Genomic DNA, 56,516 nt, shown 5'->3' with positions numbered 1-56,516 from the left:
GGGCTTCCTGCAGGGCAGCGAGGGCGTGCCGCGCAAGGCCGTGGTGCTGACCATCGACGACGGCTACCGCTCCACCTACGAGATCGCCTACCCGATCCTGAAGAAATACGGCTTTCCCGCCACGGTGTATCTCTACAGCGACTTCGTCGGCGCCGCCGATGCGCTGAGCTGGTCGCAGATGCAGGAGATGCAGGCCTCCGGCGTGATCGACATCGAGCCGCACTCGAAGACGCACGGCAATCTGGCGACCCGCCAGCCGAGGGAGAGCGACAGCCAGTACAAGGAGCGCCTGCGCACCGAGGTCGACACGCCGATCACGGTGATCCGCAACCGGCTGGCGGTGAGCCCGCAGACCTACGCCTTCCCTTATGGCGATACCAACGAGCTGGTGTCCGACCTGCTGAGCCGGCAGAACATCCGCCTGGGTTTCACCGTCACCCCCGGCGGCAACGGCTTCTTCGGCTATCGCTTCATGCTGCGCCGGACCATGGTGTTCGGCGAGGATGACATCAACGACTTCAAGGCCAAGCTGGCCATCTTCACGCCATACAACGGCCGGCGAGGGGCGGAGTGAGACGGTATTCATCGACGCTGCTGCCTTGTGCGCTGCTGCTGGGGGCCTGTGTCTCGCAGTCGCCGGTGCTCCCCATCTCCAATGTGGTGCTCGACAGCACGGTGCAGGACGCCGCCGCACGGCGCGAGCAACTGGCTCAGCAGGCCGAGACCAGCGGCGACCTGGCGCAGGCCGCCGCGCAGTGGCAGGTGCTGACGCTGCTGATGCCCGACGAGGAACGCTACCGCAAACGGCTGGCCGCCAGCCGGACCGCCATTGCCAGGGCCGCGGCGGAACACCTGCAGCAAGGCTACGCGGCGCAGCGCAAGGGTGACATGGACGGCGCGACCGTCGCCATGCTCAAGGTGCTGGCACTGACCCCGGAAAACCAGGATGCGGCGCGCGTGCTGCGCGAGATCGAGCGCCAGCGCATCGTCAAAATCCAGGCGGAGCGCGCGCCGCGCTATCGGCTCGATACCGGCACGCCGGCCGCCCGCGTCGCCAGGCCGGCGGAGAAGGCCGGCGAGGGCGTCAGCGGCTACGAGCTGGAGCAGAGCCTGGAGCTGTTCAATGCCGGCGACACGGTGGGCGGCCTGCGCGACATGCGCCGCTATGTCGACGCCAACCCGCGCGACACGACGGGGCGGCAGCGCTTGTCCGAGGCGGTGTATCTGCGCGCCAGACAACTCGACGAACAGGGTGCGCAGGAGCGGGCGCTGCCGCTCTACGAACAGGCCATCGCATTGCGTGGTGACCCGCCGGCCGTGTGGGCGACGAAGGCGCAGACGATACGCCGGGCGCTGGCCACCGATTATTACGAGAAAGCGCTGCGCATCTATGGCAGCGACCTGGCGACGGCCATCCGCTATCTCGAAGCGAGCCTGCGCTACGAGCCCGCGCATACCGGGGCTGCCTTGAAGCTGCAGGAGGCCCGGCGCCTGCAGGACAAGCTGCGCCAGCTCGACCGGTCCCCACCCAGGCGGTGAGCGGGCAGCACGGGGGGAACTGCAAGCGGAGGTCGGCATGATGAGCCGAGCCGTCGAATCGGCGGTGTCCAGCAATCGATTTTCAATTGGAAAGGAATGGCCGCGATGCTGCTGCGGATGACGAAGAAAGACGGTGTATTGATCCTGGCCGCGTCGGCGCTGTTGCTGGTCGTGGCGCTGGCGGGCAGGCAACTGTCCGGCGAGGTTGCCGCTGTCGTGGTGCCGGTGCTGTGCACGATGCTGCTGCTGGCGGTGATATTCGAGGCCTATCGCCGCCTGAGCCACGAGCTGCATGAAGGCCAGCAGAAACAGGCGGCCCAGCAAGACCAGGACTATCGGCAGATCGAATCGCTGCTGTCGTTGTTCTTCACCCTGAAGCCGAGCCTGCCGCTGCCCAATACCCGTGATTGGGCCGCCTCGCCCGATCTGCTCAAGAAGATTGCCGAAACGGTGCTGTCGGAAAAGCCTGCGCTGGTGATGGAGGCGAGCAGCGGGGTATCCACGCTCGTCATCGCCTACTGCCTCAAGCAGCTGGGTGCGGGCAAGGTGGTGTCGCTCGAGCATGACGCCAAATACGCCGAGATCAGCCGCCAGCTGATCCGGCTGCACGGGCTGGAGGATATCGCGACGGTGCTGCACGCGCCGCTGACGGCGTTCGAGAACCGGGACCAGACCTGGCTGTGGTACGACACTGCGGGCCTGACGATCGAGCAGCCGATCGACCTGCTGGTGGTGGATGGCCCGCCGGCGAGTGTCCAGCGGCTGGCCCGCTACCCGGCGCTGCCGGTGCTCTACCGCCACCTGAACCGGCAATCGACGGTGATTCTGGATGATGGCCGCCGGGCCGACGAAAAGAAGATCGTCGCACTATGGGAGAAGGAATTCGGCCATCTGAGCTCCGAATTCCTCGAACTGGAGAAGGGCGCCTTCGTCATCCACAAGCACGACGACGCCGTCGCCGCCTAGCCGTGGGCGGGCGGCACCTGCGCCGCTACTTGGCCGGGAATTTCTGGATGCGCTGCTTCAGGTCGAGCGCCTTGGCGCGGTTGTACTTTGCCGTCTCGTTGTAGGGGTCGATCTGCAGCACCTGATCCCATTTCTTGATGGCGCCGTCCAGGTCCTGGCGGTGGTAGGCCGCGAGCGCCTCGCGCGTGTAGCGCTGCACCAGTGCCTGCTTCTGGGCTGGGTCCTGCGCTGGCGGCGCCTTCACCTTGGGGGGCTCGGGGGCCTCGACTGGCTTTACTGCTTCCTGCGGCTTGGGCGTCTCGGCCTGCTTGGCCGCTTCCGCCGGCCTGGGGGCTGGCTTGGGTGCCGGCTGTTGCTTGGGCGCCTGGCCGGGGATCTTGATGACCTGGCCGACGCCGAGGCGGTTCGGATTACTGATGCCGTTATATTTCGACAGGATGTAAAAGCGCAGGCGGTCGTTCAGAAAGCGTTCGGCCAGCTTCGCCATGGTGTCGCCGGACTGGACGGTGTAGCTGAAATGCGTACCACCGAGCTCCTGCTGCGCATCGGCCTTGATCTGATCGAGCAGCTTGCGCGCCATCTCGTTGCTGCTGTCGAGCTGCACGGCCTGTTCGAGCAGGGTTCGGGCGGCGTCCTCCTCGCCATTCTGTAGCTGGTCGCGGGCTTCCAGGGCCTGCTTCTGAGCCAGCGCGCGTGCCTCGTGCGGCGGCAGATTGGGCACCGGCGGCACGCTGCGCGCAGGTGCGGTGGCGGCCGGTGCCGGCGCGGGCTGCTCGGCCTGCTGCGGCGGCACCGCGCAGGCGGCAAACAGCAAGGTCACCGCCAGGGCCGCGAGCCGGGGCGTGAAAGGGAGGTGAACTGTTTTTGAGTCCATGTCTGTGTTTTAACCCCGCCTCTGCATAACTTCAAGCACAGGCTTGGCCGCCGCTTGCCAGCGCGGACGGTCAGCAGCGCTTGAGCAGACGGCTGAAGTTCCTTTCTGTCGGTAGGCCGCGAAACACCAGCAGCGTCGCCTGCCGGCCGCTTTCCGGCGCCGTCCACCACAGGGTGCAACGGTTGCCATAGGTTAACAGGTAGTCGAGCCCGGCCTGGGCACAGGTGGGCCGCAGGTCAGCCAGCGTCGGCAGGGTGAGTTCGCTGTCCGGCGCCACGCTCTGCCAGGCCTGTGCCAGCGCCTGGGCCGCGAGCTGTGGCTGGGCGCGGGCGGCGGGGTAGGGTGCATCGGCCAGCGTCTGTTCGAACGCCTCTACCGTCGCCTGCAGGTCGAGCGTGGCGAGCATGGCGTCCTCCAGCCTGGCGAACCAGTCGTGCGCGCCGAGCACATGGTCGAACGCCGCCGTATTGGCCGGGAGCTCCTGTGCGACGGTCAGCGGAAAGTGGCGCCCCACCTTGTCCACGCTGGGCATCAGCGCGCCGGCCCACAGCGACGGGCCGCAGGTGCCCGGCAGCAGCAGGAAGCGCCAGATCGGCGCGTTCAGATAATGTTCGAGCCAGGCCTCGGGCGCACGCTGGCGGCAGGCGGCAATACCGCTCTGCAGCCAGGCATCCCAGGTCTCGATGAAACTCGTGGGCAGGCGCCGCGAGGCGAAATCGCCTAACGCCGGCAGTTTGCCGAACCAGCCGGGCGCCTCCATCACAGGCGCTCCGGGCATTGGAACTGGTCGAGCTCGCGCAGGCGGAACGGGTTCTGCACACTGCCCGTCGCGACCTCGAAGCGCGCCTTGCGGCCATCGACATTGAATACCGCGATGAATTTCTCGGGCTGCCCCGAGGGCTCGATCTGCACCTTGTCGAACATGCGGAACAGCGCCCACGGCCCTTCGTACACCTGGCCCGAGCTGCCGTTGGCGAGCGGCGGCGACAGCTGCAGGCGTACCTGCGTGCTGCCGCGCGGCCCGGGCCATTGCACCGGCATGATCACCTGCGGGCCGTGGCTGTATTTCACCAGCTGCCCGTCGACATCGAGGATGAACTGCGTGATGCTCGCATCCATCTCGATCGGCTTGAAATCGAGCCGCATCGCCGCCCCGCGCCCGCCGCCGCGGAAGAATACATCGCGGATCGCCTGCGCCCGCTGGAACTGGGCTAACGCGCCGGTGCTGTCGCTCATCTTGCGGTCGGATAGCTGGCGGTAACTCCAGGGCCTGGTCGAGGTATCGACCAGCGTCAGCAGGTTCTTCTGGAAGAAGTCGTCAAGCAGGCCGCCCTGTGCGAACAGGTGGGCGAAGTCATCCTGCGTCACATCGCGCGCGCTGCCCTTGACGAAGGGGTAGCGGCCGGCGATGGCCTTGCTGCAGAAGTCGCCGATATTCGCCCCCATCAGCTGGCTGATGTTCTCCTTGACGCCGGACAGCGCCTGGCTTGCCGCCGCGTCGGAGAGCACCAGCAGCATGCCGCGCACCGGCTCGGGCGCGAGCCCCGCCTCGACCTTGGCCTTGTTCGCCACGTCGCTCGGCGGTGGCGCATTGCCTCCCTGGATCGCGGCATCGGCCGCCGTCATCTGCGCATAGAGCTCCTTCAAGAGCGCCGTGGTGGCGTCGATCGGGGCGGGCTGGCCCGGTGCCGACGGCGTCACCAGTCGGCGCAGGCCGTCGAAGCGGTCGTCGACCAGCGTCTGCGCGCTGCTCGCGGTGTCGAGCGTGGCGGCGGGCTTGTCCTCGCCCACCAGCTTGCGCAGCGTCTTGGTGGTTTCCTTGAAGCGATCCTCGCCTTTTTCGACCAGGGTTTTCTGCTCGTCCTGCTTCTTCACCAGCGTCACCTGTTCGACGATCGCGCGCAACAGCTTGGGCAGCGGCGAATCGGGCGCCGACAGCAGGCTCACCGTCTGCAGGCTCTGCTTGCGCCCGCCGCCGCTGACGACGTGGATGTCCTTGACGAAGGCATCCCAGGTGTTGCCATAGTCCTCCAGGTAGAGGCGGCGCACCTCGCCGAGCAGGGCGGCTTCCTCCTTGGCATCGCGCACCTTGTCGGCCTTACCCGGGCTGCCCAGCACCCAGCCTTCCTCGGTGGCCAGTTGTGCGGTGACTTCTTCCGAGGCTTTCTTGAAGCGCTTGTAGCCTTCCACGCTGAACAGGCCCGGCACGCCGCGCGTCAGCGGCTGGCCGCTCTGGCGTGAGAAGGCCAGCGCGGCGGCTGGGCCAGCGGCCTGGGCGATGGTGAATTCGGGCAGATCGGTGCCGAGTCCGGCGCGGCGGATACGATTGTAGATGCGGCGTGAGATCGGTGTCTGGGCGATCGAGCTGCGCGTGCTCGCGACCAGTGCCTTGTCGAGCGGCAGCGGGTATTGCGGCTGGCCGTTTTCGAGCAGGGCGGCCAAATGTGCCCTGAGCTGGTCGCGGTCGTCGCTGCTGACGTCGTGCGGCAGGTTTTCGTCCCAGTCCGCCTCGACAAAGGCCTTGAAATCGGCGCCATCGAAGTGCTCGGCATCGGTCAGCATCAGGTAGGCCTTGAGCGCCTCGTACAGCAGGTCGGCATGCGATTCGCCGCTGCTGCGCAGCAGGGTTTCCAGCCGCAGCCCGAGTTTCGGCAGCATCGCGTCGCGCAGCAGGTGGCGATAGGCGATGTCGGCCGCCGTATCGAGCTTGTCGCCCTGGTAGAGGCCCCAGCCGAAGGACAGCGGTGGCTTGGCCGCCATGAACTCGGGTGTGTCGGCGACATGGCGCAGCTCGGTCAGCGGCGGCATCAGTGGCAGCACGTCCGGCGTGCCGGGCACGGCGATGGCCTGCACGCGCTGTCTGACCGCCGGCAGCCGGGCCGCGACATCGGCCAGATAGCTGCTGTTGCGCGAATACGAGATGCCCCAGGCGCTCAGCATGCCGGCCGTGATCAGGCCGGCGGCGGCGAAGCCGGCCAGCGCCAGCATCGCCCGGCGGCGCTCCCAGCGCAGATTGGTGCCGGCGAGCTGGCTTTCGGCAAACAGCACGTCGCGGATCAGCCGGCTCAGGAAGAAGCTCTTGCCGCTTGGCCGCTGCGCCGGCAGCAGGCGGCTTTCGAGCTTGAAGCTGCGGCCCAGCGCGCCCATCACCCGGTCGATCGGGCTGCCTTCCTGCGTGCCGCTGGTGAAATACACGCCGCGCGGCAAGGGCGGGATCTCGTAGCTCGACGGTGCGAACACCGACTGCAGGAAGTCCGTCAGCAGGTGGCGGATCATCGCGAACTGCTGCGGGAACAGGTAAAGCTGCGCGCGCCGTTGCGGGTCGCGCTCCTGCTCCAGGCGGTCGATCAGGCGGTCGTTCAGGCGCCGCTCCAGCGCGGTGAGATCATTGCCGAGCGCAGCGGTCGGGTCGGCCGCCGGCTCTTCGTGGTAGGGGAAGGTCACCCCCCAGACCTGCGCGCGCTCCTCGGCGCCGAGCTCGCCGAAAAACTGCATGAAGCCCGCGAGCAGGTCGGCCTTGGTCACCAGCACATAGATCGGGAAGCGCACGCCGAGCTCGCCGTAGAGCTCCTGAATGCGCGTGCGCAGCACCGCGGCGTGCTGCTCGCGCTGCATCGCGTTCTGCTGCAGCAGGTCGGTCACGCTGACCGTCAGCATCACGCCGTTGATCGGGCGGCGCGGGCGGAATTTCTTGAGCAGTGCGAGGAAACCCTGCCACGCCGCCGCGTCGGCCGACTGGTTGCTCTCCTGCGTGGTGTAGCGGCCGGCGGTGTCGAGCAGCACGGCTTCGTCGGTGAACCACCAGTCGCAATTGCGCGTGCCGCCGATGCCGCGGATCGCGTTCTGACCGAACTTGTCGGCGAGCGGAAACTTGAGCCCGGCGTTCACCAGCGCGGTCGTCTTGCCCGAGCCGGGCGCGCCGATGAACACATACCAAGGCAGCTCGTAGACATAGCGCTGCGTCAGGCTGCCAAACAGCGCCGACAGCGGCGATTGCCGCTTCTGGCCACCGAGGCGCGACTGCTTGAGCACGCCCACGGCCTCTTCGAAGCGTTGCCGCAGCAGCGCGACTTCTTCAGCGCCCGGGCCCTGGGTATCGGGCCCGGCCGGCGCGTGGGCGGCCAGCAGGCCATCCATCAACTGGGCGTTCTTCTTGCGGTTCTGCAGCCAGCGCCACAGCAGCCTGCCGAGGTAGATGGCAAAGGCGGCGGCGATCAGCGTGATGCGCACCCAGCGCGGGTCGAGCGGGCGGAATTCGGCGATCGCGATCAACGGACCGACGAGCCAGATCAGCAGCGCCAGCAGGATCAGGCCAAGCAGCGTCAGCACGTGGCGGTTGAAAATCGCTCCGAGCAACTTCTTCATGGTGCCACCTTGGTCGCATACAGGGTGATTTCCACGCGGCGGTTACGCGAGCGGCCATCGGGCGTGTCGTTGGCGGCGATCGGCTCGGCGTCGGCGCGGCCCTCGGCGCTGATGCGGCTCGGCGTCTTCAGGCCATCCTGCAGGATCTGCATGACGTTGCGCGCGCGCTCCTGCGACAGGTGCCAGTTGGACGGGAAGCGCGCCGAGCGGATCGGCCGGTTGTCGGTGTGGCCGGTGACCTGCACGCGGCCCGCCACGCCGTTGAGCGCTGCGGCGATGCGGCCGAGCAGGGGCAGGTAATTGGCTTCGATCGTCGCATTGCCGGGGGCGAACAGGCCGTCGCCGCGTATCGTCACTACGCTGGCGTTGGCATCCTCACGCACCGAAACCAGGCCCTGCCGTACTTCTTCCGCGAGGAAGGTCGCCAAACGCGGGCTGGGCGCCGGCGGCGGGGCGACGACGACGGGCGGCGGCGCCTTGGCGCGGATGGACTGGATCTGCGCGAACAGCGGGTCGGAGGCGTGATTGAGCCGGATGCTGAGCCCAAGATAGGCCAGAAACAGCACGGCAACGGCCACCACGGCGGCCACCCATAGCGGCAGGTGCATCAGCACGCGCGAGCGCTTCATCTGCGCCGGCAGCCACTGCGCCGACAGGTCCCGCTCGTATTCGCCGCGCTCCTTGCGCAGGATGTCGGCCAGCCGGTGGCGCAGCGCATCGAGCTGCGACGCGCCGTTGTCGAGCACGCGGTAGCGGCCTTCGAAGCCGAGCGCCAGGCAGGCGTACATCAGCTCCAGCAGGTCGCGATTGGCCCTTGGGTTTTCCGCCAGCTTGGCGAGCAGCAGGAAGAACTTTTCGCCGCCCCAGGTCTCGTTGTGGAACATCGACAGCAGGCTGTGCCCGGCCCACACCCCCGAGCCGCCCCACGGCGTGGAGGCAGCGGTCTCGTCGAGCAGCGTGCACAGGCAGTAGCGCGCGCCGATCATCACCTCTTGCGGCAGATTGAGCGCGCGCCCGCGCGACTCGAATTCACGGATACCCTGCGCCAGAAAGTCGCGCAGGCCGGCCGGGTCGTTGTGAACCGGCGTTGCGCGCAGCTGCGGCACGATGTCGAGCAGGGGGTTGGCGATCGCCAGCAATGGGTTCAGGCCGGCCAGCGCCGCTGGGCCGTCGTCTGGCAAGGCCGCCGGGCCCGCCGGCTGCGGCGCGGGCGGCGGCGTCTGCGCGGCGCGGCCGCGTGGCGAGGGCATGATGATGGTGCGGTCGCCGCTCGGCGTGGCAAACGGATCGTCCTGCGACATGGGATCGCCTCAAGCAAGGGTTCTCGTGGCCCGGCGCGTGCCTGCGCCTGGCCGAAGCCATGGCCAGGCGGCAAGCCGGGCCGAATCAGTGCGGGCCGCTCACTCGCGGATGGCCCAGAACTCCATCTCCAGGCCGGGGAATTCGCCCGACACATGCATCGCCAGCCCGCCCGTGCGCTCAAGCTGTTTCCACAGTTCGCCGTTGCGGTCGAGCTCGAAATAGTGAAAGCCCGCGTGGTAAGGCAGCTCGCGTGGCGCCACGGCGAGTGAGCGCAGCCCGATGCCGGGCAGTTGCAGGTTCACCAGGTCGCGGATCTTGTCCACCGGGCCGATCTTGAGCTGGGCCGGAAAACGCGTGCGCACGGCCTCCGACGGCATCTGCGCATTCACCGCTAGGACGAAGTTGGCATGGCGCGTCAGCTCCGGGTCCGGGATCACCGCTACGCGGATGCCGTATTTGCGGTCCTGCAGCTCGATCGGGATCGCCGTCTGCTCCATCACCATGGTCAGCGTACGGCGTATCTCGTCCATCAGCGGCGGAAAGCAGGTCTCCAGCGCATCGTGGTGATAGCCCGGCATCGCCGAGGGCCGGCGGGTGCTCTGGCTGAAGGTCGACAGCTCGCCCGCGAGCATCAGGCTCACGGCGAACAGCCGCTCCGGGTGCAGCAGCGGATGGCCCGCCAGGTGGGCGAACAGGGGCTCGCAGCGGTTCAGCGTCTGCAGGAACAGGAAATCCGCGATCTCGGCCACTCCGCCGCGCCCCGGCTGGCCGAGCCTGGCGGCCAGCGTCTCGGCGCGCTGGTGCAACAGGCCGTGCAGCTCGTTGGCGTAGCTCGACAGCGTGGTATCGGCCGCGACCGACAGCATCGGCGGGATGTAGCCGCGGTCGAGCGTCAGCTGGTTGTCGGCGCGGCGCTCCACCACGCGCACGCAGCCGAGCAGCGCATAGGCGTCGGTCGCATCCTGCTCGCGCAACAGCCGCAGCGCCAGGCGGCCGGTGTCGATCGGCGCGCTGTGGTCGGCGCTTGAATGGGTATCGACGACCTCGCGTGTTTCCACCAGGTAGCGCGCCAGCGCATCGCCGTCGCTGGTCGCCTCAGGCAGGCCCACGCGGCGCACCGGCAGCGCCAGGTAGATTTTGGCGCTGCGTGTGTCGGGCGGGATGTCGAGGGCATCGGGCGGCGCATCCTGCGCCGGAAAATCAAAAGGGGTGCCGTCCGGCAGCACCCCTTTCGCCTCGCGCAACTGCACCTTGCCCAGCGTAAGGGCGGCCGCGTCGAGTTCCAGCCTGCTGAATCCCCAGCCGAACGGCGCGATCGGCGCGACGCGCCCCTCGATCATGCGTTCGACGTGGCGGTCGTGCTGCTGGAAGTGTTGTGGTTCGAGGAACATCCCCTCGGACCAGATGACTTTGCTGTTCCAGGACATCGTCTATTCGGGGATGGTGATGGATATTTTGGTCTTGTCCACGCCGATCGCCAGCGGCAGCTTCTTGCGTTCCGCCGGGATGGCCACCGAGGCGCGCCACTGCGCCCGCGCCAGATCGCGGAAGGCTGCCACCACGCCGACATAGCGCGTATCGAGCTGCAATGGCCGCTCGATCAGCCGTGATTCGCCGGGTTTGAGCTGCAGTTCCTCACGCGCGAGCATCTCGGCGCCCAGCGTCTCCTTGTCGCGCTCGTAGAGCGAGAAGAAATCCAGGTCGTTGAAGGTCGCGAGCGACTTCAGCTCGTACACGCGCACGATCACGGGCGAGGCGCGGCCTTTGCTGTCCGGGTTGACGTTCTTCTGCGCCTCGACCACCGCGCGCACGTTGACCGGCTTGGGCGTGCTGCTGCAGCCCGGCAACAGCATGCCGAGCATGAGGCAGATGGCGACCCAGCAATGCGCATGGCGCATGCGCTCCCTCCCGCACAAGCGTTGAAATCTACGGCGGACCTTGCAATGAGTATAGGAAATTAAACGTCGTTTGCTTGCCCAATATCGGGCGATAAGTCAGCAGCGACGGCCTGTCCGGCGGTTTGTGGCGCTATGCCGCAGGCATGATGGCGGCGCGGGAGGAGGGCATGGGCCGGTGGGCCCATGCCGGGTGGCGGTCAGAAGCGGATTTTGCCCGTCATCATCTGCCAGTACATGACCCAGTCGCCGATCAGGCTATAGACCGGGTAACGAAAGGTCGCCGGGCGGTTGTGCTCGAAGAAGAAATGGCCGGCCCAGGCAAAGCCGTAGCCCGCCAGCGGCATCCACCACAGCAGGGCCGGGTGGGCGGTGAGCAGGGCGGCGAGCAGCAGCCCCAGCACCAGGCTGCTGCCGACGAAATGCAGCCGGCGGCAGGTGCGGTTGCTGTGCTCGCTCAGGTAATACGGATAGAAGCTGGCGAAGCTCGTGTAGCGCTGTTCCATGGCGCACCTCAGTAGCGGATGCCGAGGCCGCGGTAGAGCGCCGCGAGCGTCCATGCCGGGCCGATCAGCAGGAATTGCAGGTCTTCGAAGAACGACGGCTTCTTACCCTCGATCTTGTGGCCGATGAACTGGCCGATCCACGCCACCACGAAGATCACCACGCTCAATTGCAGGATGTGCGCGCCCGTGGCCTGCAGCCACACGAGCAGCGCCAGAAAGCCTGCACACATGATGCCCATGCCGAGCGCCATGATGCCCGACAGCCGCAGGTAGAACGCCATGCCGAGCAGGAAGGCGAGCGTGGCGGCGTTGACGAGGCCCACGCCATTGATGCCGAGCAGATTGCGGATGCCATCGGGGACAGGAATGGTCCACAACAGGCCGAAGGCGGTGAAGACGATGGTCGGCACGCAAATCTTGTGGATGGCGATATTGGCCGGGTTCTGGTGGCTTTCCCCATAGAGGGTCAGCCACTGTTTGAGAGTGCGCATGGTGTTATCTCCTTGTTATAAGACGTCGGAGCCTGCTCACGGCCTTGTAGCTGGCGCGTGAGCCGGTTCATCGACGTCCCCGCAGTCTAGAGCGTTCAGCCTATTTGCGCTTGAACGCAATTACTGGGTCGGATCGGCGGTGTGGTCGACCACGATTTCCATGCGTGTGAGTTGCGACGGCGCCACACCAAAGGTGGCGTGGAAGGTCCGGCTCATGCGCGGCTGTCAGTCGCCGATCAGCACACGCGGCCAGCGTGCGGCCACACGCTTTTCCTCGGCGCGGCGCAGCACCGTGGCGTTGTCGGCAACGCGTGGGTTGCGCCGCCAGCGCAGCGTGAACAGGTCTTCGAGGCCACATGGCGCAGCGAGCTTGAGCACATCCTTGGCATCGAGCCGCAGGCCAATGCAGGTGGCCTGTTCCGGCCAGCGGGAAAGGCCGTCCAGCGTGCTTTTCAGCTGGGTGGTCGGGTCGCCCAGCGGCCCGCGGTACCAGCGATGCACGTGCGCCTGGTTGACCACCTCCCAGCCGGCCGGGTAGGCGCGGTTGAGTTGCTGTTCGAGATCGAGGTCGTGCTCGGGTGGGCTGGCCGGGTCGAAATACACCAGGTCGATGTCCTGCGCGCCGCTCGGCTCGGCGTAGCCATGCAGCCTGTCCCACACCAGGTTGCGGATGCAGCCCGCTGCCAGATACCAGTCCGGCAGTTCGAGCGAGCGCGCGGCGCGCAGGCAGGCCATCAGCCTCGTGTCGGCGCGCACCATGGCGAACAGCTGGCCCGGCAGGTAGGTGTCGGCGAGCAAAGCCGCCGCGGGCAGGCCGTCGGACACCTGTCAGCCGCCCTGATTGAGCCGCCGCATGCCGCGCTCGAGGCCCTCGATGGTGAGCGGGTACATGCGCTCGCCCATCTGCTGCTTGAGCATCTGCAGCGATTGCGTGTAGTCCCAGTATTGCTCGGTCACCGGGTTGAGCCAGATGGCGCTGCCATAGTGATCGAGCAGGCGCGACACCCACAGGTGGCCGGCCTCGGGATTGTTGTGCTCGACGCTGCCGCCGGGGTAGAGGATCTCGTACGGGCTCATGGTCGCGTCGCCGACGAAGATCAGCTTGTAGTCGGGCCCGTAGGTGTGCATCACATCGTAGGTGCTGATGCGCTCGGCGTGGCGGCGGCGGTTGTCCTTCCACACGCTCTCGTACACGCAGTTGTGGAAATAGAAGTATTCGAGATGCTTGAACTCGGTCTTGCAGGCCGAGAACAGCTCCTCGCAGATGCGGATGTGGTCGTCCATCGAGCCGCCGACATCGAGGAACAGCAGCACCTTCACCTTGTTGTGGAGCTGCGGCACCATTTTCAGGTCGAGGTGGCCGGCATTGTTGGCCGTGGCGCGGATGGTGTCGGGCAGGTCCAGCACTTCCTCGGCGCCTTCGCGCGCAAAGCGGCGCAGCTTGCGCAGTGCGACCTTGATATTGCGCGTGCCGAGCTCCAGGTTGTCGTCGAAATTCCTGAACTCGCGCTCATCCCATACCTTCACCGCCTTGCGGTGGCGCGACTCGTTCTGGCCGATGCGGATGCCCTCGGGGTTGTAGCCGTAGGCGCCGAAGGGGCTGGTGCCGCCGGTGCCGATCCACTTGTTGCCGCCGGCGTGGCGTTCCTTCTGCTCCTTCAGCCGCTCCTTGAAGGTTTCCATCAGCTTGTCCCAGCCCATCGCTTCGAGCTTGGCGCGGTCCTCGTCGGACAGGAAACGCTCGAACTCGCGGCGCAGCCAGTCTTCGGGTATCTCGCCGCCGAGCGCCTCGGCCAGCGATTCGATACCCTTGAAATAACTGCCGAACACCTTGTCGAATTTGTCGAAGTGCTTCTCGTCCTTCACCAGCACGGTGCGCGCCAGGTAATAGAAGTCGTCGAGCGAGCCCGACACCACGCGCTTGTCGAGCGCCTCGAGCAGGGTCAGGAATTCCTTGATGCTGACGGGAATCTTGGCGTCTTTGAGCTCGTAGAAGAAGTCGATAAGCATGAGGCGGGAGCAGGGTAGCGGGCAAAACACCAGTTTACGCGCGATCGGCGAAACGGTTAAGCAAGCGCTTGACCTTCTGTGTGAACTGAAATAGTTGACCGATGGTCATATTGTGTTGCAAGGTTAGTGACTCATGGTCATTTTTGGGCGAAATGGTGGGAAACACATTCGGCAAAGCGATTGACAGCGAATCTATCGATTGATAGATTGTTGGACAATGTTGCTGAAAACCCGCATTTTTTGTTTGAGTTGAACGCCCGGGATGGGATAATGCGGACAGGCTAGAGTATTGACTCTATGGCTTGGCTGGCGCGCCCGGAGCGCGGCTGCCGGCCCGGCGCCAGCGCGGCGAGGCCGACGGCTGCCTCTTCCCAACATGGCCATCGCTTGGAATCAGCAGTTCGACTTTTCAAAAACGTGGATTTGGGCATTTCAGGAGAACAAGGCATGGAACCGATTTACGAACCGCATGCATCCCCGGTGCAACTGGAACGGCTCAACAGGCTGTTCGAGGCACAGCAGGCGAGCTATGACGCCAACCGCTATCCCGACGCGGAAGTCCGCCGCACCAACCTGGGCAAGCTCGAAAAGGTGCTGCTCGACAATATCGACGCCATTGCGCAAGCCATCAGCGCCGATTTCGGCAGCCGCTCGCCCAATGAAACGCGCATCGAGCTGTTCGCCAGCATCGAGGGCATCCGCCATGCGAAGAGCCACCTCAAGGGCTGGATGAAGTCGCGCCGTGCCGGCGTATCGATGTGGTTCGCCCCGGCCACCGGCAAGGTGATGCCGCAGCCGCTCGGCGTGGTGGGCATCATCGTGCCGTGGAACTACCCGGCCTATCTCGCGATCGGCCCGCTGACCTCGGCGCTGGCCGCCGGCAACCGCGCCATGATCAAGATGTCGGAAGCCACACCGCACACTGGCGAGCTGCTCGGCAACCTGCTGCGCAGCCAGTTCGACGAAAGCCTGGTGTGCGTGATCAACGGCGGCCCCGACGTGGCGCAGGCGTTCTCGTCCAAGCCCTTCGACCACCTGCTGTTCACCGGCTCGACGGCCGTGGGCAAGCATGTGATGCGCGCCGCGGCGGATCACCTGACGCCGGTCACGCTCGAACTCGGCGGCAAGTCACCGACGATCCTGAGCCCCGATTTCCCGATGGAGACCGCGGTCAAGCGCATCATGTTCGGCAAGTGCTTCAACGCCGGCCAGACCTGCGTGGCGCCCGATTACCTGCTGGTGCCGGCGGGCAAGGAGCAGGCCTTCATCGATCTGGCCCGCCAGCAGGTCGCCAAGTTCTTCCCCAAGATGGCCACCAACAACGATTTCTCGGCCGTGGTCAACCCGCGTCATCGCCAGCGGCTGCAGGGCTATCTCGACGACGCGCGCGCCAAGGGCGCCACGCTGATCGAGCTCAACCCGGCGGGCGAGAACCTGTCTGCCACCGGCAAGATCGCACCGACGCTGGTGCTCAACGTCAACGACGACATGAAGATCATGCAGGAAGAGATCTTCGGCCCCTTGCTGCCGATCCTGCCGTACCGCGATCTGGGTGAGGCGATCAAGTATGTGAACGCTCGTCCGCGCCCGCTGGCGCTGTATTACTTCGACCACGACAGCCGCCGTATCGACCGCGTGATGCGCGAGACGATTTCCGGTGGCGTGACGTTGAACGACACGATCATCCATTTCCCGCAGGACGACCTGCCTACCGGCGGTGTCGGCGCATCGGGCATGGGCTACTACCACGGCAAGTACGGTTTCGACACCATGAGCAAGCTCAAGGGCATCATCAGCCAGAGCCGCTTTGACACGCTGTGGCTGATGCACCCGCCCTATGGCCGCATGTTCAAGACCATCTACAAACTGATGACAGGACGTAATTGATGTTGACTCGCCGCCAGTTCATCAAGGCCGGTTTGCTCGGGGGTGTGTCGCTGGTCGCGGCACGCGCGCTCTACGGCCCGTTCGAGGCGCAGCCGCGTTGGGTCTCACCCAATGGCACACGCTTCGCCGTGCTCGACGAGGCAAGCTGCGGGCTGTTCGCAGCGCTGGCCGACGTGATGCTCGATGGTGCGCTGCCGGCCGAGCCGGCCGCGCACCAGGCGGCGATTGCCGAAACGGTGCGCAATGTGGACATCGCCATCTCCGGCCTGTCGCCCGCGGTGCGCGCCGAGCTCGATCAATTGTTCGGCCTGCTCGATTTTCCGGTCACGCGCCGCACCGTGGCCGGGGTATCGCTGCCCTGGCTCAAGGCCGATCGCGCCAGCATCGAGTCATTCCTGGCGCGCTGGCGCGACAGCCGCATCGCCTTGTTGCGTTCCGGCTACCAGGGCCTGCACAAGATCGTGCTGGCGTCGTGGTATGGCAGCCCCAGCGCCTGGGCGGCCATCGGCTACGACGGCCCGCCGGCGCAGGTATTCGCGGCCTGATCCCAGGCCGGCTTTTGCGGGGCGTGCATCGCCCCACCGTCTGTCCCCCACGAGGTAAACATGGTTCCCGATCCCATCGCCACCGGCCTGGAACAAGGCTGGCAGGTCATCGACGCGTCCACGCTGTCCGCCGACAAGACGCTTGAAGCCGATGTCGTCATCGTCGGCACAGGCGCCGGCGGTGGCATCACCGCTGAAATCCTGAGCAAGGCCGGACTCAAGGTGGTGCTGCTCGAAGAGGGGCCGCTCAAGTCCTCGCGCGATTTCAAGCTGCGCGAGTCCGATGCCTACCCGCAGCTGTACCAGGAATCGGGCGAGCGGCAGACCAAGGACAAGGCGATCTCCATCCTGCAGGGGCGCTCGGTTGGCGGCTCGACCACGGTGAACTGGACGTCGAGCTTCCGCACGCCGCCATCCACGCTCGAAGTGTGGAACAAGCAGTATGGCCTACCCGATCTGACCGTCGATGCGCTGGCGCCGTGGTTCGCCATGGCCGAGAAGCGCCTCAACATCCACAACTGGCCCGGCGAGCCCAATCGCAACAACGATCTGCTGCGCGTCGGTGCCGAGAAGCTCGGCATCAGCTGGGGGCGCATCAACCGTAATGTCAACGGTTGCTGGAACCTGGGCTATTGCGGCATGGGCTGTGCCGTCAACGCCAAGCAGTCGATGCTGATCACCACCATCCCAGCGGCGCTGGGGCAGGGCGCCACGCTGGTATACCGGGTGCGTGTCGAGACACTCGGCGTCGTCGGCGACCAGGTCGGTACGGTCGAATGCCATGGCCTCGACAGCACCGGCCTGCTGCCAACGGGCCGCAAGCTCAGCGTCAAGGCGCGCCACGTCGTGCTGTCCGCCGGCGCCATCGGCAGCCCGGCGGTACTGTTGCGCTCCGGCGCGCCCGATCCGTTCAAGCTGCTCGGCAAGCGCACCTTCCTGCACCCGGTCAGCATCTCGATCTCGGACATGCCCGAGCCCGTGGTTGCCTCGGCTGGTGCGCCGCAGACCGTGTATTCGGACCATTTCCTGCACAATGGCCCGATCGACGGCCCGATCGGCTTCAAGCTTGAGGTACCGCCTATCCATCCGATGCTCGGCGCCACCACGCTGACCGGCATCGGCAAGTCGCACGCGGAGTGGATGTCGCGCTTCAACCATATGCATGTGCAGCTGGCATTGATGCGCGACGGCTTCCATCCCGATAGCCTCGGTGGCCAAGTCGAACTGCGCAGCGATGGCACGCCGATGCTCGATTACCCGCTGACCGATTACGTCTGGGAGGGCCTGAAGCGCTCGCTGCTGGTGATGGCGGAGCTGCAGTTTGCCGCCGGCGCGACGCGTGTGCTGCCGGTGCATGAGGGCGCGGTGCCCTACACCAGCTGGGCGCAGGCCAAACAGGCGATTGCCGCGCTGCCCGCCGAGGTGCTGCGTTTCCGCGTATTCAGCGCGCACGTCATGGGCGGCTGCCGCATGGGCAGCAAGCCGGAGGAATCGGTGGTCGACAGCCATGGCCGCCATCATCAGCTCGTCAACCTGCACGTGATCGACGGCTCGGCCTTCCCGACCAGCATCGGCGCCAATCCGCAGTTGTCGATCTACGGCCTGGCGGCGCGCAATGCGAGCAAGCTGGCCGAAACGCTGACCGGCAAGCCGGCGCCCGCGCTGGCCTGACGCGCATCAGGGGGCTGTGGCGAAGCCCCGTACGAAGGCTTCGACCTGTTCTGCCGGCATGGGCTTGGCGAAGTAGTAGCCTTGTACCACGTCGCACTTCAGCGCCTTGAGCCGGTCCAGCTGCGCCTCGGTCTCCACGCCCTCGGCTACGGTGTTGAGCCCGAGGTTGTGGGCCAGGCTGATGATCGACGAGGCGATCGCGGCATCCTTGCCGTTGTGGGTCAGGTGGTTGATGAACGATTTGTCGATCTTCAGCACATCGAGCTTGAAGCGCTTGAGATAACCCAGCGACGAATAGCCGGTGCCGAAGTCGTCGATGGCCAGCCGCACGCCGATCTGCTTGAGCTGGTCGAGCAGCTGGTAGGTCTGCTCGGTATCCTGCATCAGCATGCCTTCGGTCAATTCCAGCTCGATCATCTCCGGTGCGAGCTGCCACAGCGACAGCTGCTGCTGCAGGATGCGGCTCAGGTTGTCGTCGCTGAACTGGCGCGGCGAGATATTCAGCGCGATCGTGCAATCGGCATCGAGTACCCCCTGCGTATGCCATTGCTGGCGCTGCTTGCACACGCTCTCGATGATCCACGCGCCGACCTGGATGATGAGCCCGGTCTCCTCCATCAGCGGGATGAAGGTAGCCGGCGACACCAGGCCCGCGGTCGGGTGGTTCCAGCGTATCAGCGCCTCCAGGCCCACGATGCGGCGGCGCGCGAGGTCGATCTGCGGCTGGTAGTACAGCACCAGCTCATCGTGCTGCAACGCGTGGCGCGCGCTCTGTTCGAGCATCAGGCGGGCCTTGGCGCGGGCGTTCATGTCCGGAGTATAGAACTGGTAGACGTTGCGTCCCTCGTTTTTGGCGCGGTACATCGCCACGTCGGCAGCCTGCATCAGGCTCACCAGATCGCTGCCGCAGTCGGGATAGGTGGCGATGCCGATGCTCGCCCCGACGGTCACCTCCGTGCCGTTGAGCTGGAAGCTCGGGCGCAGTGCAGACAGCACCTTGCGCGCGCTGAAGGCCGCATCCTCGGCATCGTCGAGGTCTTCGAGTATTACGGTGAATTCGTCGCCACCCAGGCGTGAGATCGTGTCGCTGACGCGCATCGACTGCTTGAGCCGCTCTGCAACCTGCTGCAGCAACTGGTCGCCGGCATCGTGGCCGAGCGAGTCGTTGATCGGCTTGAAGTGGTCGAGGTCGATGTAGAGCAGCGCCACATACTTGTAGGTGCGGCCCGCCCGCGCCAGCGCGTGGCCGAGCGCCGTCTTGAAGCCGCTGCGGTTGTTGAGGCCGGTCAGGTGGTCGGTCATCGCCTGCAGGCGCAGTTGCAATTCCAGCGCCTTGCGCACAGTGATGTCCTGGAACACCACCACCACGCCGTTGTAATGCCCGGACAGCGGCGAGCAGCACAGGCTGACCGGGAAATCGCCGCGCCCGAGGGTGCGGAACTGGGCATCGTCGATACGGATCTCCTGGCCACGCTCGATGGCCGCCCAGAACGGCGTGCTCTGCCAGTTGGATGGCTGGCCGGCGTCGGCCGGGTAGAAGGCCTGGTGGCCCTGGCCGATCAGGCGATCTTCGGGCAGGTTGAGCAGTCGGCGCGCGGCGGGGTTGGCGAAATTGACCGTGCCGTTCGGATCGAAGCCCACGACGCCTTCGCCTGCCGCGTTCAGTATCGACTCGTAATAGCTGCGTTGGCCGTCGAGACGGCGATAGGCCGCCAGCAGCTGCCGTTTGCTCGCGTCGAGTTCGAGCAGCAGCTTGACCTTGCTGCGCAGCACATCACGCTTGATCGGCTTGGTGATGTAGTCGATGGCACCGCTCTCGTAGCCGCGCAGCATGGCGGCCTCGTCGCGCATGATGGCGGTGATGAAGATGATCGGGATGTGCCGGGTGCGCCGCGAGCCGCGCATCAGCTGGGCCATCTCGTAGCCATCCATGTCGGGCATCTGCACGTCGAGCAGAACCAGCGACACATCGTGCTCAAGCATCTTCTGCAAGGCAGCCTTGCCCGAGCTGACCATCATCAGCTGCACGCTGAGGTCCCCCAGAATGGCATCCATGGCCACCAGGTTTTCCGGGGTATCGTCCACGACCAGTACTACCTGCTCAAGCTGCTCGGCCGGAAAACGTTGGTTTGCGTCGATGTTCATCGGTATCTCGTTACGAAATGGCCGTTTCGAGTGCTCGGCCGAGCCAATGGTCCAGCGTCTGGTAGAGCTGGCTCTTGCTGACCGGCTTGGCAAGGTAGTCGTCCGCGCCGGCGTCGAGGCATTTTTCCCTGTCCCCCTTCATAGCATAGGCGGTCAGCGCCACAATCGGGCGCGTAAAACGCTTGTCTGCCCGCAGCCGGTGCGTGGTCTCGAACCCATCCATTAAGGGCATCGCGATATCCATCAGGATCAGGTCGATGTCTTCGCGTTCCTCGATACGGGCCAGGGCCTCGACCCCGTTGCCGGCCGTGATGACTTCATAACCTCGGTCCTCGAGCAGGCTGGTCATCGCATAGATGTTGCGGATGTCGTCATCCACCAGCAGCAGCGTGCCGCCGTGGGCTTGCGTATCCGCCGGCTGCGGCGCCGGGTGTCCCTGGGCGCCGATGTGCTCGACCAGCTCGTCGAGCATGTGCCCGAGCTGCGCTACGTCGACGGGCTTCTCGAGGTAGCCGACGATGTCGGGCCGCGCCGGTGAGGGTTGATCCAGGCAGGAGACAACCTGCACCGGCACCGTGTGGGTCGACGGCAGCTCGCGCAACTGCGTCAGGAAATGCCAGCCGTTGCCGTCCGGCAGCAGGATGTCGAGGATGATCGCTTTGACCGGCAGTTGTCGCGCCAGTTGCACGGCCTCGCCGCCGCTCCGGCTCAGCACCGGGGTGAGGCCACGGCTGCGCACACCGGCCGCGACGATCTCGGCGAAATTGACGTCGTCCTCGACGATCAGCACCAGCGGGTCGCCGCTTGCGTGTTGCGCCAATGCAGCCGGGCGGATGGCCGGCGCTTCGCGCTCCGGCAATGCCTGGCTGCGCGCAGGCAGATAGAGGGTGAAGGTGCTGCCAACGCCTTCCTTGCTGTCCACCGTGATGCTGCCACCCAGCAGCTGCGCCAGCTGCTTGGAGATGGTCAGCCCCAGCCCGGTGCCGCCATACTGCCGGCTGGTCGAGCCATCGAGCTGATGAAAGGCGAGAAAGATCTGCTCCTGCTTGTCCGCCGGGATGCCGCGGCCGGTGTCTACTACCTGAATGGCCAGGGTGTCCTTGGCCTCCAGCCTCAGGCCCGCCGGCAAGGGGGGCGCCGGGCGGGCGACACGGACGTGCACGCCGCCCTGTTCGGTGAACTTGATGGCATTCGAGATCAGGTTCTTGACGATCTGGAACAGGCGATTGCCATCGGTGAGCACCGCGCGCGGCGCGTTCGTGTCGATCTCGATGCAGAGCGACAGCTTGCGTGCCTCGGCGAGCGGCGCGAAGCTCTGCCGCAGATGAGCGGCAAAGTCCGCGAGGATGAGCTGTTCGACCTGCACCGTCATGCGGCCCGCCTCGATTTTCGACAGGTCGAGGATATCGTTGATCAGCGTCAGCAGCTCGTTGCCTGAGCGATGAATGATGTGCGCGTGCTCCACCTGCTTGGCGGTCAGGTTGCCCTGGCGGTTGTCGCCCAGCTGCTCGGCGAGAATCAGGATGCTGTTCAGCGGCGTGCGCAACTCGTGCGACATGTTGGCGAGAAATTCGGACTTGTAGCGGCTGGCCTGGGCGATCTGCTCCGATTGTTCACGAAAGCGCCGCTCGGCGGCCTTGCGCTCCGAGATGTCGATGATCGAGCTCATGATGAGCAAGCCATCGTCGGTCTGGATCGGATTGAGACCGATCTCGATGGGAAATTCGCTGCCGTTCTTGCGGCGGCCATACAGGTCGCGCCCAGCCCCCATCGGGCGCACCTGCGGCGTGCCGACGAAGGCCGAGCGATAGGCCGGGTGCGCCTTGCGGAAGCGTTCCGGGATCAGTATCTCTACCGATTGGCCGAGCAGCTCCTGACGCGAATAGCCAAACCAGACTTCGGTCTGTGAATTCACCAGCTCGATCACGCCGCGGCTGTCGGTCACCACCACGGCATTCGGCGCGGCTTCGACCACCAGCCGGAAACGCGCTTCCGAGCGCTTTCTCGACGAGATGTCGCTCATGCTGGCCAGTATCAGCCGGCCATCGCCGGTATCGATGGCGGAAAAGGTCGGCTCGATCGGAAACTCGCTGCCATCGGCACGCAAGGCCATCCACTCCAGTGTTGGCGCCGGCGGCGCCGGCACGCTGCCGGAAAAGAAGGGCTGGTAGCGCTCGTGGAAGGTGTCACGCGTGCTGGGCACGAGCAGGGCCGCGAACGGCAGGCCGATCAGCATCTCGCGCGCCTGGCCGAACCAGCGTTCGGCCGTACCGTTGACCATGGTGACGTGGCCGTCACTATCGAGTGCGAAGATGGCGTTCGGCATGCTTTCCATCAGGCCGCTGAAGCGCTGCTCGCGCTGGCGGATTTCATGCGTGGCCACGGCGGCCATGTGCTGTTCGCGGCCGCGTGCAGCGGCCAGGGTGGCTACCGACGCCGCGGCCAGCAGGCTGACGAGCGAGCCCAGCGCCAGCACCCAGCGATAGCGCGTGGACTCGGCCAGCGCCAACTGGGAATGGGTGGGCTGCAGCACGAGCAGCCAGTGGTGCTGCGCGAAGTCGATGCCGCGTTCGAGGTGGATGACGTCGTCCGTGGCGGTGGCGCCGGTAATCAGCTGCCCGGCCACGGCCTGCCGCCCATCGTAGACAGCCAGATCGAGGGGCGGCGCCTGACCCAGAATGCCGGCCAGCATCTCGTCCATGCGGATCTGCATGTAGACCCAGCCAAGCAGCGCCTCACGGCGTCGGGCCTGGGTATCGGTCGTACTGTGATTACGGTAGATAGGGTAATACAGCAGGAAACCGCTCGGCGTCGGCGTGGCGACATCCTGCTGCAGCGTGACCTTGCCGGTCGCGGCCGGCTCGCCACTGTCGGCGGCCAGCCTCATTGCGGCCTGCCGCTTGGCTTCGGTATACATGTCGAAGCCGATGATGTGGCGGCTGCTGTCATCCATTGGCTCGGTGTATTCGACCGCCGTATAGCTGTCGCGGTGCCCGGCAGGAAACACCCGGCTGCCCGGCACCGCCTCGGCCAGACGCTGCTGGTAGCCAGCCAGGCCGGCCCCGTCGATGCGCCGGGCAAAGCCGATGCCGCGGACGCCCGGATAGTTGCGATCGAGCCGCAGGTTGCGCACGTAGATCGAGAAGTCCTCGCGTGTGACCTCGTCGGAAGCGAGGTACAAACCCGCCACACCGGTCAGTGCAAGCCGATACATTTCCAGGCGCTTTCGAACCGCGGCCTGCAATTCGCTGGCCTGGGCGTCGATATGCTGCCGGAACAGCGCCTGATCCTGCTCATAAACCAGGTAGCCGACGCCGAGTGTCAGCAGCATCAGGCCGAGCCATACGAACAAGGCAAGCCGGCGTAGCGGGCCGGTCCAACGGGGGGTGGAAGGGGGGGCGAGTACCGTGGTTTGCGGCATGCCTGATATCTGTCCTGGTTTGGAAAATATATTGTTTACAGGTACTTACGGTTTGTCTGCCTGTATTGGTTTTATAGGTAGACCGCGAGCGGAAGCCAAGGTGCAGCTGGTGGGATTCAAGTCTGGAAGGGGGGCTGCGGCGTCGGCGGCCCTTGGCATGTCGTCGCCGGTGGGGCACCTCAGTGGAGTGCCAGAGCCGCCGTGGGCAGGAAGAGGCCAGGCTACAGTCGCGCTGCGACCTGGCTGTACTGGTCAGATGGCTTGTTCGTTGGTCTCGCCGGTGCGGATGCGCACGATCTGTTCGACCGAGGTGACGAAAATCTTGCCGTCACCGATCTTGCCGGTGCGGGCGGCCTTGATGATGGCGTCGATCGCCGGCTCGACCTGGGCATCGGCCAGGATGACCTCGATCTTTACCTTAGGCAGGAAATCGACGACGTATTCGGCGCCGCGATACAGCTCGGTGTGCCCCTTCTGCCGGCCGAAACCCTTGACCTCGGTCACGGTCAGGCCGGTCACGCCGATCTCGTGCAGGGCTTCGCGCACCTCGTCGAGTTTGAATGGCTTGATGACGGCTTCAATCTTCTTCATGAATATCTCCCATTTTTAAGTGAGGCCTCAGATGCCTAGATGCTGAGGCCAGAATCTGTTGCGGTCGTTCAGTGTGAAACAGTAGGGGCAGCGCGCATGTGCATCCCGTGGTGTCAGCGTCAACGTGAAGTACTCGCTGCAATATTCGCAGTAACCGCACCAGGTACCGTAGTAGCGCCAGCTATCGGGTATCGGCGGTGGCTCGGGGGCCTCCACCTGCTTGACGATAGGCGGCTGCTCGTCCATGTCACAGGCCGGAGCTGTAGCGGTTGGTGATCGGGTAACGCCAGTCCTTGCCGTAGCCGCGCGCGGTGATGCGCACCCCCACCGGGGCCTGGCGGCGCTTGTATTCGTTCAGCTTGATCAGGCGGATCACACGCTTGACGTCGGCTTCCGGGTGGCCCTCGGCAATGATTTCCTGCGGGCTGCGGTTGTTCTCGACATAGGCCTTCATGATCGCATCGAGCACATCATAAGGCGGCAGGCTGTCCTGGTCGGTCTGGTTGTCGCGCAGCTCGGCCGACGGCGCTCGGGTGATGATGCGCTCGGGGATCACGCAGCCGACACTGTTGCGATAATGGGCCAGGCGGTAGACCAGGGTCTTGGCCACGTCCTTGAGCACGGCGAAGCCGCCGGCCATGTCGCCGTACAGCGTCGCGTAGCCGACCGCCATCTCCGACTTGTTGCCGGTGGTCAGCACCAGTTTGCCCGTCTTGTTTGACAGCGCCATCAGCAGCGTGCCGCGCACGCGCGCCTGCAGGTTCTCTTCGGTGGTATCGACCGGCAGCCCGGCGAACTCGCCGGCCAGCGCGTCCATGAAACCGTCGTACACCGGGCGGATGGCGATCTCGCTGTATTTCACCTTGAGGATGTCCACCATCTCGCGCGAGTCGTTGACGCTGATGTCGGCCGTGTATTGCGACGGCATCATGACGGCATGAACCTTGTCGGGCCCCAGCGCATCGACGGCAATGGCCAGCGTCAGCGCCGAGTCGATGCCGCCGGACAGGCCGAGCAGCGCGCCAGGGAAGCCGTTCTTGAGGATGTAGTCGCGCACGCCGATGGTCAGCGCCTTGTATACCTGGGCCTCGATCGACGGTGCCGGCGCCACTTCACCCGGCACCCAGTCGCCGTCGCGCAGCTCGAACACGCCGAGCGCGTCGTCGAACATCGGCAGCTGGGCAACGAGCTCGCCCTTGCGGTTCATCAGGAACGAGTCGCCGTCGAAGACCAGCTCATCCTGGCCGCCGGTGAGGTTGGCATAGGCGATGGGCAGACCGGTCTGCTCGATGCGCGACTTGACGACCTCGTAGCGCACCTTCTGCTTGTCGACGTGGAAGGGCGAGGCATTGGGCACGACGATGACCTCGGCACCCGCCGATTTGGCCAGCGCGGCGGCCTGGGGTTGCCAGATGTCCTCGCAGATGTTGATACCGACACGTACACCGGCGATCTCGACCACGCATGGCGCGCCACCGGCCTCGAAATAGCGTTTCTCGTCGAACACCTCGTTGTTGGGCAGCGAGATCTTGCGGTAGGTGGCGATGATCTTGCCGTTGCGGATGATCGACGCGGCGTTGTAGCGCTTGCCTTTTTCCTGCAGCGGATAGCTCACCAGCAGGGCGATGCCCTGGGTCTGCAATGCCAGCTTGGCGAGCTGCGAGGCGCAGTCGGTGTAGAAGGCCGGGCGCAGCAGTAAATCCTCGGGCGGGTAGCCGCACAGCCCGAACTCGGGGGTAACCAGCAAGTCGGCGCCTTGTTCGCGCGCCTCGTGGACATAATGGGCAATCTTGGCCGCATTGCCGGCCAGATCACCGACGGTGGGATTGAATTGGGCGATGGCGAGTTTCATTATCGGTTTCTGTTATGTTTTATGGTCAGTCACGGGCGACTGGCTGCATTCACGACAGGCCGGAATCAGCTTTGTTACGATTATATCGTCTGGCGCGGTGCGCGCACGGGGTTTTGACACTGTGCCCGCCCGTGTTGCCCATCCCTCTACTGCAACTTTAATGCCCGGCCATCACCGGTACGCGCAAATCTTTCTGGATAACCATGCAAGCCGCGACAGAGCTACGGATCATCGACTCGCTGGAAGGCATCGTCCCGGCGCAATGGGATGCCCTCGCGGGTGAACAGCCCAGCCTTAGGCACAGCTTTCTGCATGCGCTGCACGAAACTGGTGCCGCGACACCCGATACCGGGTGGACGCCTTGCTACCCCACGCTGTGGCGCGATGATCGCCTGGTCGGCGCCATGCCGCTCTACCTCAAGGCCCACAGCTATGGCGAATACGTGTTCGACTGGGCCTGGGCCGATGCCCATCGCCGCCATGGCCTGCACTACTACCCGAAGCTGTTGTGTGCCGTGCCGTTTACGCCTGTGCCGGGGCCGCGCCTGCTGGCGCACGAGGCGGATGACCGCGCGCATTTGCTGCACGCCGCACGGGCGCTGATGCAGGCCGAGCCCGCGGTGTCGTCGCTGCATGTGTTGTTCCCGGCAGGCCAGGACATCGCCACGCTGGCGGACGAGGGCGGCATGCGCCGCGACGGCGTACAGTTCCACTGGCACAACCAGGGCTATGCGGACTTCGACGATTTCCTGTCGCGCATGCCGCACGACAAACGCAAGAAGATCCGCCAGGATCGCGCCCGCGCCAGCCGCGAGGTCGAGATCGTCGCGCTGGCCGGTGGCGACATCGGCGAGGCCGACTGGCGGTTCTTCCACCGCTGTTATGTCGAGACCTATCGCGCCCATGGCGCCAGCCCCTATCTGGACCTGGCCTTCTTTCAGGCGCTTGGCCGCAGCATGCCCGAGGCCTGCGTGCTGTTTCTCGCCAGGCGCGCGGGGCGGGCGGTTGCTGCGTCATTCTGCCTGGCCGGCGGCGGCGCCCTGTACGGACGCTATTGGGGAGCGGTCGAATTCGTGCCGGCCCTGCACTTCGAGCTGTGCTATTACCGCCCGATTGCCTACTGTATTGAGCAGGGAATGATGCGCTTCGAGGGCGGCGCCCAGGGTGAGCACAAATTGTCGCGGGGGCTCGATCCGGTGGAAACGCACTCCTGGCATTGGCTCAAGCATCCCGATTTCGCCGATGCCGTGGCCAGCTTCCTGCTGCGCGAGCGGGCGGGTATGCTCGAATATGTCGACGAGCTGCGGGAGCGGCGCCCGTTCAAAGCCAAAGGCGACGAGCCAGTCGGATTCGATGAAGTCAAGAATATTGGGTAACCCACTTGTCTGACATTCGAAAAGTCGGCTATGCTTTGATTCAATCAAACACTTGTTTGAAGTTTTTTGCCGAAACCGGCTTCCACCCATGTCTCAAAAGAAGGAGATTTACATGTCCCTGCCGTCCACCATCCAGGAACTGTTCAATGGTCTGCCTGCACGCCTGAAGGCTGCAGATGCCGCCGGCAAGAATAGCGTGTTCCATTTCGACCTGTCCGGGGACAACGGCGGCCAGTACACCGTCACCGTCGCTGATGGTGCGTGTAAAGTGGAAACCGGTCTGAATGGCGAAGCCAAGTGCAAGGTATCCGCCGCTGCTTCCGACTATCTCGACATCGAGCTCGGCAAGCTGCGCCCCGAGATGGCCTTCATGATGGGCAAGATCAAGATTTCCAATCTGCCGGAAATGATGACCTTCATGCAGCTGTTCACCAAGCTTGCTTGATTCGGCAGCCCGAAAAAACGCCCTCGATATCGAGGGCGTTTTTTTGTACCCGCGTGCCGCTCAGCAGGTGTGCTGGCCGCCATTCATGGCCACGTTGGCGCCCGTCATGAAGCCAGCCGCGTCGGAGGCGATGAAGGCCACCAGCGCCGCGATTTCCTCCGGATGGCCGAGCCGGCCGACCGGGATGCCGGCGATGATCTGGTTACGCACTTCTTCCTTCACCGCCATCACCATTTCGGTGGCGATGTAGCCCGGGCTGATGGTGTTGACGGTCACGCCCTTCTTCGCCACTTCCTGGGCCAGGGCCATGGTGAAACCATGCATGCCGGCCTTGGCTGCGGAATAGTTGGTCTGGCCGAACTGCCCCTTCTGGCCATTGATCGACGAGATGTTGATGACGCGGCCGAAGCCGAGTTCGCACATGTCGTCGATGACTTGGCGCGTGACGTTGAACACCGAGTCGAGGTTGGTCGACATCACGGCATCCCAGGCGGTCTTGTCCATTTTCTGGAAGCGGCCATCCTTGGTGATGCCGGCGTTGTTCACCAGCACGCTGACGGCACCGAGCGCCTGCTTGATCTTGCCAGCTGCCTCGACGCAAGAATCGAAACTGGTGACATCGCACTGTACCGCAAAGATGTCGAAACCCTCTGCACGCATTTTTTCCAGCCAGCCCTCATGTTTGCCGGGCGTGGAATACGTGGTGGCAACCTTGAAGCCGGCCTGCGCCAACCCCTTGCAGATTGCGGTTCCGATGCCACCCATGCCACCGGTAACGAGTGCGACTTTCTGAGCCATTTTTGTCTCCTGGAGTAATCAAAACATGCAATTGATTGCGTCACCCTGTGCATCTGGTGATCGATTTTTGCCGATTATGCTGGGACCTCTCTATGACGAGGTATTCGGTCTAACCCTATAGAGTAAATTCCCTAGCATGGGCTTGTGACTTCTTATTTAAGGATAGACAATTCATCCCGCTCAAGCGGCCGCAGTTTGAATGAGTAATATGACGAAACGATTTCTGTGGCATGACTCGGCTTTCCGTTGGCATGGGCGGATGAGGCCGTCGGCCAGGGTAATTTGCATAATTGCGTCAGTAGCGCTTGAATAGAGGGTAAATCCCGTTTCATGCCTGAGCATGGCTGCTATCGGGTGGCCGCTCCTGCACACACCGCTCCCAGGGGAGAGGGGACAAGAATGAGTTTGACCGTACGGCGTGCGATTGTATTGGCCGTGATTGTGGGGTTGCTGATTCCGGCAACCATCATCAGCTATATCACGCTGGAAGGGCGCGCCAGCGCCCTGAGCGCCCAGCTCAAGAAGGATCACGCCAGACTGACGGAGATCCTCGTGCTCGGCATGCAGGAGCCACTATGGAACCTCAGTGCCGATGCCGGCATGCCGCTGCTCAATTCGATCATGGATGACGATCGCGTCGTGCGTGTACTGGTGACCGACCCGGCGCTGGGCACCTTCCTGCAGGCCGAGCGCCCCGAGCGCCGCCGCGGGCAGGTGTACACGCTGCGCAAGACCGTCGTCTACCAGGGCAGCGAAATCGGCGTGGTCACGGTGGAGATGGATAGCGGTCAGTGGGAGGCCGCATTGCGGGACGACCGCAACAAGTTCCTGCTGACCGTCGGCGGCCAGCTGCTGGTGAGTCTGGCGCTGATCCTGGTGTTGATGCAGGCCCGAGTCCTGCATCCGCTGCGGCGCTTGATGACCGATTCGCAAAAGCTTGCACAGCGCGAGCTCGATACGCCGTTCGAATGGCTGCGCCGCGATGAATTCGGCGCGCTGGGGCGTAGCCTCGAAACCACGCGCCAGTCGCTGCAGACCCTGTTTTCCGAGCTGGAAGCCAAGAACCAGGCGCTCGAAGCCGATATCGCCGTGCGCAAGCAGGTCGAGAACCAGCTGCGCATCAGCGAGGAACGTTACCGGCGTCTGGTCGAGTCGACCAAGGTCATCCCGTGGGAGGCGCAGGCCGGCACCTGGCGCTTCAGCTATGTCGGCCCGCAGGCCGAGGCGCTGCTCGGTTACCCGTTGTCGATGTGGTACCAGGAGGGGTTTCTCACCAGCTACCTGCATCCCGACGACCGGCACCTGGCCTACCAGATTTTCGGTGAGGCCAATCCCGATCAGGCCGAGCGCGAGTTCGAGTGCCGGCTGCTGGCGGCCGATGGGCACAGCGTCTGGGTGTCGCTGGTGGCATCGGTGTATGCCGGCAAGGGTGGCGAAAAATACCTGCAGGGGTATCTGATCGACGTCAGCGCTCGCAAGAAGGTCGAGGAGCAGCTGATCCATTACCGTGACCACCTCGAAGAGCTGGTCGAGGCACGCACGGCAGCGCTGGCATCGGCCAACAACGAGCTGCAGGCCTTCAGCTACTCGGTGTCGCACGACCTGCGCGCGCCGTTGCGGACAGTCGATGGCTTTGGCCAGGCGTTGCTCGAAGATTTTGGCGAAAAGCTCGATGAGCAGGGGCGCGACTACATTCAACGCATGCGGCGTGCCACCCAGCGCATGGGCGAGTTGATCGACACGCTGCTCAACCTCGCTCGCCTGGCGCGCAGCGAAATGCACCTGGAAATGCTGAGCCTGAGCCTGTTGGCGCAATCGGTGGTGGAAGAGCTGCAGGCCAACGAGCCGGAACGCAAGGTGGAAGTCGTGATCGCACCCGAGGTGTACGTCCACGCCGATGGCAAGCTGCTGCGCTCGGCGCTGTACAACCTGCTGTCAAATGCCTGGAAATTCACCGGCAAGAGCGAGCAGCCGCGTATCGAATTCGGTTGTGTCAACAATGCCAGCCGCCGCGTCTATTTCGTGCGCGACAATGGCGTGGGCTTCGACATGGCCTTGGCCGGCAAGCTGTTCGGCGCATTCCAACGCCTGCACACGGTGCAGGAGTTCGAGGGCATCGGTGTCGGGCTGGCCACGGCCCAGCGGATCATCCACCGGCATCGTGGTGAGATCTGGGCAGAGGCCGAGCCGGGCAAGGGCGCAACCTTCTATTTCACCTTGCAGACCACGGCAGGGGGCGCGGTAGAAGAGGGCGGGCCCACGGTCGAGACCACTTCGCGCGCCTGATGCGCGGCTCGGTCGGAGCAGGCCGTATGGCAAGCACCTTGCCCCTACCTGCTTGCCATCGCCGTCGGCCGCTCCACATGGTGGGCGCGGTCCATGACGGTGGCGACGGGTTCCACGCCCAGTCCCTGTGCCACGCGCGTTGCCTGCTCTAGCCCCGCTTGCGTCGCAGAGGCCGCCTGCCACTTGATGAAATCAGGCTGTGTGTCGCCAAGGGCCGCCAGCCAGCCGAGATCGTCTCCTTGCTGTTCGACGGCCACGCCATACCCGCATGATCGATAGTTGCGGATCACCCTGCCCAGCAAGGCCACGTCTTCCCGCGCACGCGGCGGCAGCTGGATCACCACGCGCCCGGTCGCGATGTCGAACTGCTGCAATATCCGTTCAAAAAAGCGCCCATGATCGCTTTTTACCGTCTCAAGCAGGCGTTGCTGCACGCTCAGGAACAGGCGCCCAGGGCCTTGCTGGATGGCAAAGTAGTTGAGCGCGTGCAGCGTGCGCACCATGCGGTCGAGGCTGACCAGGCCGCTGTTGTCGAGGGCGAGCGCGAACAGGCGTGCAGCCTCGATCTGGCCGCCGTCCGGCGCATGACATTCGACCGTGCTGTCATGGCCGATCGCCACGCCATCATGCAGCCGCACGATGGGCTGAAAGCGGCTTTCCAGCTGGTATTTGAAGAATGAGCCGATCACCCGGTTGTCCGCCAGCTGGCCTAGCGGGAAGGCCAGAAAGTGTTCGCCGTAGACACGGTCGATGCAATCCGCGATCTTGCTGGTTTCCATCTGCTGCTTCCTTCCGTGTTGCCTCGTCCAAATAAAAAGGCAGCGCCCCAGGGAGCGCTGCCGTTTGCGTTACCGCTGCGATGTGATCAGCTGGCCGCGGCGAGCGCCTGATTGATGTCGTCGAACAGGTCATCGATGTGCTCGATGCCGATCGACAGGCGGATCATGTCTTCGCGAACCCCCGCGCGCTCGAGCTCAGCGGGTGACAGCTGGCGATGCGTCGTGCTGGCCGGGTGACACGCGAGCGACTTGGCGTCACCGATGTTCACCAGCCGCGTGATCAGCTGCAGCGCATCGATGAAGCGCCCACCGGCATCACGCCCGCCCTTGATGCCGAAACTCAGCACGCCGGAAGCCTTGCCGCCAAGGTAGCGGTCGACCAGCGGCTTGGTCGGGCTGTTGTCGAGCGCCGCATATTGCACCCACTCCACCTTCTCGTGGTTCTGCAGGTGCTTGGCAATGGCCAGGGTATTGTCGTTGATGCGATCCATGCGCAGAGCCAGCGTCTCGATGCCTTGCAGGATCAGGAAGCTGTTGAACGGGCTCAGCGCCGCACCCATATTGCGCAGCGGCACGACGCGCGCACGGCCGATATAGGCTGCAGCGCCCAACGCCTCGGTGTAGACCACGCCGTGGTAGCTGACATCCGGCTCGTTGAGGCGCTTGAAGCGTTCCTTGTGCTCAGCCCAGGGGAACTTGCCCGAATCGACGATCGCACCGCCGATGCTGTTGCCGTGGCCACCCAGGTATTTGGTCAGTGAGTGCACCACGATGTCGGCACCGTGTTCGAACGGGCGGCACAGGTAAGGCGTGGCGACGGTGTTGTCGACGATCAGCGGTACGCCATGGCGATGCGCGATCTCGGCCAGTGCACCGATGTCGATCACATTGCCGAGCGGGTTGCCTATCGATTCGATGTACAGCGCCTTGGTGCGCTCGTCGATCAGCTTCTCGAAGCTGGTTGGATCGCGGTAGTCGGCAAAGCGCGTGGTGATGCCATATTGCGGCAGGGTATGCGCGAACAGGTTATAGGTGCCGCCATACAGGGTGCTGCTCGAGATGATGTTGTCGCCGGCCTCGGCGATCGTCAGGACCGCGTAGGTGATCGCCGCCTGCCCGGATGCCAGCGCCAGCGCGCCCACACCACCTTCCAGCTCGGCCAGGCGTTTTTCCAGCACATCGGTGGTCGGGTTCATGATGCGGGTGTAGATGTTACCCTGCACCTTGAGGTCGAACAGGTCGGCGCCGTGCTGCGTGCTGTCGAAAGCATAGCTGGTGGTCTGGTAGATCGGCACGGCGACGGCCTTGGTGGTCGGGTCGGGGCTGTAGCCGCCGTGTACAGCGATGGTTTCCAGGCGCATATCTTTTGTCTCCTTTGTCATGGTCGGTGTTGGGCGGGCGGGCCCGCCCAAGCGGCGATCATAGCTGCTTTCCGGGGCGGCGTGATTGATCGCGCGCAAGGCGGGGTGCGGTCTGACGCGATCTCCCGCGGGCTTTATCGGATGCCGTAGATCTGATCGAACAGGCCACCGTCGGCGAAGTGTGTCTTCTGCGTCTTTTGCCAGCCGCCAAAAACCTCGTCGATCTTGAACAGATTGACCTTGGGGAATTGCTTGGCGTACTTGTCGGCCACCTTTGCATCGATCGGGCGATAGTAGCTCTGCGCAGCGATTTCCTGGCCTTGTGGGCTATACAGGTATTCGAGATAGGCCTGCGCTACCTTGGTCGTGCCGTGCTTCGCCGCGTTCTTGTCGACAACGGCGACCGGCGGCTCGGCGAGGATCGACAGGGATGGCGCGACGATGTCGAATTTGTCCGGGCCGAGTTCCTTGACCGCCAGCAGGGCTTCATTTTCCCAGGCCAGCAGCACGTCGCCGATGCCGCGTTCGACGAAGGTCGTCGTGGCACCGCGGGCGCCGGAGTCGAGCACGGGCACATTCTTGTACAGGCGCTGCACGAAATCCTTGGCGCGGGCCTCGTTGCCGCCCGGCTGTTTCAGCGCGTAGCCCCAGGCCGCCAGGTAATTCCAGCGTGCACCGCCCGAGGTCTTGGGATTGGGCGTGATCACTTGCGTACCGGGTTTCACCAGGTCGCCCCAGTCCTTGATCTGCTTGGGATTGCCCTTGCGCACCAGGAATACGATGGTCGAGGTATAGGGCGAAGCGTTGTGCGGCAGGCGTTTTTGCCAGGCAGGGTCGAGCAGTTTGGCCCTTTCCGCGATCTCGTCGATGTCGTAGGCCAGGGCGAGGGTGACGACATCGGCCTCGAGCCCGTCGATGACGGCACGCCCCTGCTTGCCGGAGCCGCCGTGCGATGCCTTGACCGATACGTTGTCGCCGGTCTTCTGCTTGTAGTAGGCGGAGAAGGCCTTGTCGAAATCCTGATACAGCTCGCGGGTCGGGTCGTAGGAGACATTCAGCAGATTGATATCAGCCGCGAACGAGGGCAGGGCAACTGCCGCAGCGATGGCCAGCGTGGCCAGTTGGGTGGTAAAGCGCATGGTTGTCCTCTCTGAGTGATGATTGGCTGGCCTGGTATGGGTGACTCGGAGAGGAGTGTAAGCTGGCTAAAATATAACTAAAAATAATAAAAAATAATTTTGTTATTTCTTTTATTTATTTTGAAAGATGACTGGTTGGCGAGCGTACACGAAAAGAAACGGGCCGCATCGCGGCCCGTTTCTGCTGAGCGTCACCGTGTTCAGAACGGCAGCTCGACTTCCGGTGCGGCATCGAGAATCACACGGCGGAAGTCGTTCTTGATCGCTTCCAGTGCATTCTCGTCGTCCGCCTCGAAGCGCAGCACGATGACCGGCGTGGTGTTCGAGGCGCGCGCCAGGCCAAAGCCATTCTTGTATTCCACGCGCAGGCCGTCGAGCGTGATCACTTCCTTGGGCTTGGTGAACTTGGCATCGCGCTGCAGCTTTTCGATCAGCGCGTAATGCTCGCCTTCCTTCATCTTGATGTTGAGTTCCGGCGTGCTGACGGCATTCGGCAGGTTGTTGAGGACTTCGCTCGGGTCTTCCACCTGGCTCAGGATCTCCAGCAGGCGCGCACCGGCGTACATGCCGTCGTCGAAGCCGAACCAGCGCTCCTTGAAGAACACGTGGCCGCTCATCTCGCCCGCGAGCAGCGCGCCGGTTTCCTTCATCTTGGCCTTGATGAAGCTATGGCCGGTACGGCACATGATCGGCTCGCCACCGTTTTCCTCGATCCATGGCGTCAGGTTGCGTGTCGACTTGACGTCGAAGATGACCTTCGCACCCTTGTTGCGCGACAGCACGTCGCCGGCGAACAGCATGAGCTGGCGATCGGGGTAGATGATCTGCCCATCCTTGGTGACCACGCCCAGGCGGTCGCCATCACCGTCGAATGCCAGGCCCAGCTCGGCGTCGGTGGTGCTCAACGCGTGGATCAGGTCCTGCAGGTTCTTCGGTTGCGACGGGTCGGGGTGGTGATTGGGGAAGGTGCCGTCGACTTCGCAGAACAGCTCGCGCACGCGGCAGTTGAGGCGGCGGTACAGTACGGGCGCAAAGGCGCCGGCCACGCCGTTGCCGCAATCGACCACGATATTCATTGGGCGCGCCAGCTGCAGGTCGCCGACGATGCGGTTCAGGTAATCCTCGACGATATTGGCTTCACGGTACTGGCCTTCACCGTGATGCAAGTCGTTGTTTTCCAGGCGCTGCAGCAGATGCTGGATCGCCTCGCCAGCCAGCGTTTCCGTCCCCAGCATCATCTTCAGGCCGTTGTACTCGGGCGGGTTGTGGCTGCCGGTGACCATGACGCCCGAGTTGGTTTCGAGCTGGTAAGCGGCGAAATAGAGCATCGGGGTGGCGACGCGGCCGACGTCGATCACGTCAACGCCTGCTTTTTGAATACCCCGTGCCAGTGCTGCGGATAGTTCCGGGCCGGACAGGCGGCCGTCACGGCCGATGGCGATCGCCTTCTGCTTGCGATCGACGGCCTCCGAGCCGATGGCATGGCCGATAGCCTCGACGATCTCCGGTGTCAGGGTCTTGCCGACAATCCCGCGGATATCGTATGCCTTGAAAATTTCTTTAGGATAACTTGGCACGATTGGAACCTCCCGATATGACATTCGGGGGGGATTCTACCACCAATCATCAGGGCTCTCGGTTACAAATGGCGCCGGAAGTGGTTCTCCAGCCGGCTTGGAAGCCAGCCCAAATGACCGGGGAAAGTACCCGAGAGAAAGCCCACATGACCACCATGGAGAGGGAACTCGGTTTCCACGCTACGCGCCACTTCGCTGCGGGTCGGCAGGGCGGAGGCGGGCAGGAAGGGATCGTTCTGCGCATTGATCACCAGCGCCGGCACCTTGATCGCACGCAGCCATGGCTTGCTGCTCGAGCGTGCCCAATAGTCGTCCTTGCCCTTGAAACCATGCACGGGCGCCGTGAATGCGTCATCGAACTCGTGAAAGGTGGTGGCGTCGGTGACGCGCTTGTGGTCGGCCAGCGTGGGATAGGTGGCCAGCTTGGCGAGTGCCTTGGTCTTCAGCGTGCGCATGAACTCGCGGGTATAGATGTGCTTGTTCAAGCCCGCATCGAGTACCGGTCCGGCGGCAACCAGGTCCAGTGGCGCCGAGATCGCGGCTACCGCACTGACGACGTCGCGCGCTGCCTGCTCCTGCTCGCCGCTCCATTTGAGCAGCATATTGCCGCCCAGCGATACGCCCACCGCCACGATCGGTGCGCCATTGTTGTGCTGGCGCAGGCGTCGCAGTATCCAGTCGACCTCGGCCGAATCGCCGGCATGGTAGGCGCGCGGCAGCAGGTTCAGTTCGCCGCTGCAGCCGCGAAAGTGTGGCACGACACCGCGCCAGCCCAACTGCTCGATGTGGCGCATCAGCGTCAGCGCGTAATGGCTCTGGGACGAGCCCTCCAGCCCATGAAACAGGACGACGAGCGGCGCGTCGGCCGGCCCGTCGAGCCAGTCGAGGTCGATGAAGTCCTGATCTGGCGTGATCCAGCGCTCGCGGCGGTAGGTAACGCCCTGCTGGGCACGCCAGAATGCCGGCACGATGGTCTGCAGATGCCCGCCGGGTAGCCAGCGGGGGGCATGGTAAGCGTGTGTGGTCATGCAGCGATTGTGTGCCGCCGCTGCATCCCGGGCAAGACTATTTGGCCGCCGTCTGGATGGCATCGCTTCCCGACTGCACACGGAAGGCGATGCTGGCACCGGGGCTCGGCACCTTGACCGGCGCCTGGGAGGCGATGCGGACTCGCTTCTGGAATTCCTCCAGATCACCGCTGGCCGCTTCGCGGACCGGGTCGGCCTGCGAACGGTTGATGTTTTCCCAGCGGATCGCGACGATCTGCTTGGGCTGGACATTGCGCAGGATGCTGAACGGATAGGTGTCGACCTTGTTGAAGCCCGTCACCGCCATCAGCGCGACATCGACAGGCGCCTGATCCTGCTTGTCGAAGTCGGGCAGATAGCCCATGCCCTGATGCGAGACGGCATCCTGATAATAGGCACGGAAGGCGATGCCGCCGTCCTGGTTCAGGAAGTCGATCACGTAGGCGAAGATTTCGCCTTCGGGATAGCTGCGTGGCAGGCGTGGCATGCTGCTCAGGTCGTCCGTCAGTTTTCCGCCGGCCAGCATCGATTGCCCCGAGGCTGCCGATGCCTGGTCGGTGTCGATGGCCATGAAGCGGATGTGGCGGTTCTTGGTATAGACCCATTCGCCCGGCACCGAGCCGGTGGCAGCCATCTCGTTCAGCGAAACCAGGCGGGATTTCTCGAATACCGGTGCCAGCAGGTGCTTGGTGGTTTCGCCGCCATAGATGACGGCATTGGGCGCCCGCGAATCGGCGATGTAGGGCAGATCCATCGTGCGGTAGAAGTGCGAGCCGGGTACCAGAATGGCTTCCAGGTTGTTGACGTCGTCGGGCAGGCCGTTATCGATGCGGTCGAACTTCGAGCGCGTGGGCAACAGCTGTTGCAAGGGGGTGATGTTGCTGAAGTAGGGGGCTGTCATGACCATGTCGTCGCCGCGCTTCAGCAGCACGCCGCCGCCGCCGAGGTATTTGACTTCGACCTGATCCTTGTACTGAACCGTTGCGGGCCCCTTGACAAGCTTTTGATTCTTGGGGGCCGTCGAACACGCGACTACACTTGCTGCGACACACGCGACCAGCATCCATTTCAACAACTTCATATCGGTTCCCCTCAGTGCCATCGCCACGAACGAAGTAGAGCAAAGGCTTTAATTTCTCTGCGCATGGTAATGGATTCAAAATCTTGGAGCAACCGCCATGACAAGCGATTGGATGGGGAGGGGGCTGTGGACCCATAAAGCAAAAGCGCCAGTTCTTGCGAACTGGCGCTTTTGCTTTACAGCTTGGGGTGGATGATGGGGATCGAACCCACGACAGCCGGAATCACAATCCGGTACTCTACCAACTGAGCTACATCCACCACTGAAACTATTGGCCTGCCCGACAGGAATCGAACCTGTAACCTACGGCTTAGAAGGCCGTTGCTCTATCCAGTTGAGCTACGGGCAGACTGCCGGGCGAACCCTTAAAACTTTACATATTATGCTTGGTCGGGGCGGTGGGATTCGAACTCACGACCCCCTGGTCCCAAACCAGGTGCGCTACCAGACTGCGCTACGCCCCGCCGAAGAAGGCCGGACTATACGCAAGTTTTTTTTAAGCGTCAACAACACTTGAGGCAAATATCTCAAAAATGAGAAAATTGCGTTTTTCGCAGCCACGCCGCCACAGTCCGAGTTCGGCGGCGGCCATTCTGGCTGTGGGTCAATCGATGGAAACCATATAAATGACAGCAAACATCATCAGTGGCAAGGCCGTTTCCGAGCAGATTCTGGGTAGCGTGGCAGAGCGTGTCAAGGCCAGGCTGGCAGCAGGCAAGCGCGCGCCGACCCTGGCCGTGATCCTGGTGGGGCAGGATCCGGCCTCGACCATCTACGTTCGCAACAAGCGGCTGAAATGCGAGGCCACCGGCATTCGTTCGCTGTCTTATGATCTGCCCGATACCACGAGCCAGGACGAGCTGATCGGCCTGGTCAGGAAACTCAACGACGACCCGACCGTTGACGGCATTCTGGTCCAGCTCCCGCTCCCCAAGCACCTCGACGCCGAGGCGGTGATCGAGACCATCCACCCCGAAAAGGATGTCGACGGCTTCCATCCCTACAATATCGGCCGCCTGGCGCTCAAGATGCCGCTGCTGCGCCCATGCACGCCACGCGGCGTGATGACGCTGCTCGAATCGACCGGTATCGAGCTCAAGGGCAAGCATGCCGTGGTCATCGGCGCCTCCAATATCGTGGGGCGTCCGCAGGCGCTGGAGTTGTTGCTGTCCCGCTGCACGGTGACGGTGTGCCATAGCGCGACCTACGATTTGCCCGACCTGGTGCGCCAGGCGGATATCGTGGTGGCCGGGGTCGGCCGTCCGCACTTCGTCAAGGCTGAATGGCTCAAGCCCGGTGCGATCGTCATCGACGTCGGCATCAACCGCCTCGACGATGGCAAGGTGGTCGGTGACGTCGATTTCGAGGCGGCCAAGGAAGTGGCCGGCCACATCACGCCGGTACCGGGGGGCGTTGGCCTGATGACCGTTGCCACGTTGCTGCAAAACACGGTCGACGCCTGCGATCGCCTGGCCCCCTGATTTGCTCGCAAGGGCAGGCCAGACTGGCTTCTGGCCTGCCCTTATCCCATTTGCCGCATAAGCGCGCGCCCGCTGTTGCACTGCGATATACTGGATTTTCATCTATCCCATTGGGATAGGCATTCCCCCTTTGGAAGTCGTCATGATCGAAATTCTGTTCGGCATTGCTACGCTGTTCATTCTGGTTGCTGCTTTCGTGGTCGTGTCGCGACTGCGCTTTCTGACCGACTCCCAAGAGTCGCTGGCAGTGGGGGTGATGCAGTCGCTCGAGGAAAAGCATCGCGCCATGCTGGGGGACATGCACCAGGCACTGGGTGAATTCGCCGACCGGCTGACGCGCACCGATGTCGACAACAACGACCGGCTGCGCAGCGCGATGACCGAATCGTTCGAGCGCCTGCGCGGTGTCGTGGTCAGTGAGCTGCAACTGGCGCGCAGCACGATGCAGTCGCTGCAGCAAAGCCAGTCCGAACAGCTGGCCGCCAACCGCGAGCAGCTGCTGAAACAGCTTGGTGAATTCTCTCAAGCACTGAGCAGCAAGCAGGACGGCCTGCGCGAGGAGCTGCTGACCCGCCTGCATGAAACGCTGGCCGAGCAGGGCAAGCTGCAGCAGGAGCTGGTGCAGGGCACGATGCGGCTGACCACCGAGCAGCTGACCAAAGCCGTCGATTCGCTGACCCAAGTCGTCGATCAGCGCCTGGAGCTGATTTCCGGCAAGGTGACGGAGCGGCTGGACGAGGGCTTCAAGAAGACCAATGAAACCTTCGCCAACGTCATGGCGCGGCTCGCGGTCATTGACGAAGCGCAGAAGAAGATCGACGGGCTGACCACCAATGTGGTGAGCCTGCAGGAGCTGCTCGGCGACAAGCGCTCACGCGGCGCGTTTGGCGAGGTGCAGCTTGAAGCGCTGGTGGCCAATATTTTGCCGGCACAGTTCTATCGTGTGCAGGCCACCCTGGGCAACGGCACGAGGGCTGACTGCGTGCTCAACCTGCCGGAGCCGACCGGCACCGTCGCCATCGATTCGAAGTTTCCCCTGGAAAACTACCATCGCATGTTCGCGAGCCCCTATGGCTCCCCCGAACGGCTGGCGGCCGAGAAGCTGTTCAAGGCGGATGTGAAGCGCCATATCGACGCGATCGGCGAGAAATATATCGTGCCGGGCGAGACATCGGACGGCGCGGTGATGTTCGTTCCGGCCGAAGCGGTGTTTGCCGAGATTCATGCCTATCACCCCGAGCTGGTGCAGCATGCGCTGCAGAAGCGAGTGTGGATCGTCTCACCGACGACCATGATGGCCGTGCTCAACACGGCCCGCGCGGTGATCAAGGATGTCGAGACACGGCGCCAGGTGCACATCATCAAGGATGCGCTGGGCAAGCTCGGCACGGAATTCAAGCGCTTCGACCTGCGCATGCGCAAGTTGGCCGACCATATCCGCATGGCGCATCAGGATGCGGAAGATGTGCAGATCACCAGCCAGAAGATTTCGCGTCGCTTCGAGGAAATCGAGCAGGTGCGCATCGAGGGGCCGCTGGAGGCTGCGCCGCTGCTCGAAGACGGGCTGGTGTCAGGGACCGAGGCGGTGTCTGTCGCTTAACCGTTCGGGCCGGCTACCGCCCGCTATTGCCTGGCAGGTGTGAGGAGGCCGGCAGGAAAGCATTCGGTATGGTAGAGCCCGGCCGCCCCTTATGAAACGGGCCTGGCAGGGATGGATCGCGGAAGGATTTCTCTTCGCCGCCCGGTTCAGCGTTCATTGGCGCGCCAGGCGCCGTGCGGGAGCTCGATGCCATGTGCCTGGATGACCACGCGCAGGATGTGAGCGGGGTTGATCAATACCACGCCCCCATCCGGGTGCTGGACCTCGACGACCGGTAGCTGCAGGTGCTGATGGATGGCCGTGTAGCGCTCGGCTGGCGGGCGTTGCTCCAGGTTGTCGTAAGCGATGTAGAGATTGTCGCCGTCGGCGAGATCGTAACGGACATGTACGCGCTGATCGGCCAGGGTGCCCAGCGGCGGGGCCGCCAGCATATGCGAGTGCTGCACCCGCTCGACCATCTGCAGCTGATTGGGTGGCGTGGTGACGAGATCGATGCGGCTGATGTTGCGGCTACGGAACATGCTGATGGAGCGTCCGTCGCCCACGACCAGCAACGGGTCCTCGAATAGCCGGTTGGGTTGCAGCTTGGTCAGCCAGTCCTGGGCGATGGCTTCGTCGGCCTGGTTGAAACGGCTGACTCGCCCCGAGATATGGTAGATCGACACATTGACGGACATCTTGCCTTCCTCCTGTTGCCTGCGCGGCGGGTGTCATGCCTTCATCATAGTCGTCCTGGAGGCGGAATTCTAAGAACCTATTTTTCATCCGGGCCCACACGGGCTCGTGCCGGTAGCGACAAAAAGAACGCCCCGCGTGAGGCGGGGCGTGTCGTCGATTACCGGGCAGGCTGGGGGCTATTTGTAGCGCGCCTCGATTTCCGCGAAGAGCGGGCGGAACATCGCCTGCACGTGCGGCTTGAATAGTGCCAGCACCTGGCGGATGCCACGGCGGCCCATCTCCTCGGTGATCGCGCCGCCGGGATTGGATGCCTGTTGAAAGGCAAACCAGAACTTGATGATCAGCCAGCAATTGATGACCAGCGAATCGATTTCCTCCGCGTCAGTCGCCAGCAGGCCAATGGAGCTGAATTCACCGAACAGCTTGGTGAGGATCGCGATGATGTCCTCGCGCACGAATTTCTGGTAGCTCTCGGCGAACTTGTCGTTGCGCGACAGCAGGCCGGGCAGGTCATAGAACATGAAACGAAAGCGCCACATGCCGATGAAGGCTGTGTCGAGGTAGTTGATCATGTCCTCCACCACGATGGGGCGGTCCACCGGGACGGCGAGGCGGGTTTCCATGAACTGTCGGTACTGGAGGAAGATCTGATAAATGATCTCCTCCTTGTTGCGGAAGTGGTAGTACAGGTTGCCCGGGCTGATGCCGAGGTGGGCCGCAATATGGTTGGTCGTGATCGAGCGCTCGCCGTGTTCGTTAAACAGTTCCAGGCTTGCTTGTATAATCCGGTCGTAGGTTTTCATTGGCGGGCTCGTAACTCGATATGGGGGCGGCTTTTTGAGCCTTTCTCCCTATTATATTAGACTATTAACTCTTGCTGCAAAGCAACAATCACCATTTTTGTGCCTGGGTTTTCCCTAGTATTCCGGGGGTTAGCGCCGAAACTTCAAGCGCCGTCAATCTTTTTAAAGTAAAAAATTTAGAGTATCTGCTATGCAATGCCACTTGCTTTACTTTGCGCGACTGCGCGAAGTGTTCGGAACGTCCGCCGAGTCGCTGGAACTGCCCGACGAGGCCGCCAATGTCGCCGCCTTGCTCGACCTGCTGCGAGCGCGGGGCGGGGTGTGGTCAGACGAATTGGCGTCGGGGCGGTCCTTCCGGGTTGCCGTCAATCAGGACATGGTCGGCGCTGACGCGCCGCTGAAGGCGGGCGACGAGGTTGCCATCTTCCCGCCTGTCACCGGGGGCTGAGATGGATATCCGGGTACAGACGCAGGATTTCGATGTCACCGAGGAAATGCGCTCGCTCAGGGCAGGTAATCCGGCCATCGGTGCGGTGGCGACGTTTGTTGGCCTGGTGCGTGACGTCAACGACGGCAGCCGTGTTGGCGGCATGACGCTTGAACACTATCCCGGCATGACCGAAAAGGCGCTGCGCCAGATCGCTGAGCAGGCCTGCTCGCGCTGGGCGCTGCTTGGCGTGACGGTGATCCACCGTGTTGGGCCACTTGCGCCGATGGATCAGATCGTGTTCGTCGGCGTGGCCAGCGCGCACCGGGGCGAGGCGTTTGCCGCCTGCGAATTCATCATGGACTATCTCAAGACCCAGGCGCCGTTCTGGAAAAAGGAAAACACCCCGGACGGCGAGCGTTGGGTCGATGCGCGAGAGGCGGACGACAGCGCTGCGGCGCGCTGGGGTTGAGCGGCACGCCCACCGTAGGCCGCGGTGGACAAGGGGCGAGCCCGCCGTGGGCGCAATCGGGAATCCGGGTCTATATTGAATCCAGTCAGGCCGTTCGCCCATACCCACCATTTCCTTTACCCGTCATTTGAGCCAGATTGCGCCGGTATCCCCTGTCGAGGTGAGCGGTGGCACCCTGGCCGCCGTATTTGACGCGGTATTCTCTCGTTACCCGCAAGCCAGAGGCTATGTGCCGGACGAGCATGGTCGGGTGCGCAGGCACATCGCCGTGTTCGTGGATGGCCGGCAGATCGAGGATCGCCGCCGGCTCGACATGACCGTCGCGGCGGCTAGCGACATATTCGTCATGAAGGCTCTATCTGGAGGGTAGCCCATGTCCCAGCGCCTACTGGTTGGCACGCGCAAAGGTTTATTCGTATTCGAGCCCCAGGCTGCTTCCCGTCAATGGAATCTGGTCCGTCACGAATTTGCCGGTATTCCGGTGACGGCGGTGCTCGACGACCAGCGTTCCGGCCATTGGTTCGTTGGGTTGCGCCACGGGCATTTCGGCGCAAAGCTGCATCGCTCGGTCGATGGCGGGCTGCACTGGCAGGAGGAAGAATGCCCGGCCTTTCCGCCGGAGGCCGCTGCCAAGGCCGACGGTAGCCTGCCGGCGGTGGATACGATATGGTCTCTCGCCGCAGCCGGGCCCGACATGCCCGGTGTGTTGCTGGCCGGCACCATTCCGGCGGCCTTGTTCATTTCCAACGACGACGGCGCGAGCTGGGGGCTGGTCGAATCGCTGTGGGATCTGCCCGAACGCGCCAACTGGCTCGGTGGCGGCACCGATAATCCGGGCCTGCATTCGATCTGCATCGATCCGAGGGATAGCGACCGCGTCAGCGTCGGGATTTCCAGCGGTGGCGTGTGGCGCAGCGAAGACGGCTGCGCAAGCTGGCGCAGTGCGACACAGGGCATGGTGGCGGCGTATATGCCGCCGGAACGCCAGGAGGACGCCTCGGTTCAGGACCCGCATCGTGTCGTGTCCTGCCCTGGTGTACCAGAAACCTTCTGGTGCCAGCATCGCAGTGGAATTTTTCGCTCCGGCAATGACCTCGCTTCGTGGGAGCAGCTGCATAGCGGGCTCTCCGACTTTGGTTTCGCGGTTGCCGTGCACCCCACCAACCCGGATATCGCCTGGTTCGTGCCGGCGCAGTCGGACGAATGCCAGATTCCGCAAGGCGGTGACTTCTACGTGATGCGCACGCGCGACGGCGGCAAGAGCTTCGAGAAGATCACCGCGGGCCTGCCGCCAGAGCCCGCCTATCATCTGATTGATCGGCATGCATTGGCCGTCAACGATGGTGGCCGCGTGCTCGCCTTCGGCTCGACGACTGGCTCGCTGTGGACTTCGTCCGACGAGGGCGGGAGCTGGCTCAGGGTATCCGCGGAACTCCCCCCCATTCTATGCATCACTTTCATCGAATAACCATATGCCTGAAAGGCTTATCTGGCGCGGCTTTGCGGGATAGTCCGATTTGACTTGGCCGCTACGCCACGGTAGATTCGGTCGCGCAATTTCCTCTCCCTACACACACCACTAGGAGACCACAATGGCTGTTCTCGTCAATAAAAAAGCCCCTGATTTCACCGCCGCTGCCGTACTGGGCAACGGCCAGATCGCCGATAACTACAACTTTACCGAGGCGACCAAGGGCAAGTACGCGGCTGTCTTCTTCTACCCGCTGGACTTCACCTTTGTCTGCCCGTCCGAGCTGATTGCGTTTGATCACCGCCTGGAAGAGTTCAAGAAGCGCAATGTCGAAGTGATCGGCGTGTCGATCGACAGCCAGTTCACCCACAGTGCATGGCGTAATACCCCGGTCGACAAGGGCGGTATCGGCCAGGTTGGCTACACGCTGGTGGCCGACATCAAGCACGACATCGCGCGTGCGTTCGACGTCGAGCATGCAGACGGCGTTGCGCTGCGTGGCACCTTCCTGATCGACAAGAACGGCGTGGTGCAACACCAGGTCGTCAACAACCTGCCGCTCGGCCGCGACATCGACGAGCTGCTGCGCGTGATCGATGCACTGCAGTTCACCGAAGAGCACGGTGAAGTGTGCCCGGCAGGCTGGAACAAGGGCAAGGCTGGCATGAAGGCCGATGCCGCGGGTGTTGCTGCCTACCTGGCGGAGCACTCGAAAGAGCTGTAATCCCGACCCGATCGGCACAAAAAACCCGGAAGCGATTCCGGGTTTTTTTGTTTGCATGGGTGTGCGCTGCGATCAGCCGGCTAGGCACAGCTGTCCCAGATAGGTGCCCCATTGGCCGATATAGTTGCCCAGTGCATAGATATAGCCGGTCGCACCGGCGTATTTGCCCGTACCCCCGGTAATGACGGCTTGCTCTGCCGTGCCGCTGGACGACACCACGCCTGCATCGGCGGAGTAGAGGTTGCCTGCGGCTGTCCGGATCACGGTCCGGCCGGTGATGAATCGACGCGTAAACGGGACGGGGCTGCCATCGGGAATCGGCTGCACATTGTTTTCGATTGCGCCGCTGGGCATGGCGGTATGCCCTTGGTCGACACCGAACACGGTTTCGCTGGTGAGGCCCGCATATCCGCTGCCCAAGCCCGTGATGCGTGCTTTGAAGCAGGTCCCCGGTGCGCCCAGATAGGCGTTGCCAGGGTAGGCGGTGGTGATGGTGCAGGTGGCGTCCGCGTCCAGCCTGATCAGCCCCAGCAGGGCCTGACAGTTGTTGGCTGCATAGGTTTGAAGCGACAGGCTCGAGACAGAAATCAACAACAGGGTACGGGTGAAACTCGACATTTTCATGGTGGACGCTCAAGTGTGGACGACCATCACCCAACAGCAATAAAAATGCCAATTTAAAAAATCATAAAATAAACAAATTTATATATGTGATTGTTAATGTTATTTCTAGATTTGTGTAAAGAGATTCGACAGTCACGGGGTTGATCCGCCTCGACCAAGCCAAGTCCCTCATGCCGCATCGGGCTGCCGCTCGGGGGCCGCTTGTGCAAACGCCGGCAGCGCGCAACAGGCCGCGTCGACGTCGAGCAGCGTCGGATAGGGTGTCAAATCAATCGCATAGCGCCGCGCATTGTAGAGTTGAGGCACCAGACAGATGTCGGCCAGCGTGGGCGTATCGCCATGGCAGAAGCGGCCCGTCTCGGCGCTTTTCGCCAGCATGGTTTCCAGTGCCTGCAAGCCTGTTTCCATCCAGTGCCGATACCACTGATTCCTGGCATCGTCGGCGATATGGAGTTGATTGCCCAGATATTGCAACACCCTGAGATTGTTGAGCGGATGCATGTCGCAGGCGACGGTCAGCGCCAGGCTGCGCACCCGCGCCCGCCCCAGGGCATCGGGCGGCAGCAGCGGCGGTTGCGGATAGCGTTCTTCGAGATACTCGCAGATCGCCAGCGACTGCGTGATCGCCTGCCCGTCGTCGAGCAGGGTGGGGACCAGCTGGCTCGGGTTGAGCGCCTTGTAATCCTCGCGATGCTGCTCGCCGCCATCTCGCACCAGGTGTATGGCGTGCTGCTCGGCGGTGATGCCTTTCAGCCCGAGCACGATCCTAACGCGATAGGCGGCCGAAGAACGAAAATAGGTGTAGAGCTCCATGGGCAATCTTTCGAGTCTGATCTGCACGCCGCCGCGGGCCATCTGCCGCCGTGCTAGCCGTTGCCTGCTGCGGGGTAGGGGGCAACGGCCTGTTCGATCGAACCGAAAATCGATTGCCCGTCACGGCCGAACATCTCGATGCTGATCTGATCGCCGTAGTCCAGATAGGGCGTGGCCGGCTTGCCGCTGGCGAGAATCTCCAGCATGCGGCGTTCCACGATGCAGGCCGAGCCACGGCTGCGGTCGACATTGGAGATCGTGCCGGAGCCGATGATCGAGCCGGCACCGAGTTCGCGTGTCCTGGCGACGTGGGCGATCAGGCTTGCAAAGTTAAACACCATGTCCACGCCGCATTCTGGCTGCCCGAACGGCGCCCCGCGTACGGTCACGGTCAGCGGCAGGTGGACCTTGCAGCCCTGCCAGTCGGCGCCGAGTTCGTCCGGGGTGATGGCAACAGGCGAGAAGGCCGTGGCCGGCTTGGACTGGAAGAAGCCGAAACCCTTGGCGAGCTCCGCCGGGATCAGGTTGCGCAGCGTGACGTCGTTGACCAGCATCAGCAGGCGGATGGCCGACGCTGCCTGGCTGGTGCTGGCACCCATGGCGACGTCGCCGGTGATGACCGCGACTTCGCCCTCCAGGTCCACACCCCAAGTGGTGTCGCGCACGGTGATCGGGTCGCGCGGGCCGAGAAAGCTGTCCGAGCCACCCTGATACATCAGCGGGTCGGTCCAGAACTCGGGCGGCATCTCGGCGCCACGAGCCTTGCGCACCAGCTCCACGTGGTTGACGTAGGCCGAGCCATCGGCCCATTGATAGGCGCGCGGCAGGGGCGAGGCGCATTGCGCCGGGTCAAAATCGAACGCGCCGTCGGCGCGCTGCTCGTTCAGCGCAGCATAGACGGCGCGCAGGGGCGTTTCGCACTGCGCCCAGCCATCGAGTGCCGCCTGCAGGGTGGCGGCAATGGCGGGGACCGTCACTGCATGTTTCAGGTCACGGCTGACCACGACCAGCGTGCCGTCGCGGCCGCCGGCTTTGAGGGTTGCGAGTTTCAATCGGGTATCTCCGTTCTGGTCGGGCCGGGGGCATTGCCCCGTGAGGCCCACGGGCCACTGCGGGCCCTGCCTATGTCTTGGGTTTCCAGGAGTGGACGTAATCCGGCCTCTCGACGGATGCCGCGCCCGTATCGATGTCCAGCGGGTAGCGCGTGTCGATCATCACCGCCACCTCGTCGGTCTCGCTGCGCGCGGCTTTCTGCCCGATCTCGAATGCCTCGGGATGCGGGCCGTGGGTGAAGCCGTTGGGGTGCAGCGTCATCATGCCGGGCTTGATGTTGTCGCGGCTGAAGAAGCTGCCACGGTGATAGAGGATCAGCTCATCGAAATCGTCGTTGCTGTGGTAGAACGGCACTTTGAGCGCGCCGGGGTCGCTCTCGATCGGCCGGGGCACGAAGGTGCAGACGATGAAGTTGCGTGCGACGAAGGTGGTGTGCGCCGATGGTGGCAGATGGTAACGGTGGCTCATCAGCGGGCGGATGTCGCGCCAGTTGATCCGGCAGGCCACGAGGTCGCCATGCCAGCCCACGGCATCGAGCGGATTGAACGGGTAGGTGAGGGTGGACAGCTGGCCGCGCCGCTTCACCAACACGCGCGTCTCGTGTTCCCCCTGCTGGGCGAGGAAGGCGTCGTCGATGGCCGGGGTATCGAGTGCCGTCGGGTCGAAGATCGCGTGCGGCCCCACCAGCCCTTTGTCCGGCAACTGGTAGCTGCTCTGTGTGGCCTCGACCAGCATCAGCTGCGTCGGCTCGGTGGGCTCGATGCGCCACAGCGTGCCGCGTGGCAGCACGATGTAGTCTCCGTCGCGATAGCTCAGGTGGCCCCAGTCGCAAAACAGCTCGCCGGCCCCGACGTGCACGAACAGCAGCTCATCGCCGTCCGCATTGCGCACCAGCTGGTCCATCGCCTGGCTGCATTGCCAGTATCGGATGCGGGTGTCGTTGTTGTGGAACAGCGGGTGGGCATCCCAGGGGGTGCGCCCAGTCTGCGCCAGCTCGTTCAGATCGAATGCATGGGGCTGCAGCGGGCCATCGAACGCGCTCCAGCCGGTTGGCGGATGGGCGTGGTGGAAATGGCAGGCAGGGCCGAAGAAGCCTTCCTTGCCCATTTCCCGCTCGTAGCTGCCGGCGGGCAGATCGCAATGCGCCTGTTTTGAATGGCTGCCTTCCGACTTGGGGAACTGGATCCACTTTCTCATGCGGCCTGCCTTCTCTGGTCTACAGGGTTGACATTGCTGACAAGGGTATCGCCGGGCAGTACGTGGCTCGGGTCGATGGCAGGCAGCGTCTTCAGTTTTTCATAGAGCGGCGTGAAATCGGGCGCAGTCTCTTCGAACAGCTGCTCGTAACTGTCGATGACGAAATATGTATCCTGGTAGCGGTCGATGCGGTACTCGGTCTGCATCACGCGCATCAGATCGAATTTCACGCGATGCGGCCGTGGGCTGTCGATGCAATGGATGATCTCACCGCCCGAGGAGAGAATGCCCGCGCCATAGGTGCGCAGCCCCTTGTCGGTCAGGATCAGGCCGAACTCGACGGTGTACCAGTAAAGCCTGGCGAGGAAGCCAACGGCGTCGAGCCCCATCGCTTTCAGGCCACCCCTGCCATATTCCTGCAAATGGTCGGCAAATACCGGGTTCAGCAGCAGCGGGACGTGGCCAAAGAAATCGTGGAATACGTCGGGCTCGACGATGTAGTCGAACTCGGCCGGCTCGCGCAGCCAGACGGTGACCGGAAAACGCCGGTGGGCCAGGTGGGTGAAGAACACATCGTCAGGCACCAGGCCGGGCACCGCGACGATCTGCCAGCCGGTGGCGCGGGCCAGTATCTCGTTGGCGTCGTCAAAGCGCGGGATGCCGTCGGACGACAGGCGCTGTGCCCCCGCGATGAATTCGTCCACCGCGTAACCGGGCAGCTTGCTTATCTGTCGCTCGAACAGGCGGCGGTACAGCGCATGCTGCTCGGGCGTGTAGCGCTCCCATTGTTGATCGACCGTGTAGTCGGGCCGCATCTGGCTGTAGTCGCCACGTAGCGGGTTTTCCGGCTTGATCATGGCTCGCCTCCGCGCCGCTCAGGCGGCCTTGGTCGATGGGTCGTCGAGCACACCGCGACGAATCTGGTCGAGCTCGATCGAGTCGAACAGGGCCTTGAAATTGCCTTCGCCGAAGCCCTCGTTGCCCTTGCGCTGGATGATCTCGAAGAAGATCGGCCCGATTACGGTTTCGGTAAAGATCTGCAGCAGGTAGCCCTGGCCTTGTGACGGTGCGCCGTCGATCAGGATGCGGTTCTGGCGTAAGCGTTCGACATCTTCACCATGGCCCGCCACGCGCTGGTCGACCATGTCGTAGTAGGTATCCGGGGTGTCGAGGAACTTCACGCCACGCACCTTCAAACCCTCGATCGTGGCGAGGATATCGTTGGTGCCCAAGGCAATGTGCTGGATGCCTTCTCCATTATAGGCATGCAGGAATTCCTCGATCTGGCTCTTGTCGTCCGACGATTCGTTGATCGGGATGCGGATCTTGCCGCAGGGGCTCGTCATTGCCTGCGACTTCAGCCCGGTGAGCTTGCCTTCGATATCGAAGTAGCGCACTTCCTTGAAGTTGAACAATTTCTCGTAAAATGACGACCACACGTGCATGCGGCCACGGTGCACATTGTGGGTCAGGTGATCGATATAGGTGAGGCCGACGCCAGGAACATCGCCACCGGAGTCGTCGAGCGGGATAAAATCCACGTCGTAAATCGACTGGCTGCCATAGCGGTCAACCAGGTAGATCGGGCAGCCGCCGATACCCTTGATCGCCGGGATGCTGAGCTCCATCGGGCCATACTGCTGGTTGTGCGGCTCGGCACCTAAGCTGATGGCGCGGTCGAAGGCCTTTTTCGCATCGGCCACGCGAAACGCCATGGCGCAGGCGGAAGGGCCGTGCACGCGGGCGAAAGATTGCGCGAAGCTCTCCTTTTCCGCATTGACGATGAAATTGATATCGCCCTGGCGGTATAACGTGACGTCTTTCGAGCGGTGGCGGGCGACAGCCTTGAAACCGAGCTGGGTGAACAGCGCGTCGAGCAGTTTGGGGTCGGGGGCCGTGTATTCGACGAACTCGAAGCCGTCGGTGCCGGTCGGGTTATCCCACAGGGATACAGGCGTGGCGTGAGGGCGTGCAAATTGCAACGTGGTCATGATGCGTATCTCCGTCCATCTGGGTGGGTGCCCGCTCAGGCAGGCTTATGCCAGACATCGTACGCTCAAAGCTCGGATATTTGATTTCAAAAGTTGTTGTCTTTGCATTAAAATAAGCAACGTTTGCCTAATAATGCAATACAAAGAGCAATTAAATGTCAAAGCGAATCAGGCTCGACAAAATCGACCGCCGCATCCTTGAAGTCCTCCAACAATACGGACGCATCTCCAACGTAGAACTGGCCAAGCGCGTAGCCTTGTCGCCATCCCCATGCCTGCGCCGCCTGCAGCGGCTCGAAGAGACAGGCGTGATCGACCACTACACCGCCATCCTCAATCCGGAGAAGCTCGGCTTCGGCCTGCTGGCCTTCGTCAACGTATCGCTCGACAAGCGCGCCGAGAGCTCGACCGATACCTTCAAGCAGGCCGTGCGCGATTGGCCCGAAGTGACCGAGTGTTATTCGATGACCGGTGAAATGGATTATTTGTTGCGCGTGATGGTGACCGACCTGCAGCACTTCTCGCGCTTCGTCATGGACAAGGTGCTCAAGCAGCCCGGTGTGCTCGACGTGAAATCGAGTTTCGCGCTCGAAGGCGTGAAGCGCACCACGATCCTGCCGGTGGAGGAATCGCTGGAACCCTGAGCCTCACCGGCCCCTCGATGAGCGGGATGAGTCGGGTAAAAAAGCAAAAAGCCGCATTGAGCGGCTTTTTTAATGCTGTCAGGGCAAGCAAGGGATGGTGCCGATGATAGGAGTCGAACCTACGACCTTCGCATTACGAATCAGCCTCAGTGGGTTGGCAGTGATAATCTGGGACTCGCCCGGATCAATGAAATCAACGACCTCCGGCACCAACTGAAGTTTTCATTATCCCTCAGAATTGCAGGTTTTCATAGCCGCTGTGCCATGAGTGTGCCACGGGGAAGTCGTGCGGATCAATCCGTCAGCCGTTGAGTACGTGGGCGTCGAGACAGACATAGCAGAGCCACAAAAGGAAAGGGGCTCTCTTTTGACGGAGAGCCCCTTCGGGAGTTGGTGCCGATGACCGGGATCGAACTGGTGACCTACGCGTTACGAGTGCGTTGCTCTACCAACTGAGCTACATCGGCGTTGCCTCGAACCTTGTTCGGTGCAGCCTCGCAGTATAGCAAGAGTTCGCTGGAGAGTGGAAGTCCTTTGTGCTGTTGCTTCCCGTCAACGGCGCGGCCAGATCATCTCGCCGACGCGGCAGCAGATGAAGGGGTAGCGGTTCACGGTGAACAAGGTCGCGTCCTCAGCGTCTTGAGTGCCAACGAAGAACAGCCAAGCCTTCTCCGGCTGACCGGTCTTGCCCTTCACCGCATCTTTGGCGATCTCGATTTCCTCCCGCAAGGTGTTGCGCTGCCTGTCGGTCCACTCAGCCCACATCACGCGAACCTTGTAGAACCGTGTAGGGCGCTTCTCACCCTTCGGCCACTCGCCGGCATCCAATGCCCACTCGATGTAGACATCCGTCTCGACTGCGGAGCCCCAACGCAGTGCAGCGCAGAACAATCGCGTCGGAGGTTGTTGCGCTTCGATCCCGAAGAAGCCAAGGCCACGAAACACACCCGCATAGGTCGTGCCGGGACAACCCGGAATTTCAAGCGGCAACTGTGCCCGGTCGTTTGGGAAGTCCATGAAGACGCGGCAAACCGGCCGGATGGTCTTGACCGTGTGACCGTGATACGCCGCGCTGCGCTCACCGTTGGCGCGGGTTCGCGTGCGGCCCGCGCCATCACCAGTGCCGGTCACATCCCCACCAGCCGTAACCGGGCGCTCTTCATCAAAACGAAGTCGATTCGGAAATGGCACGGGGAAGCCCTCGGGCGTACCGACCTTCTCGCTCTTCGCCTTCTTGACTAGCTTTTCCACGCCATCGACACCGCACGGCTGGATGTGCTTGTTGTCCATCGGCGTGAAGTACGGGCGCTTCTTGTTGATGTTCTTCCGGTACGAAGCCGGGAAGACCTGAATGCCGCATCCGGGGCACTCGTAGGCTTCCTTGTCCACGACTTCCAAATCCCAAAGCTGCTCTGCGTCGATGATGTCGCCGGTGCGTTTGTCGCGGGCACTATCCACTAATTCCCTCCCTTCGGTTTCGGCGGGCCGCGGATTGAGCGCGGCCCCAAGCTTGTGTCTGGCGAAGTTACCAGCACGTTGATCCATTTGTGCTAGGCGGTTAGCTTTTGAAAACGCGCCAACTGGCTCGCCAGTTGACGACGGCACCAGCAGCGTTCGCTGCGCATCCCCAACCCCGCCGCTTTCCGGACAACGTAACCATGCTGATTTCGCAGCAAGGAGGGCGGCGCTTTGCCAAGGAGATTTCACGTGGCTCTCAAACTCGTCACCCAAAACGGCTATCCGTCGCCGCTGGATGATCCGCAAGTCAAAAGGGTTTTCTCAGGCATTGGCCGCACGCTGGGATTGGCGCAGCGCACCGTCGCCCCACTGGTGCGGGATGATTTACTGTCGGTGCTAGCCGCTGTTGAACGGCAGAAACCAATGCGAGCAGCCAGAGACGCGGCTTTACTGCTGGTGATGTTCTGCGCAGCTTTGCGGCGCGGCTCTGCTATCAACGTGCGAGTGGAGGACATTACCGAGCATTCACTCGGGATCGACTTGATTCTGAGGCGCAGCAAGATCGATCAGGCGGGCAAGGGCTTGGTTGTCAGCATTCCATATGCCCAAGGATCAAAATGCCCGGTCAAGGCCATCGCGAAGTGGCGCACGCTTTCTGGAATCACCACCGGCTATCTATTCCGCAGTGTCAACAAGCACGATCAGGTTGGAAATGACAAGCTGCACGCCGACTCCGTGTGTCGGATCGTCAAGCATGCCGTCAAACTCGCCGGTCTGGACGAAAGCAAGTACAGCTCTCATTCCGCACGGGCAGGATTCGTGACCTCCGCCGCCTCCGCTCAGATGCCATTGGCTGAGATAGCACAGGTCACCAAACATCGAGGGATGCAGAGCCTGCAACGCTACCTGCGCGTGGTGGATCAGCGCAGGACGAAATCCTTGCTTTGAGGCGACGGAGGCGGCGCGATCACCACTCCGCCGCCTCTGGTTCTGCGGGAACTTCCGGCGTTTGGGCAGAACCTGCCGTGTCAGCCGGAATGCATCTCTTCGGGACGATCTGAATCGTTCCGTCATCCCTCAAACGGATGCGTACCCAATCGCCAGCAGCAAGGCCCGCCGACTCCATCAGTGCAGACGGTATCCGGCAGCCCACCGAGTTGCCCCACTTGGTCAGTTTCTGCATCTTGCACCCCGTGTAAACGATGTATAGCCATGAAATTGTCGGAGTCGCAGGCGCGGCGACACCATGACGCGAACCGGCGTGGCGCAGTGCTGATCGGTGTCAGCGCGGGCACATCGGCTGTAGCGCGGGGGCGCTAAATCCGGTACCGAAAAAAACGGGCAAAGCCAAGAATTCTCCTAACTGAGAGTACGGTGCTTTCAGTCCTATTTGGAGGTTCTATGAAATTTGAAAAACCCCTGGCTATCCCCCCGATCTTTGGTCAATCCCTGTATCCAGACACTGACCTCCCCCCGATCGCCATTCTCAAATATCAAGGCATCAGAGGGGTGGTGCTGAGCCATCTTATGGCGACCGATCCTAATACCGACGTGAGGCCGCTGATGGTGAGGGATCTCAAAGGTAAGGAGTTGACGGACAGAGAGCGTCTTACGCTGGAAAGGGCTCGCTTGGCGGCATTGCAGACGCTGACCGCTGCTTGTGACGACATTCTGAAACAGAATGTGGGCACGTTCATCGTGAGTCGCCAAATTCGGCCGCTGACGAAAGATAGCTTGGTGCGCCGCAAGGCTCGCAAGGACGATTCGGAGGAAAGCGATAACGCATTCGCTTTGTCCAAGGGCTGGCTGACTATCCCGCAGGCGGCGAAACGCTTTCCTTTCACGGAAGGGGCTATCCGTCACATGATTTTTCAGGCTGAAGCCTACGTCAGAGTGAAGAAGCGTCCGTCGAAAGCGAGTTCGACCAAGAAGAAGCCTCACGTCCCCGATGGCTTCCTCGACGTGATTGTGAGGATTCCCAATAAGCGCCGGGTTTTTCTCGATGAAAAGAAGTTCGCCGCATGGATGGCTCAGTCGCAAGGTGTTTAGGCCAGTCCGAAAAAACCACTCATTAATTAACCAGCGAAGCTGCCATGTCGTCATTGATTAATCGCTAGCTCCAGTTTGTAGCCCTAGAGATTGATGATGTGATTGCCAGTTTGGAGCTTATAGACTTGATGGTCTGTATCCCCGTTGTGGGTTGCGTGGCCTTCGCGTCCGCTACGGACATACGGCCAGATGCCCCAGCATGGCAGCTTCGCGCTTGGAGTTCAAAAATGTCTGATCGCGTGATTTTTATTTTGAAGAATGTGACTGCGGCAATTCGCGCCGCGTTCGCAGTGAAAGCTGAAAATTCGGAATCGAGTAAAGGCCCCATCAAGGTGGCCGAGCCTTCGGCTCTCTTTCCGAACGTGTCTTATTCGGTTGAGTGCAAAGGAGATGGCAATCATGGCGAGGCCGTCGATCTTCAGATCGAAGCCGCTGCATCTACTGTTGTCGGCACTAATATCGTCCTGCACAACAACCCGTTCGAGCTGGTCCAAACCACCATCAAGAACATGAATGTGAATCTGAAACGCGCCGGGTTTTGGTCTGGGCAGCGTGAGCCTTTGAATATTGCCGCTGCTGAGATGCAGAATGCCGAGTTCACTTTTCTCTACTACTGCGATTCGCCGGAGGCGGCGCGTGAGCTGTTGAAGACGATTAGCTTTCGCATCCACGCCATTCACGGTGAAAAAGCACAGTCCGTCACCTCTTGCGACCGTGAGACGGTTTACGCCAATCACCTGCCCGAAGGGATGCTGCGCGTCTATATCAAATGGGTGGGGGCCAAGGACACCATTTTGGAGGTGGCTGATGAAGAGGCCCGTTCTTCGCTTGTGAGTGTTGCCCCGTTGCTGGTGCGCATCGAATATGTCTTGAACGGGCGCACTATCAGAAAAGGGATTCCAAGCCCTGATGGCAAGCGGACGTTCAATCGCCTTGTCTCTAGCTGGCAGTTTGACAAAGGCAATACCCCGTCTGGCTGGGAACAGTCTCCGGCAAAGGCTGTATTTGCATTCGTGCGCAAGGCGTTGCGGCTTGATCGTCCGCTTGCCAGTGAAACCGTTGCCCCCGAAAGTCTTGATATTTTGAAGCCGTATACGGAGG

The 56,516-nt window shown here is 63.0% G+C and carries 51 protein-coding genes and 4 tRNA genes (2 of these 55 only partly in view); 20 read left to right on the top strand and 35 right to left on the bottom strand.

Annotated features, from left to right (window positions below; genetic code table 11):
- The 3 genes from ABWL39_RS04075 to ABWL39_RS04065 all read left to right on the top strand — a co-directional run.
- A protein-coding gene (locus tag ABWL39_RS04075; protein WP_367787365.1) for a polysaccharide deacetylase family protein crosses the window boundary here: on the top strand, positions 1-574 show its 3' portion. 476 nt of this gene lie to the left of the window's left edge; only the last 574 of its 1,050 coding nucleotides appear in the window; the start codon falls outside the window, past its left edge; it ends in the stop codon at positions 572-574.
- On the top strand, positions 571-1,539 hold the full coding sequence (locus ABWL39_RS04070) for a hypothetical protein (RefSeq protein ID WP_367787364.1): 969 nt from the start codon (positions 571-573) through the stop codon (positions 1,537-1,539). Before ABWL39_RS04075 ends, ABWL39_RS04070 begins: the two co-directional genes overlap by 4 nt.
- A 117-nt stretch (positions 1,540-1,656) precedes the next feature.
- The gene (locus ABWL39_RS04065; protein ID WP_367787363.1) at positions 1,657-2,505 is read left to right on the top strand and encodes a class I SAM-dependent methyltransferase; all 849 of its coding nucleotides are present in this window, start codon (positions 1,657-1,659) and stop codon (positions 2,503-2,505) included.
- Positions 2,506-2,530: 25 nt separating this feature from the next.
- Here the strand turns inward: ABWL39_RS04065 and ABWL39_RS04060 are convergent, their stop codons facing one another.
- The 10 genes from ABWL39_RS04060 to ABWL39_RS04015 form a co-directional block, all read right to left on the bottom strand.
- Positions 2,531-3,379, bottom strand: coding sequence for a LysM peptidoglycan-binding domain-containing protein (locus tag ABWL39_RS04060; protein ID WP_367787362.1), 849 nt, complete (start codon positions 3,377-3,379; stop codon positions 2,531-2,533).
- Between the two features lie 70 nt (positions 3,380-3,449).
- Positions 3,450-4,139: a type VI secretion system-associated protein TagF gene (gene tagF, locus ABWL39_RS04055; RefSeq protein WP_367787609.1), complete on the bottom strand. Its 690-nt coding sequence runs from the start codon at positions 4,137-4,139 to the stop codon at positions 3,450-3,452.
- Positions 4,139-7,744 (bottom strand): type VI secretion system membrane subunit TssM, encoded by a 3,606-nt coding sequence (gene tssM, locus ABWL39_RS04050; protein WP_367787361.1) that lies wholly within the window; start codon positions 7,742-7,744, stop codon positions 4,139-4,141. The genes tagF and tssM overlap by 1 nt, the downstream gene beginning before the upstream one ends.
- Positions 7,741-9,045 (bottom strand): DotU family type VI secretion system protein, encoded by a 1,305-nt coding sequence (locus ABWL39_RS04045; RefSeq protein ID WP_367787360.1) that lies wholly within the window; start codon positions 9,043-9,045, stop codon positions 7,741-7,743. Before ABWL39_RS04045 ends, tssM begins: the two co-directional genes overlap by 4 nt.
- 99 nt (positions 9,046-9,144) lie before the next feature.
- On the bottom strand, positions 9,145-10,473 hold the full coding sequence (tssK, locus tag ABWL39_RS04040) for a type VI secretion system baseplate subunit TssK (RefSeq protein ID WP_367787359.1): 1,329 nt from the start codon (positions 10,471-10,473) through the stop codon (positions 9,145-9,147).
- Between the two features lie 3 nt (positions 10,474-10,476).
- A complete protein-coding gene (gene tssJ, locus ABWL39_RS04035) occupies positions 10,477-10,944 on the bottom strand; it encodes a type VI secretion system lipoprotein TssJ (RefSeq protein ID WP_367787358.1) in 468 nt (155 codons plus the stop codon).
- A 197-nt stretch (positions 10,945-11,141) separates the two neighbouring features.
- Entirely contained in the window at positions 11,142-11,447 is a 306-nt protein-coding gene (locus tag ABWL39_RS04030) for an Mpo1-like protein (RefSeq protein ID WP_367787357.1), read from the bottom strand.
- 8 nt (positions 11,448-11,455) lie between these two features.
- Positions 11,456-11,938, bottom strand: coding sequence for a DUF962 domain-containing protein (locus tag ABWL39_RS04025; protein WP_367787356.1), 483 nt, complete (start codon positions 11,936-11,938; stop codon positions 11,456-11,458).
- A gap of 225 nt (positions 11,939-12,163) precedes the next feature.
- Positions 12,164-12,763 (bottom strand): nucleotidyltransferase family protein, encoded by a 600-nt coding sequence (locus ABWL39_RS04020; protein ID WP_367787354.1) that lies wholly within the window; start codon positions 12,761-12,763, stop codon positions 12,164-12,166.
- A 3-nt stretch (positions 12,764-12,766) separates the two neighbouring features.
- Positions 12,767-13,948 carry a VWA domain-containing protein gene (locus tag ABWL39_RS04015; protein WP_367787353.1) on the bottom strand — a complete coding sequence of 394 codons (1,182 nt, stop codon included), beginning with the start codon at positions 13,946-13,948 and terminating at the stop codon, positions 12,767-12,769.
- A 447-nt stretch (positions 13,949-14,395) separates the two neighbouring features.
- On the opposite strand from ABWL39_RS04015, the gene ABWL39_RS04010 reads away from it, so the two are divergent.
- The 3 genes from ABWL39_RS04010 to ABWL39_RS04000 are packed head-to-tail and all read left to right on the top strand — an operon-like array spanning position 14,396 to position 18,051.
- Positions 14,396-15,835, top strand: coding sequence for a coniferyl aldehyde dehydrogenase (locus tag ABWL39_RS04010; protein WP_367787352.1), 1,440 nt, complete (start codon positions 14,396-14,398; stop codon positions 15,833-15,835).
- On the top strand, positions 15,835-16,380 hold the full coding sequence (locus tag ABWL39_RS04005; RefSeq protein ID WP_367787350.1) for a hypothetical protein: 546 nt from the start codon (positions 15,835-15,837) through the stop codon (positions 16,378-16,380). Before ABWL39_RS04010 ends, ABWL39_RS04005 begins: the two co-directional genes overlap by 1 nt.
- Before the next feature lie 60 nt (positions 16,381-16,440).
- Positions 16,441-18,051: a GMC family oxidoreductase N-terminal domain-containing protein gene (locus ABWL39_RS04000; RefSeq protein ID WP_367787348.1), complete on the top strand. Its 1,611-nt coding sequence runs from the start codon at positions 16,441-16,443 to the stop codon at positions 18,049-18,051.
- Between the two features lie 6 nt (positions 18,052-18,057).
- Here ABWL39_RS04000 and ABWL39_RS03995 read toward each other — a convergent pair whose 3' ends face one another.
- From ABWL39_RS03995 to ABWL39_RS03980, 4 genes are all read right to left on the bottom strand, one after another.
- The gene (locus ABWL39_RS03995) at positions 18,058-20,196 is read right to left on the bottom strand and encodes an EAL domain-containing protein (RefSeq protein WP_367787346.1); all 2,139 of its coding nucleotides are present in this window, start codon (positions 20,194-20,196) and stop codon (positions 18,058-18,060) included.
- Positions 20,197-20,206: 10 nt separating this feature from the next.
- Positions 20,207-23,617: a CHASE domain-containing protein gene (locus ABWL39_RS03990; RefSeq protein WP_367787345.1), complete on the bottom strand. Its 3,411-nt coding sequence runs from the start codon at positions 23,615-23,617 to the stop codon at positions 20,207-20,209.
- A 252-nt stretch (positions 23,618-23,869) separates the two neighbouring features.
- Positions 23,870-24,208, bottom strand: a complete 339-nt coding sequence (locus tag ABWL39_RS03985; RefSeq protein ID WP_367787344.1) for a P-II family nitrogen regulator — start codon at positions 24,206-24,208, stop codon at positions 23,870-23,872.
- Between the two features lie 247 nt (positions 24,209-24,455).
- On the bottom strand, positions 24,456-26,060 hold the full coding sequence (locus ABWL39_RS03980) for an NAD+ synthase (RefSeq protein WP_367787342.1): 1,605 nt from the start codon (positions 26,058-26,060) through the stop codon (positions 24,456-24,458).
- Positions 26,061-26,263: 203 nt separating this feature from the next.
- On the opposite strand from ABWL39_RS03980, the gene ABWL39_RS03975 reads away from it, so the two are divergent.
- Complete coding sequence (locus tag ABWL39_RS03975; protein WP_367787340.1) at positions 26,264-27,436, top strand: GNAT family N-acetyltransferase; 1,173 nt, start codon at positions 26,264-26,266, stop codon at positions 27,434-27,436.
- A 112-nt stretch (positions 27,437-27,548) separates the two neighbouring features.
- Complete coding sequence (locus ABWL39_RS03970) at positions 27,549-27,881, top strand: SCP2 sterol-binding domain-containing protein (RefSeq protein ID WP_367787339.1); 333 nt, start codon at positions 27,549-27,551, stop codon at positions 27,879-27,881.
- 60 nt (positions 27,882-27,941) lie between these two features.
- On the opposite strand, the gene phbB is transcribed toward ABWL39_RS03970, so the two are convergent.
- A complete protein-coding gene (gene phbB, locus ABWL39_RS03965; protein ID WP_367787337.1) occupies positions 27,942-28,679 on the bottom strand; it encodes an acetoacetyl-CoA reductase in 738 nt (245 codons plus the stop codon).
- A 399-nt stretch (positions 28,680-29,078) separates the two neighbouring features.
- Here phbB and ABWL39_RS03960 point away from each other — a divergent pair, with 399 nt between their 5' ends.
- Positions 29,079-30,965: an ATP-binding protein gene (locus ABWL39_RS03960; RefSeq protein ID WP_367787335.1), complete on the top strand. Its 1,887-nt coding sequence runs from the start codon at positions 29,079-29,081 to the stop codon at positions 30,963-30,965.
- Between the two features lie 44 nt (positions 30,966-31,009).
- On the opposite strand, the gene ABWL39_RS03955 is transcribed toward ABWL39_RS03960, so the two are convergent.
- The 9 genes from ABWL39_RS03955 to ABWL39_RS03915 all read right to left on the bottom strand — a co-directional run bounded on the left by ABWL39_RS03955 (position 31,010) and on the right by ABWL39_RS03915 (position 38,394).
- The gene (locus ABWL39_RS03955) at positions 31,010-31,744 is read right to left on the bottom strand and encodes an EAL domain-containing protein (RefSeq protein ID WP_367787333.1); all 735 of its coding nucleotides are present in this window, start codon (positions 31,742-31,744) and stop codon (positions 31,010-31,012) included.
- An 86-nt stretch (positions 31,745-31,830) separates the two neighbouring features.
- Entirely contained in the window at positions 31,831-33,105 is a 1,275-nt protein-coding gene (locus ABWL39_RS03950; protein ID WP_367787331.1) for an O-acetylhomoserine aminocarboxypropyltransferase/cysteine synthase family protein, read from the bottom strand.
- Positions 33,106-33,239: 134 nt separating this feature from the next.
- Positions 33,240-34,244 carry a sulfate ABC transporter substrate-binding protein gene (locus ABWL39_RS03945; RefSeq protein ID WP_367787329.1) on the bottom strand — a complete coding sequence of 335 codons (1,005 nt, stop codon included), beginning with the start codon at positions 34,242-34,244 and terminating at the stop codon, positions 33,240-33,242.
- Between the two features lie 200 nt (positions 34,245-34,444).
- Positions 34,445-35,821, bottom strand: coding sequence for a phosphomannomutase/phosphoglucomutase (locus tag ABWL39_RS03940; protein ID WP_367787327.1), 1,377 nt, complete (start codon positions 35,819-35,821; stop codon positions 34,445-34,447).
- Between the two features lie 62 nt (positions 35,822-35,883).
- Positions 35,884-36,849, bottom strand: a complete 966-nt coding sequence (locus ABWL39_RS03935) for a hydrolase (RefSeq protein ID WP_367787325.1) — start codon at positions 36,847-36,849, stop codon at positions 35,884-35,886.
- A 37-nt stretch (positions 36,850-36,886) separates the two neighbouring features.
- Positions 36,887-37,930 carry a hypothetical protein gene (locus ABWL39_RS03930; RefSeq protein ID WP_367787323.1) on the bottom strand — a complete coding sequence of 348 codons (1,044 nt, stop codon included), beginning with the start codon at positions 37,928-37,930 and terminating at the stop codon, positions 36,887-36,889.
- A gap of 184 nt (positions 37,931-38,114) precedes the next feature.
- A tRNA-His gene (locus tag ABWL39_RS03925) sits at positions 38,115-38,190 on the bottom strand.
- Between the two features lie 12 nt (positions 38,191-38,202).
- Positions 38,203-38,279, bottom strand: a tRNA-Arg gene (locus ABWL39_RS03920).
- Between the two features lie 38 nt (positions 38,280-38,317).
- A tRNA-Pro gene (locus tag ABWL39_RS03915) sits at positions 38,318-38,394 on the bottom strand.
- 162 nt (positions 38,395-38,556) lie between these two features.
- On the opposite strand from ABWL39_RS03915, the gene folD reads away from it, so the two are divergent.
- Both folD and ABWL39_RS03905 read left to right on the top strand, forming a co-directional pair.
- The gene (gene folD, locus ABWL39_RS03910) at positions 38,557-39,411 is read left to right on the top strand and encodes a bifunctional methylenetetrahydrofolate dehydrogenase/methenyltetrahydrofolate cyclohydrolase FolD (protein WP_367787321.1); all 855 of its coding nucleotides are present in this window, start codon (positions 38,557-38,559) and stop codon (positions 39,409-39,411) included.
- Between the two features lie 142 nt (positions 39,412-39,553).
- Entirely contained in the window at positions 39,554-41,011 is a 1,458-nt protein-coding gene (locus tag ABWL39_RS03905; RefSeq protein WP_367787319.1) for a DNA recombination protein RmuC, read from the top strand.
- A gap of 146 nt (positions 41,012-41,157) precedes the next feature.
- Here the strand turns inward: ABWL39_RS03905 and ABWL39_RS03900 are convergent, their stop codons facing one another.
- Both ABWL39_RS03900 and ABWL39_RS03895 read right to left on the bottom strand, forming a co-directional pair.
- Positions 41,158-41,688 (bottom strand): hypothetical protein, encoded by a 531-nt coding sequence (locus ABWL39_RS03900; RefSeq protein WP_367787317.1) that lies wholly within the window; start codon positions 41,686-41,688, stop codon positions 41,158-41,160.
- A gap of 177 nt (positions 41,689-41,865) precedes the next feature.
- Positions 41,866-42,492, bottom strand: a complete 627-nt coding sequence (locus ABWL39_RS03895) for a TetR/AcrR family transcriptional regulator (protein WP_367787315.1) — start codon at positions 42,490-42,492, stop codon at positions 41,866-41,868.
- Between the two features lie 190 nt (positions 42,493-42,682).
- Here ABWL39_RS03895 and moaD point away from each other — a divergent pair, with 190 nt between their 5' ends.
- From moaD to ABWL39_RS03870, 5 genes are all read left to right on the top strand, one after another.
- Entirely contained in the window at positions 42,683-42,940 is a 258-nt protein-coding gene (moaD, locus tag ABWL39_RS03890) for a molybdopterin converting factor subunit 1 (protein WP_367787314.1), read from the top strand.
- Between the two features lies 1 nt (position 42,941).
- Positions 42,942-43,391: a molybdopterin synthase catalytic subunit MoaE gene (moaE, locus tag ABWL39_RS03885; protein WP_367787312.1), complete on the top strand. Its 450-nt coding sequence runs from the start codon at positions 42,942-42,944 to the stop codon at positions 43,389-43,391.
- A gap of 127 nt (positions 43,392-43,518) precedes the next feature.
- Complete coding sequence (locus ABWL39_RS03880) at positions 43,519-43,761, top strand: MoaD/ThiS family protein (RefSeq protein ID WP_367787311.1); 243 nt, start codon at positions 43,519-43,521, stop codon at positions 43,759-43,761.
- A 3-nt stretch (positions 43,762-43,764) separates the two neighbouring features.
- Positions 43,765-44,859: a WD40/YVTN/BNR-like repeat-containing protein gene (locus ABWL39_RS03875; RefSeq protein WP_367787310.1), complete on the top strand. Its 1,095-nt coding sequence runs from the start codon at positions 43,765-43,767 to the stop codon at positions 44,857-44,859.
- A 124-nt stretch (positions 44,860-44,983) separates the two neighbouring features.
- Complete coding sequence (locus ABWL39_RS03870) at positions 44,984-45,586, top strand: peroxiredoxin (protein ID WP_367787308.1); 603 nt, start codon at positions 44,984-44,986, stop codon at positions 45,584-45,586.
- Positions 45,587-45,658: 72 nt separating this feature from the next.
- On the opposite strand, the gene ABWL39_RS03865 is transcribed toward ABWL39_RS03870, so the two are convergent.
- From ABWL39_RS03865 to hppD, 6 genes are all read right to left on the bottom strand, one after another.
- Complete coding sequence (locus tag ABWL39_RS03865; RefSeq protein ID WP_367787306.1) at positions 45,659-46,210, bottom strand: hypothetical protein; 552 nt, start codon at positions 46,208-46,210, stop codon at positions 45,659-45,661.
- 168 nt (positions 46,211-46,378) lie between these two features.
- Complete coding sequence (maiA, locus tag ABWL39_RS03860) at positions 46,379-47,023, bottom strand: maleylacetoacetate isomerase (RefSeq protein WP_367787305.1); 645 nt, start codon at positions 47,021-47,023, stop codon at positions 46,379-46,381.
- 53 nt (positions 47,024-47,076) lie between these two features.
- On the bottom strand, positions 47,077-48,075 hold the full coding sequence (locus ABWL39_RS03855) for a fumarylacetoacetate hydrolase family protein (RefSeq protein ID WP_367787303.1): 999 nt from the start codon (positions 48,073-48,075) through the stop codon (positions 47,077-47,079).
- Between the two features lie 70 nt (positions 48,076-48,145).
- Entirely contained in the window at positions 48,146-49,273 is a 1,128-nt protein-coding gene (locus tag ABWL39_RS03850; protein ID WP_367787301.1) for a homogentisate 1,2-dioxygenase, read from the bottom strand.
- Positions 49,270-50,130 carry a phenylalanine 4-monooxygenase gene (gene phhA, locus ABWL39_RS03845; protein WP_367787299.1) on the bottom strand — a complete coding sequence of 287 codons (861 nt, stop codon included), beginning with the start codon at positions 50,128-50,130 and terminating at the stop codon, positions 49,270-49,272. Before phhA ends, ABWL39_RS03850 begins: the two co-directional genes overlap by 4 nt.
- Before the next feature lie 18 nt (positions 50,131-50,148).
- Positions 50,149-51,264: a 4-hydroxyphenylpyruvate dioxygenase gene (hppD, locus tag ABWL39_RS03840; protein WP_367787298.1), complete on the bottom strand. Its 1,116-nt coding sequence runs from the start codon at positions 51,262-51,264 to the stop codon at positions 50,149-50,151.
- 155 nt (positions 51,265-51,419) lie between these two features.
- Here hppD and ABWL39_RS03835 point away from each other — a divergent pair, with 155 nt between their 5' ends.
- Positions 51,420-51,908: an Lrp/AsnC family transcriptional regulator gene (locus ABWL39_RS03835; protein WP_367787297.1), complete on the top strand. Its 489-nt coding sequence runs from the start codon at positions 51,420-51,422 to the stop codon at positions 51,906-51,908.
- A 391-nt stretch (positions 51,909-52,299) separates the two neighbouring features.
- Here ABWL39_RS03835 and ABWL39_RS03830 read toward each other — a convergent pair.
- Positions 52,300-52,375: transfer RNA gene (locus ABWL39_RS03830), tRNA-Thr, on the bottom strand.
- Between the two features lie 85 nt (positions 52,376-52,460).
- A complete protein-coding gene (locus ABWL39_RS03825) occupies positions 52,461-53,615 on the bottom strand; it encodes a hypothetical protein (RefSeq protein WP_367787295.1) in 1,155 nt (384 codons plus the stop codon).
- Between ABWL39_RS03825 and ABWL39_RS03820 the strand changes: the two genes are divergently transcribed.
- A complete protein-coding gene (locus ABWL39_RS03820) occupies positions 53,616-54,314 on the top strand; it encodes a site-specific integrase (protein WP_367787293.1) in 699 nt (232 codons plus the stop codon).
- A gap of 19 nt (positions 54,315-54,333) precedes the next feature.
- On the opposite strand, the gene ABWL39_RS03815 is transcribed toward ABWL39_RS03820, so the two are convergent.
- Positions 54,334-54,549, bottom strand: coding sequence for an AbrB/MazE/SpoVT family DNA-binding domain-containing protein (locus tag ABWL39_RS03815; RefSeq protein WP_367787292.1), 216 nt, complete (start codon positions 54,547-54,549; stop codon positions 54,334-54,336).
- Between the two features lie 218 nt (positions 54,550-54,767).
- Between ABWL39_RS03815 and ABWL39_RS03810 the strand changes: the two genes are divergently transcribed.
- Both ABWL39_RS03810 and ABWL39_RS03805 read left to right on the top strand, forming a co-directional pair.
- On the top strand, positions 54,768-55,415 hold the full coding sequence (locus tag ABWL39_RS03810) for a hypothetical protein (protein ID WP_367787290.1): 648 nt from the start codon (positions 54,768-54,770) through the stop codon (positions 55,413-55,415).
- Between the two features lie 227 nt (positions 55,416-55,642).
- Positions 55,643-56,516 carry the 5' portion of a hypothetical protein gene (locus ABWL39_RS03805; protein ID WP_367787288.1) on the top strand. Its footprint extends 452 nt past the window's final position, so only the first 874 of its 1,326 coding nucleotides appear in the window; the start codon lies at positions 55,643-55,645; the stop codon falls past the right edge of the window.

The organism is Chitinivorax sp. PXF-14 (genome assembly GCF_040812015.1).
Taxonomy (GTDB): domain Bacteria; phylum Pseudomonadota; class Gammaproteobacteria; order Burkholderiales; family SCOH01; genus JBFNXJ01.
The sequence above is the reverse complement of the archived record's forward strand: the minus strand, read 5'-3'. Positions and strand labels throughout refer to the sequence as shown.

Coding starts and splice junctions, on each gene's coding strand:
- ABWL39_RS04065 (WP_367787363.1), top strand. CDS start 1,657: ATGACGAAGAAAGACGGTGTATTGATCCTGGCCGCGTCGGCGCTGTTG.
- ABWL39_RS04060 (WP_367787362.1), bottom strand. CDS start 3,379: ATGGACTCAAAAACAGTTCACCTCCCTTTCACGCCCCGGCTCGCGGCC.
- tagF (WP_367787609.1), bottom strand. CDS start 4,139: ATGGAGGCGCCCGGCTGGTTCGGCAAACTGCCGGCGTTAGGCGATTTC.
- tssM (WP_367787361.1), bottom strand. CDS start 7,744: ATGAAGAAGTTGCTCGGAGCGATTTTCAACCGCCACGTGCTGACGCTG.
- ABWL39_RS04045 (WP_367787360.1), bottom strand. CDS start 9,045: ATGTCGCAGGACGATCCGTTTGCCACGCCGAGCGGCGACCGCACCATC.
- tssK (WP_367787359.1), bottom strand. CDS start 10,473: ATGTCCTGGAACAGCAAAGTCATCTGGTCCGAGGGGATGTTCCTCGAA.
- tssJ (WP_367787358.1), bottom strand. CDS start 10,944: ATGCGCCATGCGCATTGCTGGGTCGCCATCTGCCTCATGCTCGGCATG.
- ABWL39_RS04030 (WP_367787357.1), bottom strand. CDS start 11,447: ATGGAACAGCGCTACACGAGCTTCGCCAGCTTCTATCCGTATTACCTG.
- ABWL39_RS04025 (WP_367787356.1), bottom strand. CDS start 11,938: ATGCGCACTCTCAAACAGTGGCTGACCCTCTATGGGGAAAGCCACCAG.
- ABWL39_RS04015 (WP_367787353.1), bottom strand. CDS start 13,948: ATGCTTATCGACTTCTTCTACGAGCTCAAAGACGCCAAGATTCCCGTC.
- ABWL39_RS04010 (WP_367787352.1), top strand. CDS start 14,396: ATGGAACCGATTTACGAACCGCATGCATCCCCGGTGCAACTGGAACGG.
- ABWL39_RS04005 (WP_367787350.1), top strand. CDS start 15,835: ATGTTGACTCGCCGCCAGTTCATCAAGGCCGGTTTGCTCGGGGGTGTG.
- ABWL39_RS04000 (WP_367787348.1), top strand. CDS start 16,441: ATGGTTCCCGATCCCATCGCCACCGGCCTGGAACAAGGCTGGCAGGTC.
- ABWL39_RS03995 (WP_367787346.1), bottom strand. CDS start 20,196: ATGAACATCGACGCAAACCAACGTTTTCCGGCCGAGCAGCTTGAGCAG.
- ABWL39_RS03990 (WP_367787345.1), bottom strand. CDS start 23,617: ATGCCGCAAACCACGGTACTCGCCCCCCCTTCCACCCCCCGTTGGACC.
- ABWL39_RS03985 (WP_367787344.1), bottom strand. CDS start 24,208: ATGAAGAAGATTGAAGCCGTCATCAAGCCATTCAAACTCGACGAGGTG.
- ABWL39_RS03980 (WP_367787342.1), bottom strand. CDS start 26,060: ATGAAACTCGCCATCGCCCAATTCAATCCCACCGTCGGTGATCTGGCC.
- ABWL39_RS03975 (WP_367787340.1), top strand. CDS start 26,264: ATGCAAGCCGCGACAGAGCTACGGATCATCGACTCGCTGGAAGGCATC.
- ABWL39_RS03970 (WP_367787339.1), top strand. CDS start 27,549: ATGTCCCTGCCGTCCACCATCCAGGAACTGTTCAATGGTCTGCCTGCA.
- phbB (WP_367787337.1), bottom strand. CDS start 28,679: ATGGCTCAGAAAGTCGCACTCGTTACCGGTGGCATGGGTGGCATCGGA.
- ABWL39_RS03960 (WP_367787335.1), top strand. CDS start 29,079: ATGAGTTTGACCGTACGGCGTGCGATTGTATTGGCCGTGATTGTGGGG.
- ABWL39_RS03955 (WP_367787333.1), bottom strand. CDS start 31,744: ATGGAAACCAGCAAGATCGCGGATTGCATCGACCGTGTCTACGGCGAA.
- ABWL39_RS03950 (WP_367787331.1), bottom strand. CDS start 33,105: ATGCGCCTGGAAACCATCGCTGTACACGGCGGCTACAGCCCCGACCCG.
- ABWL39_RS03945 (WP_367787329.1), bottom strand. CDS start 34,244: ATGCGCTTTACCACCCAACTGGCCACGCTGGCCATCGCTGCGGCAGTT.
- ABWL39_RS03935 (WP_367787325.1), bottom strand. CDS start 36,849: ATGACCACACACGCTTACCATGCCCCCCGCTGGCTACCCGGCGGGCAT.
- ABWL39_RS03930 (WP_367787323.1), bottom strand. CDS start 37,930: ATGAAGTTGTTGAAATGGATGCTGGTCGCGTGTGTCGCAGCAAGTGTA.
- folD (WP_367787321.1), top strand. CDS start 38,557: ATGACAGCAAACATCATCAGTGGCAAGGCCGTTTCCGAGCAGATTCTG.
- ABWL39_RS03905 (WP_367787319.1), top strand. CDS start 39,554: ATGATCGAAATTCTGTTCGGCATTGCTACGCTGTTCATTCTGGTTGCT.
- ABWL39_RS03900 (WP_367787317.1), bottom strand. CDS start 41,688: ATGTCCGTCAATGTGTCGATCTACCATATCTCGGGGCGAGTCAGCCGT.
- ABWL39_RS03895 (WP_367787315.1), bottom strand. CDS start 42,492: ATGAAAACCTACGACCGGATTATACAAGCAAGCCTGGAACTGTTTAAC.
- moaD (WP_367787314.1), top strand. CDS start 42,683: ATGCAATGCCACTTGCTTTACTTTGCGCGACTGCGCGAAGTGTTCGGA.
- moaE (WP_367787312.1), top strand. CDS start 42,942: ATGGATATCCGGGTACAGACGCAGGATTTCGATGTCACCGAGGAAATG.
- ABWL39_RS03875 (WP_367787310.1), top strand. CDS start 43,765: ATGTCCCAGCGCCTACTGGTTGGCACGCGCAAAGGTTTATTCGTATTC.
- ABWL39_RS03870 (WP_367787308.1), top strand. CDS start 44,984: ATGGCTGTTCTCGTCAATAAAAAAGCCCCTGATTTCACCGCCGCTGCC.
- ABWL39_RS03865 (WP_367787306.1), bottom strand. CDS start 46,210: ATGAAAATGTCGAGTTTCACCCGTACCCTGTTGTTGATTTCTGTCTCG.
- maiA (WP_367787305.1), bottom strand. CDS start 47,023: ATGGAGCTCTACACCTATTTTCGTTCTTCGGCCGCCTATCGCGTTAGG.
- ABWL39_RS03850 (WP_367787301.1), bottom strand. CDS start 49,273: ATGAGAAAGTGGATCCAGTTCCCCAAGTCGGAAGGCAGCCATTCAAAA.
- phhA (WP_367787299.1), bottom strand. CDS start 50,130: ATGATCAAGCCGGAAAACCCGCTACGTGGCGACTACAGCCAGATGCGG.
- hppD (WP_367787298.1), bottom strand. CDS start 51,264: ATGACCACGTTGCAATTTGCACGCCCTCACGCCACGCCTGTATCCCTG.
- ABWL39_RS03835 (WP_367787297.1), top strand. CDS start 51,420: ATGTCAAAGCGAATCAGGCTCGACAAAATCGACCGCCGCATCCTTGAA.
- ABWL39_RS03815 (WP_367787292.1), bottom strand. CDS start 54,549: ATGCAGAAACTGACCAAGTGGGGCAACTCGGTGGGCTGCCGGATACCG.
- ABWL39_RS03810 (WP_367787290.1), top strand. CDS start 54,768: ATGAAATTTGAAAAACCCCTGGCTATCCCCCCGATCTTTGGTCAATCC.